Source organism: Nocardioides sp. (genome assembly GCF_964228225.1).
In the GTDB taxonomy this organism is placed as follows: Bacteria; Actinomycetota; Actinomycetes; order Propionibacteriales; family Nocardioidaceae; genus Nocardioides.
In genome coordinates, this window is the sequence record NZ_CAXQZB010000056.1 from 1 (window position 1) to 40,787 (window position 40,787).

A 40,787-nucleotide genomic window follows, 5' to 3' on the forward strand; every position below is an offset into this window, starting at 1 on the left:
CCCTACCTGGACGACGAAACTGGCACGTGGACGAGGGAACTCCGTCGTCCACGTGCCAGTTTCACCGGCCGGCCGGTGAAACCGGCCCCGCCGGCCTACAGCTTGCGCAACCGCACCCACCGCACGGAGTGGTCGTGGTCCTTGCGGAGGACGAGGGTGGCGCGGGAGCGGGTGGGGAGGACGTTCTGCTCGAGGTTGGGGCCGTTGATGGCGTCCCAGATGCGGCGCGCCTCGTCGACGGCCTCGTCGTGGGTGAGGGCGGCGTACTTGGCGAAGTAGGACGACGGGTCGCGGAACGCCGTCTCGCGCAGGCGCAGGAAGCGGTCGACGTACCAGTCGCGGATGTGGCTGGTGGAGGCGTCGACGAAGATGGAGAAGTCGAAGAAGTCCGACAGGCCGAGGGCGGTGCGGCCGTCGTCGCGCACGCGGGCGGGCTGCAGCACGTTGAGGCCCTCGACGATGACGATGTCGGGGCGCTTGACGACGACGCGCTCGCCGGGCACCACGTCGTAGACGAGGTGGGAGTAGACGGGCGCCTCGACCTCGTCGCGGCCGGACTTGATGTCGATGACGAAGCGCAGCAGGGCGCGGCGGTCGTAGGACTCGGGGAAGCCCTTGCGCTGCAGCAGTCCGCGGCGCTCGAGCTCGGCGTTGGGGTAGAGGAAGCCGTCGGTGGTCACCAGCGCCACGTTGGGGTGCTCGGGCCAGCGGGCGAGCATCTGCTGCAGCACGCGGGCGGCGGTCGACTTGCCCACGGCCACCGAGCCCGCCAGGCCGATCACGAACGGCGTGCGGGGTGGGGTGCGGCGGTGCAGGAAGGCCTCCTGCTCGCGGTGCAGTGCGGACGCCGAGCTGACGCGCATGCTCAGCAGCCGCGACAGGGGGAGGTAGACGTCGCGCACCTCCTGCACCGACAGTGAGTCGCCGATGCCGCGCAGGCGCTGGACCTCCTCGAGGGTCAGCGGGCTCTCGGTCTCCGAGGCCAGCTCGGCCCAGGTGGCGCGCTCGAGCTCAACGTAGGGCGAGGCCTCGCGGGTCGCCTCGTCGTGGTGGTGCCCCGCGTGGTGGTGGCTGCTCGCCATGATCGCGATTCTTACAGCAGCGGTGGCGAGGGCCACGCGCGCGTCCGGGATCGGGACCGGCCGAGGCTGAACTACAGTGTCGCTCTATGTGCGGGATCGTTGGATACGTAGGGCCGAGGTCGGCCCAGGACACGGTCATCGACGGCCTGCGCCGCCTGGAGTACCGCGGTTACGACTCGGCCGGCGTCGCCCTGGTCACCGAGGGGCGTCTGGCGCTGGAGAAGCGGGCCGGCAAGCTCGCGAACCTCGAGAAGGCGCTCGCCGACGACCCGCTCCCCACGGCCCACGCCGGCATCGGCCACACCCGCTGGGCCACCCACGGCCCGCCCAACGACGTCAACGCCCACCCGCACACGGGCGGCTCGCGCCGCGTCGCGCTGGTGCACAACGGCATCATCGAGAACTTCATCGAGCTGCGCGAGCGCATCGAGCGCGACGACCACGTGCTCCTCAGCGACACCGACACCGAGATCGTGGCGCACCTGATCGAGCTGCAGGTCCAGTCCGGCGTCGATCTCACCACCGCCATGCAGCGCGTGTGCCAGCAACTGGACGGCGCGTTCACGCTCGTCGCGGTCGACGCCGAGGAGCCCGGCAAGGTCGTCGCGGCCCGCTGCAACTCGCCCCTGGTGGTGGGCATCGGCGAGGGCGAGAACTTCCTCGGCTCCGACGTCGCGGCCTTCATCGAGCACACGCGCGAGGCCCTCGAGCTCGGGCAGGACCAGATCGTCGTCCTCACCGCCGACGGCGTGGATGTCATGGACTTCTGGGGTCGCCCCGCCGACGCCACGCGCTTCCACGTCGACTGGGACCTCTCGGCCGCCGAGAAGGACGGTCACGACTGGTTCATGCGCAAGGAGATCTTCGAGCAGCCCCGCGCGGTGGCCGACTCCCTCATCGGACGACGCACCGCCCGCGGTCAGCTGCAGCTCGACGAGATGCGCCTGGCCGACGAGGAGCTGCGCGACGTCGACAAGATCATCATCATCGCGTGCGGCACCTCCTTCTACGCCGGGATGGTGGCCAAGTACGCCATCGAGCACTGGACCCGCACGCCGGTGGAGGTCGAGCTCGCCTCCGAGTTCCGCTACCGCGACCCGATCATCGACTCCACGACGCTGATCGTGGCGATCAGCCAGTCGGGCGAGACCGCCGACACGCTGCAGGCCATCCGCCACGCCCGCGCCCAGCGCGCGAAGGTGCTGGCGATCTGCAACACCAACGGCTCCTCGATCCCGCGCGAGTCCGACGCCGTGATCTACACCCACGCCGGCCCCGAGATCGGCGTGGCCTCCACCAAGGGCTTCTTGACCCAGCTGGTGGCCTGCTACCTGCTCGCGCTCTACATCGCGCAGGTCAAGGGCACCCGCTTCGGTGACGAGATCGACGAGATCATGGAGCAGCTCGAGCAGATGCCCGGGCACATCGAGACCGTGCTCGGCGACGCCGACACGATCTACCAGCTCGCCCGGGAGCACTCCGGCACCCGCTCGGTGCTCTTCCTCGGCCGCCACGCGGGCTACCCGGTGGCCCTCGAGGGCGCGCTGAAGCTCAAGGAGCTCGCCTACCTGCACGCCGAGGGCTTCGCGGCCGGCGAGCTCAAGCACGGCCCGATCGCGCTCGTCGAGGAGGGCCTGCCCGTGCTGTGCGTCGTGCCGCCCAAGGGCCGCGACCAGCTGCACGGCAAGATGCTGAGCGGTATTCAGGAGGTGCGGGCGCGCGGTGCGCGCACCATCTGCCTGGCGGAGGCCGACGACACCTCGATCGAGCCCTACGCCGACGTCCTCGTCCGACTGCCCAAGGTGCCGGTGCTCCTGCAGCCGCTGGTGTCGGTGGTGCCCCTGCAGCTCTTCGCCTGCGAGCTCGCCACGGCGCTGGGCCACGACGTCGACCAGCCGCGCAACCTGGCCAAGTCGGTCACGGTCGAGTAGCGGGCGCGGGCGCCCGGCGAGCGGGGAGGCGGCGCGTGGCCGTGGTGGGTATCGGTGTCGACGTGTGCGACATCGCCCGGTTCGAGGCCTCCTGCGCCCGCACCCCGGCGCTGCTCACGACGCTGTTCACCGACGCCGAGCGGCAGCTGCCGGCGGCCTCGCTGGCAGCACGGTTCGCCGCGAAGGAGGCGCTCGCAAAGGCCCTCGGTGCCCCGGGCGGCATGAGCTGGCAGGACGCCGAGGTGGTGCGCGAGCCGAGCGGGCGACCCGTGTTCGTGCTGCGCGGCACCGTGCAGGCGGCCCTCGAGCGCGCCGGCGCCGCCTCGGTGCACCTCTCACTCACCCACGACGCCGGCATCGCCTCGGCCTTCGTGGTGCTCGAGAGCTGAGCCGGGCGCGAGCCCCGAGGCCCTGGGAGAAGGAGGACGACGTGCTGCGAGCCCACACCGTCGAGCAGGTGCGCGCCGCGGAGGCCGCGGTGTTCGCCACGCTGCCATCGGGTGCCGAGGACGCCCTCATGCTTCGCGCCGCGCGCGGTCTGGCCCACGCGGTGATCGACCTGCTCGGCGGCGCGGTCGGACGACGGGTGCTGCTGCTCGTGGGCAGCGGCGACAACGGCGGCGACGCGCTGCACGCGGGGGCGGTGCTCGCGCGGCGCGGGGCAGCCGTCGAGGCCTGGTTGCTCGGATCCGCCGTGCACGAGGGCGGTCTCGCGGCCCTGCGTGCGGCCGGTGGTCGCGCTCGTCCGGCGGGGGAGGACGTGCCGACGCTGCCGGAGCTGCCGGCCACGTGGCGCGCGGCGGGGGCGGACGTCGTCCTCGACGCGGTGGTGGGGATCGGCGGGCGACCGGGCCTGCGCCCGGCGGCCGAGCGCGCCTTAGCGGCGGTCGAGGCGTACGGCACCCCGATCGTCGCGGTCGACATCCCCTCGGGCGTGGACGTCGACACCGGCGCCACCCCGGAGCGCCACGTGCGGGCCGCGCTCACGGTCACCTTCGGCACGCTCAAGCCGTGCCACCTGCTGGACCCGGCAGCCTCCGCCTGCGGCGCAGTGCACCTCGTCGACCTCGACCTCGACCTGCCGCCGGCCGCCGTCGAGGCGCTGCAGCCGCACGACGTGGCGGCTCTGGTGCCGAGGCCCGCACCCGACGCGCACAAGTACACCCGCGGCGTGGTCGGCGTCCGCGCCGGATCGGCCACCTACCCCGGCGCCGGCCTGCTGAGCGTGGCCGGAGCGGCGTGCGGCCTGGCCGGCATGGTGCGCCACGTCGGCGACGACACCGTGCGCGCGCTCGTGCGCGCCGCCCACCCCGAGGTGGTCGGCGACGGGCGCGTGCAGGCGTGGGTGGTGGGCTCGGGCAGCGACACCGATGCCGCCGAGGCCCTGCGCGCCTGCCTCGAGGACGACGTCCCGCTCGTCGTCGACGCCGACGCGATCGCCCACGCCGACCTCGTGCGCGGGCGCCCGGCGGTGCTCACGCCGCACGCGGGCGAGCTGGCGCGACTCACCGGCGTGGAGCGCGAGCAGGTGGAGGCCGAGCCGCTCCGGCACGCGCGTGCCGCGGCGGCCGACCTCGGCGTGGTCGTGCTGCTCAAGGGACGACGCACGCTCGCCGCCCACCCCGACGGACGCGTGCGCGTGACCACCACCGGCACCCCGTGGCTGGCCACGGCGGGCGCCGGGGACGTGCTGGGCGGGTTGATCGGCGCGCTGCTCGCCGGTGGCCTCGACCCGTTCGACGCGGCGTCCGTGGGCTCGTGGCTGCACGGGGCGGCCGCCACCGCGGCGTCCTCGGGCGGCCCGATCGTGGCCGGTGACGTGGCGCGGGCGCTGCCCGGGGTGCTCGCCCGCCTCCTCGACGCGACTCCCCAGGTCCCCACCGCCGAGCACCCCCTGGGATGATCGGGCGCATGACGCGCGGGCCGCAGACCCCCGAGATCGTGGTCGACGTGGCCGCGATCCGGGCCAACGCGCGGTTGCTGCGCGAGGTGACGGGCGTGCCGCTCATTGCGGTGGTGAAGGCCGACGGCTACGGCCACGGCATGCTCGAGAGCGCCCGTGCCGCGCTCGAGGGCGGCGCCACCATGCTCGCCACCGCGACCCTCGACGAGGCGCTCGCGCTGCGCCGCAGCGGCGTCGAGGCGCCCCTGATGTGCTGGCTCACCGCACCCGACGCCGACCACGTGAGCGCGCTGAGGGAGAACATCGAACCCACGGCCTACACGGTGGCCGAGCTCGATGCGCTCGACGACGCCGCGCAGCACGACGGTGCGGAAGGCCTCGCGCGGCTCGGCAGCCACCTGCCTCCCGGCGTGCAGCTCAAGGTCGACACCGGGCTCTCCCGCGGCGGCGCGGCGCGCGCCGACTGGGAGGCGCTCTTCGCCCGCGCCCGACGCGGCGAGGTCGAGGGCCGCTGGCGCATCACGGGCATCTGGTCGCACTTCGCCTGCGCCGACGAGCCCGACCACCCGGCCAACGAGCGGCAGGAGACCGCCTTCCGCGAGGCGCTCGCGCTGGCCGAGCGCCACGGCCTCGCCCCGACGCTGCGGCACCTGGCGAACTCCGCCGCGGCGCTGCTGCGTCCCTCCGCCCGCTTCGACGCGGTGCGCTGCGGCATCGCGCTCTACGGGCTCGACCCCGCCCCCGGGCAGGTCGACCTCGCGGCCGTGCCGCTGCGCCCGGCGATGACCGTGCGTGCGCCGCTCGTGATGGTCAAGCACCTCGCGGCCGGCGACGCCGTCTCCTACGGCCAGCGCTGGGTGGCCCCGGCGCCCACGACGGTCGGGCTCGTGCCGGTCGGCTACGCCGAGGGAGTGCCGCGCGCCGCGTCGCGCCCGGGCGAGCGGTCGGTCGACGTCCTCGTGGCCGGGCGACGCCGCCCCGTGCGCGGCACCGTGTGCATGGACCAGGTCGTCGTCGATCTCGACGGCGACGAGCCGCCGGTGGGCGCCGAGGCCGTGCTCTTCGGCGACGGTGCCGACGGTGCCCCCACCGCCCAGGAGTGGGCCGAGGTGTGCGGCACCATCAACTACGAGATCGTCACCAGGATCGGGGGACGCATGATCCGCAGGCACGTCGACAGCGACGGCGTCGCGCTGCCCGAGGAGGCCGCCCGATGAGCCGCCGCGCCCGGATCGCCGGCTCCCTGGCCGGAGCCCTCGGCGTGGCCGCCGCCGGATCGGTGGCGGTCGGCGTGCTGCGCCAGCAGCGCCAGATCAGTCGTCGCGCCGGCGACCAGGTCGCCTTCGGTGCCCTGCGCTCCGAGCCCGTCACCGTGCTCGCGGACGACGGCGTCGCGCTGCACGTGGAGATCGACGAGGTCGACGAGCCCGGCGCCGACCGCGGCGCCGTCGACCGGCTGCTGCGCCGCCAGCGCTCCGGCACGCCACCGGTCACCGTGGTGTTCGTCCACGGCTTCTGCCTCGAGCTCGACTGCTGGCACTTCCAGCGCGCGGCCTACCGCGGGCTGGTGCGCACGGTCTACTACGACCAGCGCTCGCACGGGCGCTCGGGCGACTCCTCGCGCGAGAACGCCACGATCGACCAGCTCGGCCACGACCTGCGCGCGGTGATCGAGGCCGTGGTGCCCGACGGCCCCGTGGTGCTCGTGGGCCACTCGATGGGTGGCATGTCGATCGTGGCCCTGGTGGAGCACTACCCCGAGCTGGTGGGGGAGCGGATCGTCGGCGTGGGGCTGGTCGCCACCACCGCCGGGGGTCTCGACCCCAGCCGCGTGCTGCTGCCGATGCTGCCCGCGCGCCTCAGCGGCCCGCTCGCCGGCCGGGCCCTGCGGGCCCTGCGCCACGGCCACCGCCCGATCGACCTGCTGCGCCGAGCGGGCGGAGCGATCGCCCTGGTGGCCACCGACCGCTTCGCCTTCGGCGGCGAGGTGCCGCGCAGCTACGTCGAGTTCGTCGACCGCATGCTCTCGGCCACGCCCTTCGAGGTGGTCGCCGACTTCTTCCCGACCCTGGGCTCGCTCGACAAGTTCGACCAGGTCGAGCAGCTCTCGGCCGTGCCCACCTCGGTGATCTGCGGCACCGCCGACAAGCTGACCTCGATCGGCCACTCGCGCAAGCTGCACGCGCGCATCGAGGGCTCGCGCCTGCTCGAGTGCGAGGGCGCCGGTCACCTCGTGATCATGGAGCGCCACGACCTCGTCAACGCCGAGCTCGACCAGCTCATCACCGCCGCCACCGCCCGGGCGGAACGTCGATGACCGCCCCGACCCCGACCGGTCCCGCGGCCACCGACGACGGGGGCGTCGTCGTCCACGTGGTCGGCCCCGAGGCCGCTGCACAGGTGCTGGCCGTCGTCCGCGCGGCCTTCGCGGCACGACCCGCGCTCGACCCGCCGGCCGACGCCCTCGCCGAGACCGAGGAAAGCATCGCCGCGCTGCTCGGCAACGGCGGCGGCCTGCTGGCCCTCGACAGCACGCGCGGCGACGAGCCCGTCGGCGCGGTCGTGCTCGACACCGTCCGCGGCGCGATCTCCGCGGACGACGCCGTCTACTTGCGCCGCTTCGGCATCGCCCCGCACGCCCAGGGGCGCGGGGTGGCCACCCGCCTCGTGCGAGCCGCGCTGGCCGAGGTGGCCAGGCGCGAGGGCCCGGCCCGCGTGGTGGTGCTCGCGCGCGAGGAGCTGCCCCGCACGGCCGGTTTCTGGGCCGACATGGGCTTCGTCGAGTCGGCCCGGCACCGGCCCTACATCGAGATGGCTCGCACGGTGCCGGTGGTGCGCGAGGTGCCCTCGGCCGAGGCCATGCGCGATCTCGGACGACGCGTGGCCAGCATCCTGGAGGCCGGTGACCTGCTCGTGCTCACGGGCGACCTGGGGGCGGGCAAGACCACGTTCACCCAGGGTCTCGGCGACGGCCTGGGCGTGCGCGGCGGCGTGACCTCGCCGACCTTCGTGATCAGTCGCGTGCACCCCTCGCTCGGCGACGGCCCCCCGCTGGTGCACGTCGACGCCTATCGCCTCGGTGGCCGCGCCGAGCTCGACGACCTCGACCTCGACACCGACCTGGCCGACGCCGTCACCGTGGTGGAGTGGGGTGCGGGCGTGGCCGAGGGGCTCGCCGACGCCCGGCTCAAGGTGCGCATCCGGCGCGCCACCGCGGCGGTCGACGTCGATCCCGAGGCCGATCCGCGCGTCGTCGAGATCGACGCCGTGGGTGCGCGCTGGTCCGGCGTCGACCTGCGCGGCCTCTGACGGCGCGGCCCGCGCGCGGCGCCCACCGCCGCGGACCACTCGCCCCGGTCGATCGGATGTGTCTGCGATCGCGCCGGTAAAGCTGCACCGCGCACGCTCAGGTGGCCGCGAGCGCCGCCGATGCACTGCCTGGTCACCCGGTGAGGACCCCGTCCCGCAGACCCGGGCACGCCGCCGACCCGGGACCTCCGCCCATGGACCGAGGTCCCGCGGGGGGTGGGTCGTGGTGACCAGTCGCTCCGGCCCCGCGCAGGTGCCGCCGGAGGCTTCGGCGTTCGTAACCTCGACGTGCAGGACCAGACACGGATGTCGAGGGGGCGCAGGATGCGCGTACGCAGGATGTGGACACGGCTCACGTCGTTGCTCGCCACGCTGATGGTGGTGGGCACGATCCTGGTCGGCACGGCCACCTCGCGGGCCGGAGCCGGCGCGGCTGACGCGGCCCCCGAGGCCACCCGCCACCTGCCCGCCGAGACCGTCGCCCAGGAGGTGCGCGGCGCCACGGGCGACACCGCCGGCGCCGGCGCTCTCGCGGCCGCCCGTGCGATGGGCGGCCTGAGTGCCCGCATCACTGTCCGGGGCTCGAACGTCCTCGTCGCCGGGCGCACCCGCGCCCGAGCCGTCGTGCGGGTGCAGGCCCGTCCGCGCAGCACCGCGCGGTGGACCACGATGCGCGTCGGACGTGCCGACCGCAAGGGCGCCTACCGCCTGAGCGTGCGTCGTCCGAGCGTGCGCAGCACCCTGCGCGTGGTCACCGCCACCGGCGCCCGCACCCTCGGTACCGTCGGCCCGGTCGCCACCGCGGCCGTCAAGGCGCCCTCGGACGCCTGCGGTGTGCGGCCTCGCAAGAGCGACGGCACCTACTGGGCGTGCTCGTTCAACGACGAGTTCTCCGGCGCCGCGCTCGACAGCAGCAAGTGGACCGCCTCCACCGGGCTGGGCACCGGCTTCTGCTACGCCGACAGCCCCGAGGTGGTCTCGGTGTCGGGCGGCGCGCTGCGGCTGAGCGCGAAGCCGGTCGGAGGCTCCCTGCTGTGCCCGGCCGACAGCCTGGGCCTGGCCGCCCCCTACGCCACCGGCACGGTGTCGACCTTCTGGAAGTGGAGCCAGCAGTACGGTCGCTTCGAGGTGCGCATGCGCAACCAGCTCTTCAGCCGTCCGGGTCTGCAGGAGGCCTTCTGGCTCTGGCCTGACATCCGCTACAGCCCCACCGACACCTGGCCGGCCTCCGGCGAGATCGACATCGTCGAGACCTACTCCCAGCACCCGAACCTCGCCATCCCGTTCCTGCACTACACCGAGAACGACAACGGCGGCCCCGTGCCCGGTCTCAACACCGCCTGGAACTGCTACGCCTCGCGCGGCTACTGGCACACCTACACCCTCGAGTGGACGGCGGACCGCGTGACGATCAGCGTCGACGGCCGCACCTGCCTGGTGAACACCGCCGGAGCGCCGAGCTTCCGCAAGCCGTTCATCATCGCGCTGAGCCAGCTCATGGGCGTGGGCGCCAACGCCCTCACCTCGCCGATGACGACGCCCGCCACCACCTACGTCGACTACGTGCGGGTCTGGAAGTAGGGCCGCCGGGCGCAGGGGCCGCCGAGCGTCGGCCGGAGCAGCCCGGACGGTAGCCTCGGGGCCGTGCTGCTCGCCCTCGACACCTCCTCGCCCACCGTGTCCGTGGCCCTCCACAGCGGCGTGGACGACGGTGCGGCGGCGGTGCTGGCGCAGGCCGCGTCGGCGCAGTCGATGAAGCACGGCGAGCAGCTCGCGCCGCTGATCGAGCAGGTGCTGGAGCAGGCGGGTGCGGTGCCCGGCGACCTGTCCGCCATCGTCGTCGGCGCCGGCCCCGGCCCCTTCACCGGGCTCCGCGTCGGCCTGGTCACCGCGCGCACGCTCGGGCACGTGCTCGAGGTGCCGGTGCACGGGGTGTGCTCGCTCGACGCACTCGCCCTGGAGGCGATCGCCCTGGGGCTCGTCGGGGGCGACTTCGCGGTGGCCACCGACGCGCGCCGCAAGGAGGTCTACCTCGCCCGCTACGACGCCGCAGGCGTGCGCGCGGAGGAGCCCGTGGTGGAGCGCCCGGCCATGCTGGCCGAGCAGCTGGGCGACCTGCCGGTCCTCGGGGAGGGGACCCGGCTCTACCCAGGCGTCCTCCCCGGCACCGTGGACGACGACCGCGCACCGCTGCGGCCCGCCGCGGCATGGCTGGCGCGAGGCGTCGTGGAGCGGCGGGTCGTCGTCCTCGAGCCGGAGCCGCTGTACCTGCGGCGCCCCGACGCGGAGGGGCGGTGAGGATGGCGCCGGACGTCGACACCGCCCGCCCCGCCGACCTCGCGTGGATCGAGGAGCTGGAGCAGGTGGCCTTCCCGCTCGACCCCTGGTCGCCGGCGCTCCTCGGTGAGGCCCTCGAGGGGCGGCTGCCGACGACCGCGGTGATCGCCGCCCGCGACGCCGACGGGGCTGCGCTGGGCTACGCGGTGGTCGCCGTCGTCGACGTGGACGCCGAGCTGCAGCGCATCGCGGTCGCGCCCGACGTCCGCGGTCGCGGGGTGGGGGAGGCGCTGGTGCGAGGGGTGGCCGAGCTGTCGCGGAGCCGCGGCGCCACGCGGCTGCTGCTCGAGGTGCGCGAGGACAACGCGCCCGCCCTCGCGCTCTACCGCCGCACCGGTTTCGGCGACCTCGGACGCCGCGAGCGCTACTACCGCGACGGCACGGCCGCCCTCGTGCTGGAGCGGCCCCTGACGAGCCTCGAGCACGGCCACGACGCGACATGGGAGATGAGCTGGTGAACCGCGACGAGCCCCTGGTGCTGGGCATCGAGACCTCCTGCGACGAGACCGGCGTGGGCATCGTGCGTGGCACGACCCTGCTGGCCGACGCGATCGCGAGCAGCGTCGACGAGCACGCGCGCTTCGGCGGCGTCGTGCCCGAGGTGGCCAGCCGCGCGCACCTGCAGGCGATGGTGCCCACGATCGAGCGCGCGTGCACGACCGCGGGCGTGAGCCTGCGCGACGTCGACGCGATCGCCGTCACCCACGGGCCCGGCCTGGCCGGAGCCCTGCTGGTGGGCGTGGCCTCGGCGAAGGCGCTGGCGCTGGGCCTGGGCAAGCCGATCTACGGGGTCAACCACCTCGCCGCGCACGTGGCCGTCGACCAGCTCGAGCACGGTCCGCTGCCGGAGCCGTGCATCGCCCTGCTGGTCTCGGGCGGGCACTCGAGCCTGCTGCGCGTCACCGACGTCACCGGCGCCGCGAGCGGGGTCGCGCCGATGGGCGCCACCATCGACGACGCCGCCGGCGAGGCCTTCGACAAGGTGGCCCGCCTGCTCGGCCTGCCGTTCCCGGGCGGCCCGCACATCGACCGCGTGGCACGCGACGGCGGGCAGGTCGTCATCGACTTCCCCCGCGGCCTCACCAGCCGCCGCGACCTCGAGCGCCACCGCTTCGACTTCTCCTTCTCCGGCCTCAAGACGGCCGTGGCGCGCTGGGTCGAGGCCCGCGAGCTCAGCGGCGAGGCGGTGCCGGTGGCCGACGTGGCGGCGTCCTTCCAGGAGGCGGTGTGCGACGTCCTCGTGCGCAAGGCCATCGACGCCGCGGCCAGCGAGGGCATCGAGGACCTCATGATCGGCGGCGGCGTCGCGGCGAACTCGCGGCTGCGGGCGATGGCCGAGGAGCGCGCCTCGGCCAAGGGCATCCGGGTGCGGGTGCCGCGCCCGGGCCTGTGCACCGACAACGGAGCGATGGTGGCCGCGCTCGGGGCCGAGATGGTGGCGCGCGGGCGCACGCCGTCCTCGCTCGACCTGCCGGCCGACTCGAGCCTCCCGGTCACCGACGTCCTGGCGGGCTGATCCGCCGCACCTGGCATCCCGCCCGGTCGCGCCTTCCAGCGGCCGCTAGGTTGACTGCGACGCACGTCACCCGCCAGCCGGCACCCGTCGCACTCGTCGCAGGAGGAAGCATGCACCAGGTCAAGGCCGTCGTCGCGAAGGCCAAGGGAGCCCCCGTCGAGATCGTGACGATCAACGTGCCCGACCCGGGCCCGGGCGAGGCGCTGGTGAAGGTGCTCTCGTGCGGGGTGTGCCACACCGACCTGCACTACCGCGAGGGCGGCATCAACGACGACTTCCCGTTCCTGCTGGGGCACGAGGCCGCCGGCATCGTCGAGGCCGTGGGCGACGACGTCACGTCGGTGGCGCCGGGCGACTTCGTCGTCCTCAACTGGCGTGCGGTGTGCGGGGAGTGCCGCGCGTGCAAGCGCGGCGACCTGCAGTACTGCTTCGCCACGCACAACGCCACGCAGAAGATGACCTTGGAGGACGGCACCGAGCTCTCGCCGGCCCTGGGCATCGGCGCCTTCGCGGAGAAGACCCTGGTGGCGGCCGGTCAGTGCACCAAGGTGAACGCCGACGCCCGCCCCGCCGCGGTCGGCCTGCTGGGCTGCGGCGTGATGGCCGGCGTCGGCGCGGCCATCAACACCGGTGCGATCACGCGCGGTCGCTCGATCGCCGTGATCGGCTGCGGTGGCGTGGGCGTGGCCGCGATCGCGGGCGCGGCGCTGGCGGGCGCCTCGCCGATCATCGCGGTCGACATCGACGCCAAGAAGCTCGAGAAGGCGCGCCAGCTGGGCGCCACGCACGTGGTGGACTCCTCGCAGGTCGACCCGGTGGAGGAGATCAAGCGGATCTGCGCGGAGGTCTACGAGGGCGCCGACGGCGCCGACGTGGTGGTGGAGGCGGTGGGCCGCCCCGAGACCTGGAAGCAGGCCTTCTACGCCCGCGACCTGGCCGGCACCGTGGTGCTGGTCGGCGTGCCGACCCCTGACATGACGGTGCCCGAGATCCCGCTGATCGACGTCTTCGGTCGCGGTGGTGCGCTGAAGTCGAGCTGGTACGGCGACTGCCTGCCCAGCCGCGACTTCCCGATGCTGGTCGACCTCTACCGCCAGGGCCGCCTCGACCTCGATGCGTTCGTGACCGAGGAGATCGCCCTCGACGCGGTCGAGGCGGCGTTCGAGCGCATGCACCACGGCGACGTCCTGCGCTCGGTGGTGGTGCTCTGATGGCCGCTCCGGTGGGTCGGCTGCGGGTGGATCACGCGGTGTCGTCGGGCACGTTCTCCCTCGATGGCGAGACCTTCGACGTCGACAACAACATCTGGGTCGTCGGCGACGACGCCGAGTGCATCGTGATCGACGCCCCGCACTCGATCGACGACATCCTCGCGGTGGTGGGGGAGCGCACCATCAAGGCCATCGTGTGCACCCACGCGCACGACGACCACGTGCGCGTGGCCCCGGCGCTGCGGGTGGCCGCCAACGGAGGCTCCGGCGCGCCGATCCTCCTGCACCCCGACGACCGCCCGCTGTGGGAGCTCACCCACGGCGGCCCTGACGCGGTCGACGGCGAGCTGTGGGACGTCGACCTCGCCGACGGCGCGCGCCTCGAGGTCGCCGGCACGACGCTGGAGGTGATCCACACGCCCGGTCACGCGCCGGGTGCGGTGTGCCTGTACGCGCCCGACCTGGGCTGCGTCTTCACCGGCGACACGCTCTTCCACGGCGGCCCCGGGGCGACAGGTCGCTCCTTCAGCGACCGGCCCACCCTCGAGGCCTCCATCCGGGCGCGGCTGTTTGCCCTGCCCGACGACACCGTCGTCCACACCGGCCACGGCGAGTCCACCACCATCGGCGCCGAGGCCGCCGCGCTGGGGCGCTGAGGCCCGTCGTCCACGGCTGAGGTGCGGGTCGGCCCGGCTCCGGGGGGTTGCGGTTTTGCGCCAAACCGCAACATTTGCCGGGCAGATGTTGCGGTTTGGCACCAATCGGCGCCCCTCGACCGCACCGGCACCACCCGCCACAGCCGATCAGCAGAGCCGTCAGTGCGGCTCGACGAGCAGCGCCGTGCCGTCGCCACCCACCCGCGTGAGGACGACGGTCGCCTCGCCGTCGCCGCGCAGCCCGAGGCGACGACGCAGCTCCTCGGGCACGACCTCGACGCCACGCTTCTTGATCGTCAGGCGCCCGATGCCCCGCTCGCGCAGGGCGGCGCGGAGCTGCTTCTCGCGGAACGGCAGCTGCTCGACCACCCGGTAGCCGCGGGCGAACGGGGTGACGAAGGCGCGCTCGCTGACGACGTAGGCGATCTTCTCGTCGAGCAGCGCTCCCTCGACGCCGGCGGCGACCGCGGTGACGAGGCCGGCCCTAATGACGGCGCCGTCGGGCTCGTAGAGGTGGTCGCCCGGTGCCACCGCGCGGGTGTCGACCGCGGCGGGGCCGGGGTCGTCGTCCTCGGTGAGGGTGGCCAGGCCGCCGGTGCCGATCACGGTGGCGCGGCGCGCGACGGTGGCGGTGCGCCCGGACCACAGCGCCGCCTCCTTCACCTCGCCGGCCTCGCTCACCCACTCCGCCTCGACGCCGCGCGGCACGAGGTCGTGGGGGATGCCGGGCGCGACCTTCACGCAGGCGTCCCCGGTGAGGACCTCGGTGACCCACGACCACGGCGGCGTCCAGTCCTCCACGCGGAAGGTGCGCCCCGCGCCGGTGCGGCGGGCGGGGTCGGCGAAGGCGAGCTCGAAGGCGCGGCGGTCGATCTCGGTGGCGTCGGCCACCTGGACGGCGCCCGCGAGGCCGAGCGCGGCGAGGTTGGCCCGGGCGACGGCGACCCGCACGGGGTCGAGGTCGACGCCCGCGCAGATGAGCCCCGCCTCGGCAGAGGCGATGAGGTCGCCGCCGATGCCGCAGCCGAGGTCGATCACGGTGCGGGCGCCGAAGGCCGCGGCGCGGCCGGCGCGGTGGGCGGCGACGCGGCGGCGGGTGGCCTGCTCGAGGCCGTCGGGGGTGAAGAAGAGCCGGGGCGCGAGGTCGCCAAACTTGGTGCTCGCCTTGGCGCGCAGACCGATCTGGGTCCAGGCCGCGGCGGCCCGCTCGGGCGTCGCACGCCGACGCAGCGCCTCGCCCGCGGCGAGCGCGTCGGCGCCGGAGGACTGCAGGGAGGCGGCCTCGGCGAGCAGCTGGGCGCCGTCCTCGGTGAGCAGCCATTCGAAGGTCGCCAGGTCCACGGCGCCGATCCTCTCAGCAGCCGCGGGCGCGACCCACGCCGGTTCGGGTCCGGCCGAGTCTTTACGTGCGGAGCGTTGTCCGCCGCACCCGGCCGTCGGTGCCGTTCGCTGCCGCACTGATCGCTGCCGCACTGCCACCTCGCGGCACACCATCGTCTCCCCCTCGGCGGTGGACGGCGTGGGTCGCGCTCGGGCTGGCCGGGGTGCTCGCCGCGCTCGCGGTCTCCCTGTTCGCGCCGCCGGTGAGCTCGCGGGCGACGTCTCCGACGGGGGAGTGGGAGGCGGTCGTCGACCACCCCGCCGCGCTGCTCGACGAGCAGACCCGGGTGCGGGTCGTCGAGCGCGGATGGCTGCGCGACCGCACCGTCGTCGAGCTGTGCGAGGAGTACGGGGTCGCCCATCACGCCCTCGGGTGGCGCGACGAGGACACCCTCGTGATCTCCCGCGCCGGCGGCGCCCCGCAGGTCGTGGTCGAACTCGGCGCGGCGAGCGGCGACGGGCGGGCCCGGGCGTCGATCCTCGGCGGCCGCTCCGACTTCGGCGCCTGCCGCTGACGAGCGGGCGGCGGCCCGGGAGCGCGAGCTGCCGACCTCCTCTGGCACTCGGTTGGAGAGAGTGCTAGTTTCGCTCTGGCACTCTCGCATCGAGTGTGCCAACGCGGATCGCCTCCGGCCCAGCCGGCGGCCTGCCCCGCGCCCGAGAGTCCGAACGCACGCCAAGTAGCACGAGAAAGTGGAGGTCGACATCGTGTCGGTCAACATCAAGCCGCTCGAGGACCGGATCGTCGTCAAGCCCCTGGAGGCCGAGCAGACCACCGCCTCCGGTCTGGTCATCCCCGACACCGCGAAGGAGAAGCCCCAGGAGGGCGAGGTCCTCGCGATCGGCCCGGGTCGCATCGACGACAACGGCAACCGCGTCCCGCTCGACGTCGCCGTCGGCGACAAGGTCATCTACAGCAAGTACGGCGGCACCGAGGTCAAGTACGCCGGCCAGGAGTACCTCATCCTCTCGGCCCGCGACGTGCTGGCCGTCCTCGGCTGAGCCACATCCTCACTCGAACCGCCCGGGACGTCGCCCGCCGGTCGTCGTCTCGACGATCGCGCCGCGACGCCCCGGGCGTTCGGCTTTCCGCAGACCATCGCTAGGAGTAGTCAGTGCCCAAGATCCTGGAGTTCGACGAGAACGCCCGCCGTGCCCTCGAGCGCGGCGTGGACGCGCTCGCCAACGCCGTCAAGGTGACCCTCGGCCCCAAGGGCCGCTACGTCGTCCTCGACAAGAAGTGGGGCGCCCCCACGATCACCAACGACGGTGTCACCGTCGCCCGTGAGGTCGAGCTCGACGACCCGTTCGAGAACCTCGGTGCGCAGCTCACCAAGGAGGTCGCCACCAAGACCAACGACGTCGCCGGTGACGGCACCACCACCGCCACCGTCCTCGCCCAGGCGCTCGTGCACGAGGGTCTGCGCGCCGTGGCCGCGGGCTCGAACCCGATGGGCCTCAAGCGGGGCATGGACGCCGCGGCTGCCGCCGTGGCCGACGCCCTCAAGGCCGCCGCCCGCGACGTGGACGACGAGAAGGACATCGCCGCGGTCGCCACCGTCTCCTCGCGCGACGCCCACATCGGCGACCTGCTCGCCGACGCCTTCGGCAAGGTCGGCAAGGACGGCGTCATCACCGTCGAGGAGTCGAGCACCCCCTCGACCGAGCTCGAGTTCACCGAGGGTATGCAGTTCGACAAGGGCTTCATCTCGGCGTACTTCGTCACCGACGCCGAGCGCCAGGAGGCCGTGCTCGACGACCCCTACATCCTCATCCACCAGGGCAAGATCTCGGCGATCGCCGAGCTGCTGCCCCTGCTGGAGAAGGTCATCCAGGCCGGCAAGCCGCTGTTCATCCTCGCCGAGGACGTCGAGGGCGAGGCGCTCTCGACCCTCGTGGTCAACAAGATCCGCGGCACCTTCAACGCCGTCGCGGTGAAGGCTCCCGCCTTCGGCGACCGCCGCAAGGCGATCCTGCAGGACATCGCCGTGCTCACCGGCGGCCAGGTCATCTCGCCCGAGGTCGGCCTCAAGCTCGACCAGGTCGGCCTCGACGTGCTGGGCCAGGCCCGCCGCATCGTGGTCACCAAGGACAACACCACCATCGTCGACGGCGCCGGAGAGGCCGCCGAGGTGGCTGGTCGCGTGGAGCAGATCAAGCGCGAGATCGAGGCCTCGGACTCCGACTGGGACACCGAGAAGCTCCAGGAGCGCCTCGCCAAGCTCGCCGGCGGCGTCGTCGTCATCAAGGTCGGCGCGCACACCGAGGTCGAGCTCAAGGAGAAGAAGCACCGCATCGAGGACGCCGTCTCGGCGACCCGCGCGGCCATCGAGGAGGGCATCGTCCCCGGCGGCGGCTCGGCGATCATCCACGCCGTCTCCGCCCTCGACGGCGACCTCGGCCTCACCGGCGAGGAGGCCGTCGGCGTGCGCATCGTGCGCAAGGCCGCCGAGGAGCCCCTGCGCTGGATCGCCGAGAACGGCGGCGAGAACGGCTACGTCGTCACCAACAAGGTGCGCGAGCTCGGCCCCGGCAACGGCTACAACGCCGCCACCGGCGAGTACGGCGACCTGCTGGCCCAGGGCGTCATCGACCCGGTCAAGGTCACCCGCTCCGCGCTGGCCAACGCGGTGTCGGTCGCGGGCATGCTGCTCACCACCGAGACCCTGGTCGTCGACAAGCCCGAGGAGGAGCAGCCCGACGCCGGCCACGGCCACGGGCACGGCCACGGTCACTGACCTCCGTCGGCTCCCCGCAGCACCCGGCGGCCCGTCGTCCTCACCTCGAGGACGGCGGGCCGTCGGCGTTCGTGCGCCCGCGCTGTTGCCGCCGCCGCCCCGCTGGCCACCGGCCAGGCGGGATGTAACACGCCGTCCACCCGTCTACCTGACGCCTCTCAGTCGCCGTGGTGCCGATTTCGCCCGGTGAGTGACTGACAGGTGGCGACCAGACGGGTGGACGGCGTGTTACATCGGCGGCCGGTCCGGTCCCGCGGCGGCCGGTCCGGTCCCGCGGCGGCCGGTCCGGTCCATCGGCGGCCGGTCCGGTCCCGCGGCGGATGGCCGGCGGCGGGGCCGACCATCCGCCGGCCGGGGACCGGGTCCCCGGGGCCAACGTCCCGACGAAACGTGGATGAGCGCGGGGCGTGACGCGGCTCCGGCATAGTTGCCCCCATGTTGTGGCGCGTGCGTGCAGGACTCCCCGACCGACCCGGCGCACTCGCCGAGATCGCCGCCGCCTGCGGGCGCGAGGGCGTGAACATCGCGGGGGTGCAGATCTTCCCCGAGGGCGAGAAGGTCACCGACGAGCTCGTGCTGCAGGTGCCCGAGGGCTGGGACCTCGCGCGGCTCACCGAGATGCTCACCGCCGCCGGAGGGACGCGCGTCACCGGCATCCCCGTCACGGCGGCCGCGCTGGAGGACCAGCCCACCCGCTACGTGCTGGCGGTGCGCTCGATCATCGCGCGCCCGGCGTCCTTCCCCGACGTGGTCGCGCACCTCTTCGACGCCGACGTCGAGCCCGGCGAGGGCTCGGAGGACGTGCTGGAGATGAACGTGGGGGAGGCGGCGACGATCCAGATCCGCCGCGACCAGCCGTTCACCGCCACCGAGCGGGCGCGGGCCACGGCGCTGGCCGAGCTGGTGGGCGACGTCCTCGACGCCCAGGCGCCGCCCGCCCCGGCCACCGTCGGCGCGGGCGAGGTCAGCTACGTGACCGACGGGCTCGTCGTCTCCGCACTCGCCGGCGGCCTCGTGGCCGGCCGCGCCGAGGTCACCCCCCTCGAGGACGACGACGCGCCGTGGCCGGTCGACCTCTGGGTCGACCCCGCCTGGCAGCGTCGCGGTCTCGGCACCCGCCTCCTCGCGGACGTCGCCCGCGCGGCGCGCGCGGCCGGCGGTGAGGAGATCGTGCTCACTGCGCCGTCCGACAGCCACGCGGTGCTGCCGATGGTGCTGGCCGCCGGCATGCGCGGGCGGATCCGGATGGCCGGGGAGCGGCTCACGGTGCGCATCGCGCTCACCGACATCAAGCGCGCCTGACCTCCCCGTCGCCCGCCCTCCCGCGCCGTCCACCGCGCCTCGCGGCGTCGCACTAGCGCCCGTCGGAGGGCGCCTCGATACCGGGGGGTGACCCGCCCCATGGCGCTCGTGAAAACATTCACAAACCCGTGAACCGGGCTCTGCGCAGGCGTAGCGTCGAGGACGTGATGAGCATCGACGTCCTCACCTCCCTGGTCCAGACAGCCGGTGAGACGACCGCTCGAGCGGCCGCCGCAACCGAGCCCGCAGGGCTCCTCCCGGCTCGACAGCAGATGGCCCTCTCGCTGGGATGGCACATCATCATCGCCTGCTTCGGCGTGGCCCTGCCCGCGATGATCTTCGTGATGCACCTGCGCGGCATCCGCCGTGACGACCCGGTCGCGCTCGGTCTCGCGCAGCGCTGGGCGAAGGTCTCCGCCGTCCTGTTCGCCATCGGTGCCGTCTCGGGCACCGTGCTCAGCTTCGAGATGGGCGTGCTGTGGCCCGGGCTGATGGGGCCCTTCGGCGACGTCCTCGGCCTGCCCTTCGCCTTCGAGGGTCTCGCGTTCTTCCTCGAGGCCATCTTCCTCGGCATCTACCTCTACGGCTGGGGCCGCATGCCTGCCAAGCAGCACGTGATGATGGTGCTGCCGATGGCGCTCACCGGCATCGTCGGCGCCTACTGCGTGATCGCGGTGAACTCGTGGATGAACGACCCCACCGGCTTCCGCATCGTCGGCGGCGAGGTCACCGACGTCCAGCCGTGGTCGGTGCTGTTCAACGCCCACGCGTTCGTGCAGTTCGCCCACATGTGGCTCGGCGCCTACATGATCGCCGGCTTCACGGTGGCCGGCGTCTACGCCGTCGGCATGCTGCGCGGACGACGCGACGCCCACCACCGCCTCGGCTTCATGGTGCCGTTCGTCTTCGCCTCCGTCGCCGCCCTCACCCAGCCGTTCGCCGGGCACGTGCTGGGCCTCGGGCTCGACGAGCGCCAGCCCGCCAAGCTCGCGGCCTTCGAGCTCGCCGAGACCCAGGAGAGCCCGTCGCCGCTGCGTCTCGGCGGCGTGCTCGTGGACGGCGAGGTGAAGGGCAACATCGACATCCCCGGCCTCGGCTCGCTGATCGCCATGAACTCGCTGACCGACCCCGTGCCGAGCCTGGACCAGATCCCGGCCGACGAGCAGCCGCCGGTCAACACCACGCACCTGGCCTTCCAGACCATGGTCGGGATCGGCACGCTGCTGGCCGCCGGGGTGGCCGGGTTCTGGGTGCTGCGCCGCCGGGGGATCGACCTGCTCGAGAAGCGGTGGTTCCTTCGTTCGGTGGCGCTGGCCGGGCCGCTGTCGGTGATCGCGCTCGAGGCGGGCTGGGTGGCCACCGAGGTGGGCCGGCAGCCGTGGATCGTGCAGGGGGTGCTGCGCACCACCGACGCCGTGGGCGACTACTCCTCGGGCCTGTGGTGGCTGCTGGGAGCCTCCTCCGTGGTCTACACGGCGATGACCATCGGCGCGGTCGTGGTGCTGCGCTCGATGGCCCGCCGCTGGCGCGCCGGCGAGACCGACCTGCCGAGCCCGTACGCGCCCGAGCGCGACGCCGACGACCGCGAGGAGGTGCCCGCCCGATGACGCTCGCCGTCGCCGTGGCCGCCGCCCTCTTCGTCGGTGTGATCGCCTACGCCGTGCTCGGCGGCGCCGACTTCGGCTCGGGGTTCTACGACCTCTTAGCCGGAGGCAGCCGCCGTGGTGCCGAGCTGCGCACCCTGGTCGACCACAGCATCGGGCCCGTGTGGGAGGCCAACCACGTGTGGCTGATCTACGTGCTGGTGGTGTGGTGGACCGGCTTCCCCGAGTCCTTCGCCGCCGCGATGTCGACCCTCGTGCTGCCCCTGCTGTTCGCGCTGCTCGGCATCGTGCTGCGCGGGGCGAGCTTCGCCTTCCGCAAGTACTCCGCCACCCTCGGCCAAGCGCGCTTCTTCGGGGTGGTCTTCGCGACCTCCTCCATCATCACGCCGTTCTTCTTCGGCACGATCGCCGGCGCCATCGCGTCGGGCCGCGTGCCCCTCGAGGGCACCGGCGATCGCTGGGGTGCGTGGATCAACCCCACCTCGCTCTTCGGCGGTCTCATCGCCGTGGGCACCTGTGCCTTCCTCGCCGGCACCTTCCTCGTCGCCGATGCCGAGCGCGGCGGCCACCCGCGCCTCGCCGACTCCCTGCGCCGTCGTGCGCTCGCGGTGGGGGCGGCCACCGGAGCGCTGGTGTTCGCCGCCCTCGTGCCGATCCAGAACGACGCCCCGACGCTGGCCGCCGGCCTCGAGGGCCGCGCCGCCCCGCTCGTCGTGCTGGCCGGCATCGGCGGTGTGGCCACCATGGTGCTGCTCTGGCGGCGCCGCTACGCCGTCGCCCGCCTGAGCGCCGTCGCCGCCGTCGCCGCCGTCGTCTCCGGCTGGGGGGTGGGCCAGTACCCGTGGCTCCTCGTCGACCAGGTCACCATCGCCGACGCCGCCGGTGCCACCGCCACCCTGCAGGGCCTGCTCGTCGCCGTCGGCCTCGCGGTGGTCGTCGTCCTGCCCCCGCTCGTCTACCTCTTCCGCCTCACCCAGACCGAGGCCTGGTCGCGCCACTGACCCCGCCGAGAAGGCAGGGATGATGCGCCGTCGTGGCAGGGATGGTGCGCCGAGACGGCGTCAGGTGAGGTGCAGCGCCCGGCGCGGGCAGGCGCGGACGGCGGCGCGGGCGTCGGCGATCTGCGCGGGGGTCACACCGCCGTCCGCGAGCACGATCGGGTAGCCCCACTCGTCGAGGCGCACGAGGTCGGGCAGCAGCTCGTGGCAGAGCCCGTGGGCCTTGCAGGCGGGCCAGTCGACGCGGAGCCGGGCAGCGTCGCCGCCGGAGCCGCTCACGAGGCCACCTCCTGCGCCGCTCCCGCGCCGCACCCGCCGTCGGCGTGCGCCGCGACCTCCCCGGCGAGCGCGGTGAGCGCCGAGGCCACGAGCCGCGCGGTGCCGTCGGGGTGCGCGCACGCGCCCCGCCCGGTCACGAGTCCGCTCAGGCGGGCGGCCTCCTCGCGCGCCCCCACCACCCCGTGGACGACGCCCCGCACCGCCCGCGCGAGCGCCGGCAGCCCGTTGACGCAGGGCCCGCACCGCCCCGCGCTCTCGGCGGCGAGGTGCTCGACGATCGCGGCGGTGAGCCCGAGCGGGCAGGCGTCGGGGCCGGGGGCGATGATCACGCCGGCGCCCAGGCCGACGCCGCGCTCGCGCAGCTCGGCGCGCGAGAGGTGCGCTCCCGCGAGGGCGGCGGACGTCGTCCACGTGCCGTGGAAGCCGCCGATGAGCACCGGTGCGTCCCACGCCAGGGCCGGCAGGAGAGGTGCGAGCGGCGTCCCGTGCTCGACCTCCACGACGGTGACCGGCGTCCCGGCCGCGTGCAGGGTGAGCAGGGTGGTGCCGGGCTCGTCGCGGGTGCCGCGCTCGAGCGTGGGCCGGATCCCCTCCAGGGCCAGCAGGCCGATGTGCGCCCAGGTCTCGGCGTTCGAGAGCAGCGTGGGCCGGCCGCGGTGGCCGCTCACCGCCTCCGGGGCCCAGGCCGTGACGGGCAGCCCGGGGCGCCCCGCCATCAGCTCGAGGACGGCGCGCGCCTGGCCCGCCACGAAGCGCGCCGGTGCGTCATGCACGCGCCAGGTGAGCCGCGCGTCGGTGCGCTCACCGACGGCGGTGGCCAGCAGTCCGCTCGCCCGCGGCCGGTCGCCCGGCAGCACCACGTGGACCTCGCGCGCCCCCAGGGCCCGGGCCGCGACCGCGGCTCCGTCGAGCACCAGGTGGGGAGCGACCTCGGCCAGCGCGGCGTCCTTCGCCGACGCAGGCTCGCCCTCGCTGGCGTTGACGACGACGATCGGCCTGCGGCCCCGGCGGGCGTGCTCGGCCGCCGTGCGCAGCTTGCGGGCGAAGGGGAAACCGGCACCCCCGCGGCCCTGCACCGCCGCGGCGCCCGCCATCGCGTGCAGCGAGGCCAGGTCGAGCTCGGGCGGCTCGCCGTGGCGCAGCCGGTGCGCCCGGAGGTCGTGCGCGTGCGTGGTGTGGCGCAGCAGCGCCGGGCCCGGCTCGATGCGCGGGTGGTGCTCGATCGAGATCGGGCTTGCTCCGGCGTGCGCGAGGATGTCGCGCTCGCTCGCGGGCGCGGTCACCGGCGCGACCCCGGGCCCGCCGGAACCGCGCCCAGCGGGGGAGTCGCGAGCGCCGTGATCGGGGCGGTGGGTGTGGAGGGCGTCGGTCGCGCCACCACGCGGTAGACGAACGCGATCGCCACGAGGGCGATGCTGAGCACGATCGGGGCCAGCGCCCACGTCGTCCACGACGCGGGGTCGCGCAGGTCGGTGCCGATCATCACCCCGTGGACGACGCCCGCCAGCCACGCCGCCCACGACGTCAGGTGCACCACCCGCCAGGCGCTGTGGCGCAGTCGCCCGCGCACGGCGGTGGTGAGCGCCACTGCGATCATCAGGTCGAACCCGAGGGTGCCGAGGGCCAGCCACACCGGCTCGTAGGTGCCGCCCCACGGCACCACGGCGTGCCACCAGCGGATGTCGACGTACTCGTCGGCCACCGCGGTGACCACGTGGGCGAGCAGCAGCGCCAGGCCCCCGAGCGCGAGGTTGCGGTGCAGCGACTGCGTGACGAAGCGCGGCACCCGGGCGCCGCCGTCGCCCGCCGCGCGCCCGCGCAGGGTGAGCACGCCGAGGGCGATGGACAGGCTCAGCACCACGGTCAGGGTGATGCCGGTGCTGCGGTTGAGGAACCACAGCAGGGGGGTCTCGCTCATCGTCGCTCCTCGCTGGTGATCGGCTCGGTCATCGGCCCGGTCATCGGCTCGGGCGTCGGCTCGGGCGTCGGCCAGGCGCCGATCGGTTGCTCGGTGCCGTCGGCTGCGACGAGCAGCGCGGCACTCACGTGGGGCTTGCTCGCCAGCCAGGCGGCGGCATCGGCGCCCAGCACGATCGCGGCCGTGGTGGCGGTGTTGGCTGCCACGCAGGTGGGGGCGGCCGCCGTCACCGTGCGCCACGCGCCGCTCGCCGGCGCCCCGGTGCGCGGGTCCAGCAGGTGGTGGACGACGCCCGCTCCCCGCTGCCAGCGCCGCACCCGCGTGCTCGAGGTGGCCAGCGCACCGGTGACCTCGACGCGACGCTCGGGTGCGTCGTCCGGAAGTTCGAGCACCGCGACCTCCCAGGGCGTGTCGCCGAGCGTGCGCAGGTCGCCGCCCACCGACACCACGGCCTCGTCGATGCCATGCGCGCCCAGCGCGGTGACGGCGAGGTCGGTGCACCATGCCTTCGCCGTGGCGCCGAGATCGAGCGCGGTGCCCGCGGGGATGCGCAGTGCGGCGTCGTCGACCTCGATCTCGCGCCAGGCCTCCAGCGGCACCGGTGTGCCGGCGGGGCCGAGGGCGTCGGTGTCAGCGCCGAGGAGGCTCGCGGCGGTGGGGGTCGGGAGCAGGCTGAAGGTGCGGTCGTAGCCCAGCTGCACGAGCGGACGACCGAGCAGCGGATGCACGAGTCCGCCGGTGGCGGCCGCGGCGTCGAGCGCGACGCGCACGGCGGCGACCAGCAGCGGGTCGACCTCCACCCAGCGGCCGGGATGGCGGTTGACGACGGCGAGGTCGGAGTCGTCGCGGAAGCGGCTGGCGACCTCGTCGACGTCGGTGAGCACCTCCTCGACCAGCCGCCGCGCGAGAGCGAGATCGGCGCCAGAGCGGGTCTCCACGTGGACGCCGCACCCCAGCGCCGTCCACCGGGCCACGTGGCGCTGACCGGAGGCCGAGGCCCGCTCGGGAGCGTCGGCCGGACGGGTGAGCGAGTTCACGAGCCGCTCGACGCCGGGGGCGGGGGCGGCGGCGGGGGCGGGGGAGGGGCGGGGGTGGAGGTGCCGCCACCGCCGCGTGTGCCCCCGCCGCTGCTCGTGCCGGCGCCCGCGTTGTTGCTCCCGCCGCCGGAGGTGCTCGCCGTCGACTGTCCGCGCGCGCCGCGGCCGCTGCCGGCGCTCACGCTGGAGCGGCCCGGACCGGCCTGGCCGGCCTGGCTGCTCGAGCCTCCGCCCGCGCCGACCACGTAGCGGGTGGTCACGCGGGTGCGGTGCGGACGCTTCTTCCACACCACGGGCGGCGGTGTGGCGGCGCGCTCGGCCTCCGCGAGCGCCGCCTCGTAGGCGGCCTTCTTGGCCTCGTAGGCCGCGAGCTCGCGGGCGCGGTCGGCGCGTGCGGCGGCGTCGTCCTCGTGCTTGAGGCGCGCGGCCTGGCCGGTGATCGCCCCGGTGCCGAGGAGGGCGCCGGCGGCCAGCACGCCGGAGAGGCCGGTGACGGCCCAGCGGTAGCGGTCGCGGCTGCGAGCGGAATAGGTCACGAGTGAATGGTCGGCACGCGCGCGCCAAATCTGTCTCACCCGAGGATCAAATCCACGTCAAGGTTGAACTTGACCTGGATTTGAGGCGCAGGCGACGCGGACCTGACGCTGACCGGCCGATGGTGAGGCCATGACGAAGACGAGGACCACTCCCGCACGCCGCCTCACGCAGCGCGGCGCCGTGAGCGCCGCCCTGACCACGCTCATCGCCTCGCTCGCCGTCGGCACCGCCGGAGCCGTCGTGGTGTACCGCGGCGTGGCCGGGCCCGCGGCCGAGCCGACCCCCACGCCCGACCTCGCCGCGGCCACGTCGCCGTCGGCCACCCCGAGCCCGACCGCCGAGCCGACCCCCACCCCGGTGGTGAAGCTCGCTCCCTGCGAGGCGCCGGCGAAGCTGGAGAAGGGGGTGTGCGTCACCGAGCAGGTGCGCACCGTGGTGGTTCCTCCCGCCGCACCGGCCCAGGCCGCACCGGCGCCCGCCTCCGACGACCGGGTCGCTCGCGGCGGCGGTCGCGGTCGTGGCCAGGACGACGCGGCTCGCGGAGGCCGTGGCGACGCGGCCGGCGACGACCGCGGTGGTCGCGGCTCGCAGGGTGGTCGCGACGACCAGACCCGCGGCCCGCGAGCCCACGACGACGACCGCGACGACGACCGGGGTGAGGACCGCGACGACGACCGGGGTGACGACCGCGGCGACGACGAGCAGGAGCACGAGGACGGCGAGGACCACGGCGAGGACCACGAGGACCACGGCGACGACGACTGAGTCGGTGCCGGACCTCCACGCCGGTCCCGCTGGCTCCGCCGATCCCGCTAATCCCGCCGGTCCCGCTGGTTCCGCCGGTCCTGCTGGTTCAGTCGGGCAGGTGCGGCAGGCGCAGCTCCACCAGCGCCCCGCCGGCCTGCGAGCGCCCGCGCACCAGCGAGCCGCCGACCCCGCCGGCCACCCGCGCGGCCAGGTCGAGGCCGAGCCCGCTCGTGCCGGGGCGCCGCGCGGGGGCACCGGCGAAGCCCGGGCCGGCGTCGGCCACCCGCAGCACGACCAGCTCCCCGTCGTCCACGGGGGTGGGGTGGTCGTGGCCGTCGGGCTGCGCGGCCTCGAGGCCGAGCGACACCTCGAAGCCGACACCCTGCTCGGTGTGGGCGAAGACGTTGTCGACGATCACGTCGACCACGTCGCGCAGGTCCTCGGCCGAGACCCCCACGGTGAGCGGCCCCTCGGCGAGGACGACGCGCAGCGCGCGGCCCTGGTCCTCGGCCAGCACGCTCCAGAAGTTCACCCGCTCGGCCACCACCTCGGCGGCGTCGCAGCGAGCGCTGAGGTCGCGCCGCACCGGACGACGTGCCTCGGCCACGATCGAGTCGACGGTGCGCTGCAGCACCCCGATGTGCTCCTGCAGGCGACCGGCGAGCGCGGGGTCGGAAACGGCCTCGGCGTCGAGGCGCAGCGCGGTGACCGGGGTGCGCAGGCGGTGGGAGAGGTCGCCCACGGCGGCGCGTTCGGTGGCGAGCAGCTCGGTGGTGCGCTCGGCCAGGCCGTTGAGGGCGCGGGCCAGCTCGCGGGTCTCCTCGGTGCCCCGCACCTCCGCCCTCGCCGCGAGGTCGCCCTCGCGCAGCTGGTGGGCGGTGGTGGCGACGTCGCGCAGCGGCTCGCTGATGCGGCGCCCCAGCCCGCGGGCGGCCAGGGCGGCGGCGAGCAGCAGCACCAGGCCGAGACCGATGATGCCGGCCCAGGCGCGACGCACGCCCTCCTGCAGCGCGTCGTGATCGACCGTCGCCCGAACGACGGCGGTGCCGCCGTCGACCACCACGGGCAGGAGCACCCGCCCGCGGCCGCCGCTGATCTCCCGGAACGCCTCGCCCCGCAGCGCCCTCGCGACGTCGGGGTCACCGCTCATCGCGGGGCCGGGGCCGATCTGGCGACCGTCGGCGGTGAGCACCGACGTGCTCGGCGACACCCCGTCGTCCAGCACGCCGATGATGTCGGTGAGCTGGCGGGGGGAGTCGAGGCCGGCCACGATGATGGCCACGTTGCGGGCCTCCTGGTCGGCGGCTGCCATCGCGCGGTCCTCGGCCAGGGTGCGCACCAGCAGGCACAGCGGCACGACGAACGACACGACGATGGTCGACGTGGCAGCCAGCACGAGACGGTTGATGCGCGAGCGCACGGCTCAGTCCCCGGTGTCGGCGTTGTCGGCGCTGTCGGCGCTGTCGGACGGGTCCGTGCCCGTCGGGTCGACGAGGCGGATGCCGACGCCGCGCACGCTGTGCAGGTAGCGCGGAGCCGCGGCCGACTCGCCGAGCTTGCGGCGCAGCCACGAGAGGTGGACGTCGACGGTGCGCTCCGAGCCGCCGTAGGCCTGCTGCCACACCTCGGCCAGCGCCTCGCGCTTGGTGACCACTTCGCCTGCGCGGGAGACGAGCAGGTGCAGCAGGTCGAACTCCTTGCGCGCGAGGTCGACGCCCGCGCCGTCCAGGGTGACGGTGCGGCTGCGCTCGTCGATCACCAGGCCGCCCACGCGCAGCGCCGGAGCGGCGGCGGCAGCCCCGCCGCGACCGCGCCGCAGCACCGCGCGGATGCGGGCCGCGACCTGATCGGTGCCGAAGGGCTTGACCACGTAGTCGTCGGCGCCGCTGTCGAGCGCGCGCACCATCGTGGGGTCGTCGTCCTGCGCGGTGATGACGATGATCGGCACGTCGCTGGCGGTGCGGATCATCGACAGGAGCGTCAGCCCGTCGATGTCGGGCAGGCCGAGGTCGAGCAGCACCACGTCGGGGCGGTCGCGGATGACCTGCTCCAGCCCCGCCAGGCCCGTGGCGGCGGTGGCCACGGCGTGCTCGCGCTCGCGCAGCCCGCGCTGGACCGCGGCGCGGATGGCGTCGTCGTCCTCGACCACCAGGATGCTCGGCACAGGTGGCAGGCTAGTGCCGCGGCCCTGAGCACGAGCGAGGACCGCGCCCGGCGCGCCCGCGGGTGCGCCGCGACGACCCACGGAAGGAGGCGACGATGAGCAGGTTCACGCGGCCCCGACAGCTGTCCGGCACGGCCGCCGCCGTCGGCGTCTGGTTCGTCGTCGTCGCCGTCTGCTCGACCCTGGTCTGGACGGTCATCTCCGCCGCCGGCGACAGCTTCACCCACCGCTCGAGCGCGTTGCCCGCCGCTCCCGGCAGCCCGGCCGACGGCTCGGTCGGCCCCGCCGCCACCGTCAGCACCAGTCCCGGCGCCTCTCCGTCGGCGCGCCCGTCGGGTCGGGCGAGCGGCGGGCCGTCGTCCACGGGGGCGCGCGGTGAGGCGAGCGCGGCGGGCTCGCGGGCGTCGTCCACGACGGGGGCGGGCGCGAGCGCAGGCTCCGGTGCCGGACGCGAATCGGGAACAGGCCGCCCGGGCACCACCGCTGGCGGCTCGGACGACGCGCCGCCACGGCCCGCAGGGGGCGGGGGTTCAGGATCCGGGTCGAGCGGCTCGGGCTCTAGCGGCTCGGGCTCCAGCGGCTCCGGGACGTCGACCCCGGCGCCGCCGCCGGCCACCCCCACCCGCTCGCGCACCTGGACCGGTGCGCCCGGCGTCGTCACCACCCGCTGCACCGGCCCGGTCATCGAGCTCTCCGGCGCGTCCGCCTCCGCCGACGGCTACACCGTCGAGGTCAAGGACCGCGGCCCGCAGCGGGTCGAGGTCGAGTTCGAGGGCCGCGGCGAGGACACCGTGCAGGACACCCGCGTGCGCGCCCGCTGCGTCGGCGGCACCCCCGTCTACCAGGTCGAGGCCGACGACTGACGTGCGGCGCCCGGTGGCAGATTCACCGGCCGGCCGGTGAATCTGGCACCTGGACGACGGAGTTCCGTCGTCCACGTGCCAGTTTCGTCGTCCCAGTAGCGGCAGAAATCTCGGCCGGCCGGTGAATCTGCCCCCGCCGGGCCGACTGTGGACGACGCCCGAACGCGCCGATCAGCCGCCGATCAGCAGCCGCGGTCGGGCGCGTGGTTGCCCAACCGCCAGCCACCGGCGGGCAGCTCGAGCGCCTCGTCGGGGCCGTAGGAGCCCACGGGGTACGGGAGCGTCGGGGGGCGGTGGTCGAGCACGGGCTGGCAGACCTGCCAGAGTCGGTCGACCTCGTCGGCGGAGATGAACAGGGTGCGGTCGCCGCGCATGACGTCGAGCAGGAGCCGCTCGTAGGCCTCGAGCGGGTCGGCGTCGGGCACGTCGCAGGAGAGATCGAGGCGGAAGACACCCTCGACGAGCGCCATGTCGGGCCCGGGACGCTTGGCGCGCACGTCGATGGCCACGCGGGGCTGGTCGGAGAGCTCGATAACCAGCTCGTTGGGCTCGAGCTTGCCGCCGTTCTCGGGCTCCAGCCAGCGGTGGCGGGGGTCGTGGAAGCGCACGGTGATGGTGCGGGTGCCCTCGGCCATGGCCTTGCCGGTGCGCAGGTGGAACGGCACGCCGCGCCAGCGGTCGTTGTCGACCCAGGCCTCGATGGCCACGAAGGTCTCGACCTCGGAGTCGGGGTCGACGTCCTTCTCGTCGCGGTAGCCCTCGTACTGCCCGAACACCACCCGGCGGGGGTCGAGGGGGCGCAGGGCGGCGAAGGTGGCGCCCTTGGCGGCGCGGATGGCTGACTCGCGGAAGGCGTGGGGGTCCTCGAGCGCCACGAAGCCGAGCAGCTGGAACAGGTGGGTGGTGACCATGTCGCGCAGGCAGCCGGTGCCCTCGTAGAAGCTGCCGCGGCCTTCGACCGTGAGCTTCTCGGGCACGTCGATCTGCACCGACTCGATCGAGTGGCGGTTCCACGCGGGCTCGAACAGGCCGTTGGCGAAGCGCAGCGCGAGGATGTTCTGCGCGGCCTCCTTGCCCAGGAAGTGGTCGATGCGGAACACCTGCTGCTCCTCGAACACGCCCGAGAGCACGTCCTGCAGCGCGCGGGCGGTGGCGAGGTCGGTGCCGAACGGCTTCTCGGCCACGAGCCGCGAGCGGGTGACGAGGTGCTCGCGGTCGAGCATCCCGACCATGCCCTCCACCGCGCCCGGCGGCACCGAGAGGTACAGCAGGCGTCGGACGTCGCCCAGCTGGCAGCCGGCGTCCGCCAGCAGGTTGTCCTCGGCGTCCTCGACGGCCTTGCGCAGGTCGGACCCGTCGTCGGCCGAGGAGGTGACGAAGCGGATGCGGGCCAGCAGGTCGGCGGTGACGTCCTCGTCGAGGTCCCCGACGAACTTCTCCAGCGCCGCGCGCACGCGGTCGCGGAACTCGTCGTCGGTGCCGGGGGAGTGGCGTCCGCTGCCGATCACCTGGAAGTGCTCGGGCAGGCGGCCGGCCAGGCGCAGTCGGTAGAGACCGGGGAAGAGCTTGCGCGCCGCGAGGTCGCCGCTGGCGCCGAAGAGCACGAGGACGTGCGGAGGAAGTTCGGGGGTCACGCCCCCAGCCTGCCCGCCCTGGCCAAGCGGGGTGCGTGCCGTCGGCCGGGAGCGGTGCCCCAAGTTATCCCTCGGCGTGAGGGACAGCGGGGGCGAGTGCGCCGGCCAGGGCTGCGAGGGCGTCGGGGACGACGCGGTAGAAGGCCATGCGTCCGCGTTGCTCCCGGGTCGCGAGGCCGGCTTCGACCAGCAGGCGCATGTGGTGCGAGACCGTCGGTTGGCTGAGGCCCACCGGCGCCGTGAGGTCGCAGATGCACGCCTCGCCCCCCTCGGCCGAGGCGATCAGGGAGAGCAGTCGCACCCGGGCCGGGTCGGCGAGTGCCTTGAACATCCGCGCGAGCGCGCGTGCGGTGTCCTCGTCGACCACGCCCCCGATCACCGGCGAGCAGCATGCCGCCAGGTCGACACCGTCGGACGCTGTGGTCGGCCCTCGTCTCGATGTCGCGGTGCTCACGGCACCAGCATGCCCGATCCATTGACATCTGTCGATCAGATGGCCAGGATCAATTCATCGATGAACGTGGATAGGAAGGTGTGATGATGGTGGATGGCGAGGCGCTCCCCGTGGTGGTGATCGGCGCCGGCCCGCAGGGGCTTGCGGCGGCGGCGCACCTGGTCGAGCGTGGTCTGGAACCGCTGGTGCTGGAGGCCGGGTCCGGCCCCGGCGCGGCGGTGTCGGAGTGGGGCCACCTCCGGCTCTTCTCGGCGTGGCCCGAGCTGGTCGACCAGGCGGCCCGGCGGCTTTTGGAGGCGAGGGGGTGGGAAGCGCCGGCGAGCGGATATCCCACCGGCGCGCAGTGGGTCGAGCGGTATCTCGGCCCGCTGGCCGAGGTCCTCGGTGAGCGGGTCTGGTTCGACGCCCGCGTCACGGGCGTCTCGCGCCGGGGTCGCGACCGCCTGGTCGACGCAGCCCGCGGTGAGCAGCCCTTCACCGTGCACGTCACGGACGGGGTCGGCACCGAGGTCCGCGTCGAGGCCCGTGCGGTGATCGATGCGTCCGGCACCTGGCGCACGCCCAACCCCGCGGGGGCGGACGGCCTACCGGCGCTGGGCGAGCGGGCCAACGCCGACCTCGTCTCCTGCGCCGTGCCCGACGCCGGCGTGCCGGAGCGTTTCGCCGGCCGGCACACCGTCGTCGTGGGTGCGGGCGACTCGTCCCTGAACGCGGTCATCGAGCTCGACCGCATCGCTCGGGAGCATCCCGGGACCCGGATCACCTGGGCCCTGCGGCGGGGCGGCACGACCACCACCTTCGGCGGCGGTGCGTCCGACCAACTGCCGCGCCGTGGGGCGCTGGGCATCCGTGCCCGCCGAGCCGTCGAGGAGGGCAGGGTCGAGATCGTGACGGGCTTCCGGGTCGAGCGCCTGGAGCGGGTGGCGGGCTCTGCGAACGACCGGGTGGTCCTGTGGTCCGAGGATGGACGCCGTCTCCCTCCCGCCGACACCGTCGTGGTCCTGACCGGCTTCCGTCCCGACCTGTCCTTCCTCTCGGAGCTGCGACTCGACCTCGACCCGGCGCTCGAGGCGCCGCGAGCCATCGCGGTCGAGATCGACCCGAACGTCCACTCCTGCGGGTCGGTCCAGGCGACCGGCGCTCGCGCTCTCGCCCACCCGGGCGAGCCGGGCCTCTACCTGGTGGGGATGAAGTCGTACGGGCGCGCCCCCACCTTCTTGGCGATGGCCGGCTACGAGCAGGTCCGATCGGTGGCGGCACTGCTCGCCGGCGATCTCGCTGGCGCGGAGCCTGTCGCGCTGGACCTTCCCGACACGGGGGTGTGCGGCGGATCGGGGCTGTACGACGAACCCGCGGGCGCCGAGGGCGGCGCGGGCGGCGGATGCTGTGCGCCGACGCCCTCGCCGGAGTTCGTGCCCCTCGGGCGGGCGCCACGAGGCTGAGGTGGTCAGGATGCCGTCATGTAGCGCCCGGCGAGGTCTCTGACGCGGGCGGTGAGCTCGGCGTAGGCGTGATCGAAGGCCGCTGCGCTGCCCGCTCGCACCGGATCGGGGATCGACCAGTGCAGTCGGGGCGTGGGCCCAAGCTCCTCGTGCGCCAGATCGCACACGGTCACGACGAGGTCGCCGTCGCCGATGACGCCGTCCACGTGCTGGGGGCGCACCTCGGGGAGGTCGAGGCCGTGGCGAGCGGCTGCGTCGACGGCGCCGGGGTCGATGTGGGGGGCCGGACGGGTTCCGGCGGAGAGGCCGGGGATGGGGCTCGCCTCGCGCCAGATGGCGGCTGCCAGGTGGGACCGCGCCGAGTTGGCGGTGCACACGAACACCACCCGCTCCGGCGGCAGCAGGGGGCGCGGCCCGAGGTCGTCGAGGGCGTCGGCGACCAGGCGCAGGTAGGTCCGTCGCCCGTCGCCCTCGGAGCGGTGGCGCGTGATGAGGCCCGCCGCCTCCAGGGCCCTGAGGTGGAAGGCCAGCAGGTTCGACGGCGCGCCCAGGGCGGCCGACAGCTCGGAGGGAGAGGCGTCGCCGAGGCGGAGGGTGTCGATGATCCGCAGACGCATCGCGTCCCCGAGGGCGGCGTGGACGGCGGCCCGCCGCTCCAGGTCCGAGGTTTGCTCAATGTTCATTGACTCAAGTTTGACTGAGCGACTTTGGCGCGTCAAGATCCTCCCGTGACCGCACCGCTGCCCCGCCGCCTCCTGGCCGAGTTCCTCGGCACCGCCCTGCTCGTCGCCGTCGTGGTCGGCTCGGGCATCGCCGCCCAGCAGCTCTCCGACGATGTCGGGCTGCAGCTGCTCGAGAACTCCACCGCCACGGTCCTCGGTCTCACCGTGCTCATCTTGTGGTTCGGCCCGATCTCCGGAGCGCACTTCAATCCCGTCGTCTCGCTGGCCGACTGGTTCCTCGGACGCCGCACGGGAGCCGGTCTCACGCTCGCCGACGTCGGCGCCTACGCCGTCGCCCAGGTCGCCGGCGCGATCGGCGGAGCAGTGCTCGCGAACGTCATGTTCGAGACCGGCACGAGCATCTCCGACACCGAGCGGGCCACCGGCGGACATCTCGTGGCCGAGGTCGTCGCCACTGCGGGACTGGTCGGCCTCATCTTCGCGCTCGTCCGCAGCCAGCGCGGCGCACTCGCCGCCCCTGCGGTCGGCGCCTACATCGGCGCGGCGTACTGGTTCACCTCGAGCACGTCGTTCGCGAATCCCGCGGTCACCGTCGGCCGGATCTTCTCCGACACCTTCGCCGGCATCGCGCCGTCCTCGGTGGCGCCGTTCATCGCCATGCAGGTCGTCGGGCTGGGCCTCGGCCTCGTGCTCACGCTGGTGCTGTATCCCGACGCCGGCGAGCGCGCCGACGACGTCGTCGTCCCCCACGGCCGCTGAGCACCGCGAACCTGAACATCCGACCGCCTCACCGAGAGAGGACGACCGATGACCGCCACCCGGCTGCTCTTCGTCTGCACCCACAACGCCGGTCGATCGGCGCTCGGCGCCGCCCTGGCGCGCCATCACGGAGGCGAGCGGTTCGCGGTCGCCTCCGCCGGGGTGGCGCCGGCCCCGACCGCCAGTGCGGAGACGATCGCCGTGCTCGCCGAGATCGGGGTCGACGACTCCACGCACGTGCCGACCCTGATCACCGAGGACCTCGTCGCCGCCTCGGACGTCGTCATCGCCATGAAGCCCGGTCTGGACATCCCGCGGGTCGACGGCGTCGTCTACGAGACCTGGGAGCTGCCGAACCCCGAGGGGTGGGGCGTCGCCGGGGTCCGTGAGCTCCGCGACGCGATCGACGTCCGCGTCACCGACCTGCTCGCCCGCATCTGAGATCGAGGAGACGCCCATGTCCGAGATTCGCGACATCATCATCATCGGCTCCGGGCCGTCCGGCTACACCGCGGCCGTCTACGCCGCCCGGGCGCAGCTCTCGCCCCTCGTCTTCGAGGGCTCGGTGACCGCCGGCGGTGCGCTGATGAACACCACCGAGGTCGAGAACTTCCCCGGCTTCCGCGACGGCATCATGGGCCCGGCCCTGATGGACGAGATGCGCGCACAGGCCGAGCGCTTCGGCGCCGAGCTGGTGGCCGACGACGTCGTCGAGGTCGAGCTGACCGGCGAGGTCAAGGTCGTGCGCACCGCCAGCGGTGAGTTCCGCGCCCGCTCGGTGATCCTCGCGACCGGCTCCGGCTACCGCAAGCTCGACCTGCCCAACGAGGACGCCCTCTCCGGCCGCGGCGTCTCCTGGTGCGCCACCTGCGACGGCTTCTTCTTCCGCGACCAGCACATCGCCGTCGTCGGCGGCGGCGACTCCGCCGTCGAGGAGGCCACCTTCCTGACCCGGTTCGGCTCCAAGGTGTCCATGATCGTGCGCCGCGACGAGCTGCGCGCCTCCAAGATCATGCAGGAGCGCGCCTTCGCCGACCCCAAGCTCGAGATCGTGTGGAACTCCAAGGTCGCCGAGATCGTCGGCGAGGACCGCCTGGAGAAGGTCGTCCTCGAGGACACCGTCACCGGCGAGCGCTCCGAGCTCGAGGCCACCGGCCTGTTCATCGCCATCGGTCACGACCCCCGCTCGGAGCTGCTGGCCGGCCAGGTCGACCTCGACGACGACGGCTACGTGCTGGTCAACCACCCCTCGACGGCCACCAACGTCCCCGGCGTCTTCGCCTGCGGCGACCTGGTGGACCACCACTACCGCCAGGCCATCACCGCAGCCGGCACCGGCTGCGCCTCGGCCCTGGACGCCGAGCGCTACCTCGCCGAGCTCGACCACGTGGCGAGCAGCCCCGCCGAGGCGCACGACCGCGCCCAGGCCGAGGTCGGCGCCTGAGCGGACGGCCCGGCGTCGTACCCCGGGCGGGGCGGGAACATCCCCCACCACGCCCGTGTTCAACCAAGCGAGACCATCGATCCCCTGCAGAAAAGGAGCCCTGTCGTGGGCAACATCTCCGCGGTCACCGACGCCGAGTTCGAGGCGCAGGTGCTCAAGTCCGACAAGCCGGTCCTCGTGGACTTCTGGGCCGAGTGGTGCGGTCCGTGCCGCCAGGTCGCCCCGATCCTGGAGGAGATCGCCGCCACGCACGGTGACAAGGTCACGTTCTTGAAGATGAACGTCGACGAGAACCCCGTCACCCCGGCCTCCTACCGGGTCACCGGCATCCCGACCATCAACGTCTACCAGGGCGGCGAGGTCGTGAAGTCGATCGTCGGCGCCCGCCCGAAGGCCACGCTGCTCAACGAGCTGAGCGACTTCACGGCCTGAGGAGGACGCGCCAGCGGACTCCTCGATCGGTGGTCGAGCGAGCGGCGCGACTGAGGAACGAAGTCGCGACCCGCGTGTCGAGACCCGGTCGCTGATGGCAACAGCACGTCACCGGTCCCCGTCGTCCCTGCGGACGGCGGGGACTGCTGCTTCCGGGACCGGCGCGGGGCGTACGACGCCGACGAGCCGCTCCAGGGCCGCCTCCACCTCGTCGACCCAGCTGACCGTGCTGCGCAGGTCCATCCGCACCCGCGGCACCACCGGGTGCGCCCGCTGGGTGCGGAAGCCCGTGCGCAGCCAGAAGTCCAAGGGGGCGGTGCACCCAGGTGCGCCCGGCCCGCCGGCCGCGAAGGCCTCCACGGCGCGCAGGCCGCCCCGCGTCACCAGGTCCCGGGCGGTCGCCTGCACGAGCACCCGTCCCAGCCCGCGCCCGCGGTGGCGCGGGTGCACCCAGATGTCGGTGACCAGCACCGCGTCCGGCGAGGCCGGCGCCGTCGGCACCGCGCCCGCGCCCGGTGCCAGGGCGGGCGGCGCGTAGACGACGACGGCCAGCGGGACCTGGTCGACGACGAGCACGCGTCCGCACGAGCCCCACTCCCGCAGCAGCTCGGAGACCCAGGCGTCCTTGGCCGCAGCCCGCTCGTCGGGCTCCTTGCCGGCCCGGGCCCGGTGCACCGGGTCGAGCGCCCAGGTGAGGCACTGGCGGGCGGGACAGCCCTGCTCCTCGAGGCGCTCGAGGAGGTCCAGGGTCAACGGGTGCACCCGTCGGGCCACGGCGTCCCTCCTCCCCGCAGCACGCGGGCCGGGAGCGGCATCGACCCTCGACCCGCCCACGTCGCGGCCCGCGCGTGCGTCCGGCGTCCTCATCGTTCATGCTAGGGGGATCATGGACAGCACGCCCGCGCGCACGCACACCAGCCTCGACTCCTTCGTCGACCGGTACGCAGCCCGCACCGCAGGGATGACGGCCTCGGAGATCCGAGCGCTGTTCGCCGTGGCGTCGCGTCCCGAGGTGGTCTCGCTGGCCGGCGGCATGCCCAACATCAGCGGTCTGCCGCTCGACGTGGTCGGCGGTGCGATCAACCAGCTGGTCCTCGAGCAGGGCCCCGTGGCGATGCAGTACGGCTCGGGCCAGGGCGTGCCGGAGTTGCGCGAGCAGATCACCGACGTGATGCGTCTGGAGGGCATCGAGGCCCACCCCGACGACGTCGTGGTCACCGTGGGCTCCCAGCAGGCGGTGGACCTCGTCACGCGGATCTTCTGCGACCCCGGCGACGTCGTGATCTGCGAGGCCCCGTCGTACGTCGGTGCGCTGGGTGTCTTCCGGGCCTACCAGGCCGAGGTCGTGCACGCCGAGATGGACGCGCACGGGCTGGTGCCGGAGGCGCTGGAGCAGGCGATCGCCGCCGTCAAGCGCGCGGGACGCACCATCAAGTTCCTCTACACGATCCCCAACTTCCACAACCCCGCGGGCGTGACCATGTCCGCCGAGCGGCGCCAGCGGGTGCTGGAGATCTGCCGCCGCGAGGGCGTGCTGGTCCTGGAGGACAACCCCTACGGCCTGCTCGGCTTCGACCGGGAGCCGTTGCGCGCCATGCGCGCGGACGAGGCCGACAACGTCATCGACCTCGGGTCCTTCTCCAAGACCTTCGCCCCCGGCTTCCGGGTCGGCTGGGCCCTCGCCCCTCACCCGGTGCGCGAGAAGCTCGTGCTCGCCCAGGAGTCGGCGACGCTGTGCCCGCCGCAGTTCTCCCAGATGGCGGTCTCGGCCTACCTCGCCAACCACGACTGGCAGGGCCAGATCAAGCAGTTCCGCGAGATGTACCGCGAGCGCCGCGACGCGATGGTGGGGGCGCTCGACGACCTGATGCCGGCCGGGTGCAGCTGGAACGTCCCCGACGGCGGCTTCTACGTCTGGCTGACCCTGCCCCCCGGCATCGACGCCAAGGCGATGCTGCCCCGCGCCGTGACCGCCCGGGTCGCCTACGTCCCCGGCACGGCCTTCTTCGCCGACGGCTACGGCTCCGGCGCCATGCGCCTGTCGTTCTGCTACCCCACCGCCGAGCGCATCCGCGAGGGCGTACGCCGCCTGGCCGGTGTCCTGGAGGACGAGATCGAGCTTCGGGCGACCTTCGGCGCCAGCCTCGGCCAGGACGACTCCGACCGCGGGCTGCCTCCCGGGTACGACGCGCCCGGCACCGACGTCAACTGAGGCCCCACCGCCTGCTCGTCCGGGCGTCGTCGGCCGTCGACCGGTCACCACCGGGCCGAACCCGGCGTGCGTGAGAGCATCGCCCGGTGCTCGACCTCACCTATCCCCCGATCATCGCCACCTGCAAGGTCGGCTTCCGGCTGCTCGGCCAGCGCTTCGACCTCACCGGCACCGAGCACGTCCCGCGCCGGGGCGGGGTGCTGCTGGCGGTCAACCACGTCGGCTACATGGACTTCATCTACGGCGGTCTGGCGGCGAACCCGTCGGGACGCAAGGTGCGGTTCATGGCCAAGCGCGAGATCTTCGACCATCCCGTCACCGGTCCGGTGATGCGCTCGATGCACCACATCGAGGTCGACCGGGGTGAGGGGCTCGCCTCCTTCCACACCGCGGTGGACTACCTGCGCCGTGGTGAGGCCGTCGGGATCTTCCCCGAGGCCACCATCTCCCGCTCGATGGAGCTCAAGGAGTTCAAGACCGGCGCGGTGCGCATCGCCGCCGAGGCCGGTGTCCCCCTGGTCCCCGTGATCCTGTGGGGGACCCAGCGGCTGATGACCAAGGACCACCCCAAGGACTTCTCCCGCGGCAAGACGATCGCCATCCGCGTGGGCGAGCCCCTGCACCCCACCGGCACCGACCCGGTCGCCGAGACCGCGGACCTGCGCGGTCGGATGGACCGGATGCTGGAGGAGACCATCGCGGCCTACCCGGCGCAGGAGCAGCCGCCCGGCTCCTGGTGGACCCCCGCCCGGTTCGGCGGGAGCGCACCGACGCCCGAGGAGGCCGAACGCCTCGACGCCGAGGAGAAGCGCCGCCGGGCCGAGGCCCGGCGGGCCCGTCAGGGCGACGCCTGATCCTCACTGTCGCCGCCGGTCGATACGGCGACTGATCTATTTGTCGACTTATCGCCAGATCGATTGATCGAGATCGCTGGGGCTCAGATGGGCCGGTCGTTGCGGTTGCGGGGGTCGATCACGTCGATGATGCGTCGCAGGTCCTCCAGCGAGGCGAACTCGACGGTGATCTTGCCCTTGCTCTTGCCCAGGTCGACCTTCACGCGGGTCTCCAGCCGGTCCGAGAGGCGCTCGGCGATCTCACCGAGCCCGGGGGCGGTCGGCTTGCGACGCGTCACGCGCGGCGCAGCGCCGTCACCGTGGTCCCCCACCGCGACGATCTCCTCCAACCCGCGCACGCTGATGCCCTCGGCGACCACACGCGCGGCCAACCGGTCCTGCAGGTCGGCGTCCTCGACACCCAGCAACGAGCGTGCGTGGCCCGCCGACAGCACTCCGGCGGCGACCCGACGCTGCACGGCCGGGCTCAGCCGCAGCAGGCGCAGCGTGTTGGAGATCTGCGGCCGCGAGCGACCGATGCGCTGGGCGAGCTCCTCGTGGGTGCACCCGAAGTCCTCGAGCAGCTGCGCGTAGGCCGACGCCTCCTCCAGCGGGTTCAGCTGCGAGCGATGGAGGTTCTCCAGGAGCGCGTCCCGGAGCATGTCGGTGTCCTCGGTCTGCCGGACGATCGCGGGGATCTCGGTCAGGCCGGCCTGCTGGGACGCACGCCAGCGACGCTCGCCCATCACCAGCTCGTAGGACTCAGGACCCGTCCGGCGTACGACGACGGGCTGGAGCAGCCCCACCTCGCGGATCGAGTGCACGAGCTCGGCCATCGCCTCCTCGTCGAAGACGTGGCGCGGCTGCACGGCGTTCGGGACGATCTGGTCGATGGGCACCTCGGCGAACCACGCGCCGTCGACCGGGGCGAGCTCGGCGCCGTCGGCCGTCCTGGCCGAGGGGGCGGCAGCGGGCTGCGACGACTCCTGCCCCTGCGGCTCACCACCGTCCGGCACCCCGCCGTCCGACGCTCCGGACGGCGCGAGGGACCCTGACCCCTCGGCCTCGACGGGAGCAGTGGGGATCAGGGAGCCCAGACCACGGCCGAGGCCGCGCCGAGGGGCAGGACGGGCGGTCACAGGCTGACTCCTCGGCTGGCGATCTCGCGGGCGGCTTCCAGGTACGACAGGGCGCCGGGGGAGCCCGGGTCATAGGTCATCACGGTCTGGGCGTACGACGGTGCCTCGGAGACCCGCACCGAGCGCGGGATGGCCGTGCGCAGCACCTGGTCCCCGAAGTGCTCACGGACCTCCTCGGCGACGCCGGCGGCCAAGCGGGTGCGCGCGTCGTACATCGTGAGGAGGATCGTGGACACGGCGAGC

General features: G+C 74.0%; 42 protein-coding genes. 27 read left to right on the forward strand and 15 right to left on the reverse strand.

What is annotated here, in order from left to right:
• Positions 1 to 95: 95 nt before the first annotated feature.
• Positions 96 to 1,082: a type I pantothenate kinase gene (coaA, locus tag ACERUJ_RS14235; protein ID WP_370249368.1), complete on the reverse strand. Its 987-nt coding sequence runs from the start codon at positions 1,080 to 1,082 to the stop codon at positions 96 to 98.
• A gap of 86 nt (positions 1,083 to 1,168) precedes the next feature.
• On the opposite strand from coaA, the gene glmS reads away from it, so the two are divergent.
• The 12 genes from glmS to ACERUJ_RS14295 all read left to right on the forward strand — a co-directional run bounded on the left by glmS (position 1,169) and on the right by ACERUJ_RS14295 (position 13,945).
• Positions 1,169 to 3,013 (forward strand): glutamine--fructose-6-phosphate transaminase (isomerizing), encoded by a 1,845-nt coding sequence (gene glmS / locus ACERUJ_RS14240; RefSeq protein WP_370249328.1) that lies wholly within the window; start codon positions 1,169 to 1,171, stop codon positions 3,011 to 3,013.
• A 35-nt stretch (positions 3,014 to 3,048) separates the two neighbouring features.
• Entirely contained in the window at positions 3,049 to 3,402 is a 354-nt protein-coding gene (locus ACERUJ_RS14245; RefSeq protein ID WP_370249329.1) for a holo-ACP synthase, read from the forward strand.
• A gap of 41 nt (positions 3,403 to 3,443) precedes the next feature.
• Positions 3,444 to 4,916, forward strand: a complete 1,473-nt coding sequence (locus tag ACERUJ_RS14250) for an NAD(P)H-hydrate dehydratase (RefSeq protein WP_370249330.1) — start codon at positions 3,444 to 3,446, stop codon at positions 4,914 to 4,916.
• A gap of 8 nt (positions 4,917 to 4,924) precedes the next feature.
• Positions 4,925 to 6,133 carry an alanine racemase gene (gene alr, locus ACERUJ_RS14255; RefSeq protein WP_370249331.1) on the forward strand — a complete coding sequence of 403 codons (1,209 nt, stop codon included), beginning with the start codon at positions 4,925 to 4,927 and terminating at the stop codon, positions 6,131 to 6,133.
• Positions 6,130 to 7,233: an alpha/beta fold hydrolase gene (locus tag ACERUJ_RS14260; protein ID WP_370249332.1), complete on the forward strand. Its 1,104-nt coding sequence runs from the start codon at positions 6,130 to 6,132 to the stop codon at positions 7,231 to 7,233. The genes alr and ACERUJ_RS14260 overlap by 4 nt, the downstream gene beginning before the upstream one ends.
• Positions 7,230 to 8,225 carry a tRNA (adenosine(37)-N6)-threonylcarbamoyltransferase complex ATPase subunit type 1 TsaE gene (gene tsaE / locus ACERUJ_RS14265; RefSeq protein WP_370249333.1) on the forward strand — a complete coding sequence of 332 codons (996 nt, stop codon included), beginning with the start codon at positions 7,230 to 7,232 and terminating at the stop codon, positions 8,223 to 8,225. The genes ACERUJ_RS14260 and tsaE overlap by 4 nt, the downstream gene beginning before the upstream one ends.
• Positions 8,226 to 8,549: 324 nt before the next feature.
• The gene (locus tag ACERUJ_RS14270; protein WP_370249334.1) at positions 8,550 to 9,806 is read left to right on the forward strand and encodes a family 16 glycosylhydrolase; all 1,257 of its coding nucleotides are present in this window, start codon (positions 8,550 to 8,552) and stop codon (positions 9,804 to 9,806) included.
• Between the two features lie 63 nt (positions 9,807 to 9,869).
• On the forward strand, positions 9,870 to 10,523 hold the full coding sequence (tsaB, locus tag ACERUJ_RS14275; RefSeq protein WP_370249335.1) for a tRNA (adenosine(37)-N6)-threonylcarbamoyltransferase complex dimerization subunit type 1 TsaB: 654 nt from the start codon (positions 9,870 to 9,872) through the stop codon (positions 10,521 to 10,523).
• Between the two features lie 2 nt (positions 10,524 to 10,525).
• A complete protein-coding gene (gene rimI / locus ACERUJ_RS14280; protein ID WP_370249336.1) occupies positions 10,526 to 11,020 on the forward strand; it encodes a ribosomal protein S18-alanine N-acetyltransferase in 495 nt (164 codons plus the stop codon).
• On the forward strand, positions 11,002 to 12,078 hold the full coding sequence (gene tsaD, locus ACERUJ_RS14285; protein WP_370249337.1) for a tRNA (adenosine(37)-N6)-threonylcarbamoyltransferase complex transferase subunit TsaD: 1,077 nt from the start codon (positions 11,002 to 11,004) through the stop codon (positions 12,076 to 12,078). Before rimI ends, tsaD begins: the two co-directional genes overlap by 19 nt.
• Before the next feature lie 110 nt (positions 12,079 to 12,188).
• Positions 12,189 to 13,289, forward strand: a complete 1,101-nt coding sequence (locus ACERUJ_RS14290; RefSeq protein ID WP_370249338.1) for an S-(hydroxymethyl)mycothiol dehydrogenase — start codon at positions 12,189 to 12,191, stop codon at positions 13,287 to 13,289.
• Positions 13,289 to 13,945 carry an MBL fold metallo-hydrolase gene (locus ACERUJ_RS14295; protein ID WP_370249339.1) on the forward strand — a complete coding sequence of 219 codons (657 nt, stop codon included), beginning with the start codon at positions 13,289 to 13,291 and terminating at the stop codon, positions 13,943 to 13,945. The genes ACERUJ_RS14290 and ACERUJ_RS14295 overlap by 1 nt, the downstream gene beginning before the upstream one ends.
• 159 nt (positions 13,946 to 14,104) lie before the next feature.
• On the opposite strand, the gene ACERUJ_RS14300 is transcribed toward ACERUJ_RS14295, so the two are convergent.
• Positions 14,105 to 15,286, reverse strand: coding sequence for a methyltransferase domain-containing protein (locus ACERUJ_RS14300; protein ID WP_370249340.1), 1,182 nt, complete (start codon positions 15,284 to 15,286; stop codon positions 14,105 to 14,107).
• Positions 15,287 to 15,489: 203 nt separating this feature from the next.
• Between ACERUJ_RS14300 and ACERUJ_RS14305 the strand changes: the two genes are divergently transcribed.
• The 6 genes from ACERUJ_RS14305 (at position 15,490) to ACERUJ_RS14330 (ending at position 21,970) form a co-directional block, all read left to right on the forward strand.
• Positions 15,490 to 15,840 carry a hypothetical protein gene (locus tag ACERUJ_RS14305; protein ID WP_370249341.1) on the forward strand — a complete coding sequence of 117 codons (351 nt, stop codon included), beginning with the start codon at positions 15,490 to 15,492 and terminating at the stop codon, positions 15,838 to 15,840.
• Positions 15,841 to 16,033: 193 nt separating this feature from the next.
• Positions 16,034 to 16,327 carry a co-chaperone GroES gene (groES, locus tag ACERUJ_RS14310; protein ID WP_370249370.1) on the forward strand — a complete coding sequence of 98 codons (294 nt, stop codon included), beginning with the start codon at positions 16,034 to 16,036 and terminating at the stop codon, positions 16,325 to 16,327.
• 113 nt (positions 16,328 to 16,440) lie between these two features.
• The gene (gene groL / locus ACERUJ_RS14315; RefSeq protein WP_370249342.1) at positions 16,441 to 18,063 is read left to right on the forward strand and encodes a chaperonin GroEL; all 1,623 of its coding nucleotides are present in this window, start codon (positions 16,441 to 16,443) and stop codon (positions 18,061 to 18,063) included.
• A 447-nt stretch (positions 18,064 to 18,510) separates the two neighbouring features.
• A complete protein-coding gene (locus ACERUJ_RS14320) occupies positions 18,511 to 19,365 on the forward strand; it encodes a GNAT family N-acetyltransferase (protein ID WP_370249343.1) in 855 nt (284 codons plus the stop codon).
• A gap of 167 nt (positions 19,366 to 19,532) precedes the next feature.
• Complete coding sequence (locus ACERUJ_RS14325) at positions 19,533 to 20,972, forward strand: cytochrome ubiquinol oxidase subunit I (RefSeq protein ID WP_372715311.1); 1,440 nt, start codon at positions 19,533 to 19,535, stop codon at positions 20,970 to 20,972.
• A complete protein-coding gene (locus ACERUJ_RS14330) occupies positions 20,969 to 21,970 on the forward strand; it encodes a cytochrome d ubiquinol oxidase subunit II (RefSeq protein WP_370249345.1) in 1,002 nt (333 codons plus the stop codon). Before ACERUJ_RS14325 ends, ACERUJ_RS14330 begins: the two co-directional genes overlap by 4 nt.
• A 60-nt stretch (positions 21,971 to 22,030) precedes the next feature.
• Here the strand turns inward: ACERUJ_RS14330 and ACERUJ_RS14335 are convergent, their stop codons facing one another.
• Genes ACERUJ_RS14335 through ACERUJ_RS14355 form a run of 5 tightly spaced genes read right to left on the reverse strand, consistent with a single transcriptional unit; the run spans position 22,031 to position 25,737 of the window.
• On the reverse strand, positions 22,031 to 22,246 hold the full coding sequence (locus ACERUJ_RS14335) for a ferredoxin (protein WP_370249347.1): 216 nt from the start codon (positions 22,244 to 22,246) through the stop codon (positions 22,031 to 22,033).
• Entirely contained in the window at positions 22,243 to 23,529 is a 1,287-nt protein-coding gene (locus tag ACERUJ_RS14340) for an NADH-ubiquinone oxidoreductase-F iron-sulfur binding region domain-containing protein (protein WP_370249348.1), read from the reverse strand. Before ACERUJ_RS14340 ends, ACERUJ_RS14335 begins: the two co-directional genes overlap by 4 nt.
• Positions 23,526 to 24,164 (reverse strand): ferric reductase, encoded by a 639-nt coding sequence (locus tag ACERUJ_RS14345; RefSeq protein WP_370249349.1) that lies wholly within the window; start codon positions 24,162 to 24,164, stop codon positions 23,526 to 23,528. Before ACERUJ_RS14345 ends, ACERUJ_RS14340 begins: the two co-directional genes overlap by 4 nt.
• On the reverse strand, positions 24,161 to 25,201 hold the full coding sequence (locus tag ACERUJ_RS14350) for an FAD:protein FMN transferase (RefSeq protein ID WP_370249350.1): 1,041 nt from the start codon (positions 25,199 to 25,201) through the stop codon (positions 24,161 to 24,163). The genes ACERUJ_RS14345 and ACERUJ_RS14350 overlap by 4 nt, the downstream gene beginning before the upstream one ends.
• The gene (locus ACERUJ_RS14355) at positions 25,198 to 25,737 is read right to left on the reverse strand and encodes a hypothetical protein (protein WP_370249351.1); all 540 of its coding nucleotides are present in this window, start codon (positions 25,735 to 25,737) and stop codon (positions 25,198 to 25,200) included. The genes ACERUJ_RS14350 and ACERUJ_RS14355 overlap by 4 nt, the downstream gene beginning before the upstream one ends.
• A 130-nt stretch (positions 25,738 to 25,867) precedes the next feature.
• On the opposite strand from ACERUJ_RS14355, the gene ACERUJ_RS14360 reads away from it, so the two are divergent.
• A complete protein-coding gene (locus ACERUJ_RS14360; RefSeq protein ID WP_370249352.1) occupies positions 25,868 to 26,503 on the forward strand; it encodes a hypothetical protein in 636 nt (211 codons plus the stop codon).
• Positions 26,504 to 26,591: 88 nt separating this feature from the next.
• Here ACERUJ_RS14360 and ACERUJ_RS14365 read toward each other — a convergent pair whose 3' ends face one another.
• Positions 26,592 to 27,905: a sensor histidine kinase gene (locus tag ACERUJ_RS14365; RefSeq protein ID WP_370249353.1), complete on the reverse strand. Its 1,314-nt coding sequence runs from the start codon at positions 27,903 to 27,905 to the stop codon at positions 26,592 to 26,594.
• Positions 27,906 to 27,908: 3 nt separating this feature from the next.
• Complete coding sequence (locus ACERUJ_RS14370; RefSeq protein ID WP_370249354.1) at positions 27,909 to 28,649, reverse strand: response regulator transcription factor; 741 nt, start codon at positions 28,647 to 28,649, stop codon at positions 27,909 to 27,911.
• Between the two features lie 95 nt (positions 28,650 to 28,744).
• Here ACERUJ_RS14370 and ACERUJ_RS14375 point away from each other — a divergent pair, with 95 nt between their 5' ends.
• Complete coding sequence (locus ACERUJ_RS14375) at positions 28,745 to 29,512, forward strand: hypothetical protein (RefSeq protein ID WP_370249356.1); 768 nt, start codon at positions 28,745 to 28,747, stop codon at positions 29,510 to 29,512.
• A 182-nt stretch (positions 29,513 to 29,694) separates the two neighbouring features.
• On the opposite strand, the gene zwf is transcribed toward ACERUJ_RS14375, so the two are convergent.
• Together zwf and ACERUJ_RS14385 are read right to left on the reverse strand one after the other, a co-directional pair.
• A complete protein-coding gene (zwf, locus tag ACERUJ_RS14380; protein WP_370249357.1) occupies positions 29,695 to 31,146 on the reverse strand; it encodes a glucose-6-phosphate dehydrogenase in 1,452 nt (483 codons plus the stop codon).
• A gap of 64 nt (positions 31,147 to 31,210) precedes the next feature.
• On the reverse strand, positions 31,211 to 31,525 hold the full coding sequence (locus ACERUJ_RS14385; protein ID WP_370249358.1) for an ArsR/SmtB family transcription factor: 315 nt from the start codon (positions 31,523 to 31,525) through the stop codon (positions 31,211 to 31,213).
• A gap of 158 nt (positions 31,526 to 31,683) precedes the next feature.
• On the opposite strand from ACERUJ_RS14385, the gene ACERUJ_RS14390 reads away from it, so the two are divergent.
• Positions 31,684 to 33,042 (forward strand): NAD(P)-binding domain-containing protein, encoded by a 1,359-nt coding sequence (locus ACERUJ_RS14390; RefSeq protein WP_370249359.1) that lies wholly within the window; start codon positions 31,684 to 31,686, stop codon positions 33,040 to 33,042.
• Between the two features lie 5 nt (positions 33,043 to 33,047).
• On the opposite strand, the gene ACERUJ_RS14395 is transcribed toward ACERUJ_RS14390, so the two are convergent.
• A complete protein-coding gene (locus ACERUJ_RS14395) occupies positions 33,048 to 33,725 on the reverse strand; it encodes a helix-turn-helix domain-containing protein (RefSeq protein WP_370249360.1) in 678 nt (225 codons plus the stop codon).
• 45 nt (positions 33,726 to 33,770) lie between these two features.
• On the opposite strand from ACERUJ_RS14395, the gene ACERUJ_RS14400 reads away from it, so the two are divergent.
• From ACERUJ_RS14400 to trxA, 4 genes are all read left to right on the forward strand, one after another.
• On the forward strand, positions 33,771 to 34,484 hold the full coding sequence (locus ACERUJ_RS14400; protein ID WP_370249361.1) for an aquaporin: 714 nt from the start codon (positions 33,771 to 33,773) through the stop codon (positions 34,482 to 34,484).
• Positions 34,485 to 34,532: 48 nt separating this feature from the next.
• On the forward strand, positions 34,533 to 34,925 hold the full coding sequence (locus ACERUJ_RS14405; RefSeq protein ID WP_370249362.1) for a low molecular weight phosphatase family protein: 393 nt from the start codon (positions 34,533 to 34,535) through the stop codon (positions 34,923 to 34,925).
• Between the two features lie 16 nt (positions 34,926 to 34,941).
• Positions 34,942 to 35,928, forward strand: coding sequence for a thioredoxin-disulfide reductase (trxB, locus tag ACERUJ_RS14410; protein ID WP_370249363.1), 987 nt, complete (start codon positions 34,942 to 34,944; stop codon positions 35,926 to 35,928).
• Between the two features lie 105 nt (positions 35,929 to 36,033).
• Positions 36,034 to 36,360, forward strand: a complete 327-nt coding sequence (trxA, locus tag ACERUJ_RS14415; RefSeq protein ID WP_292605097.1) for a thioredoxin — start codon at positions 36,034 to 36,036, stop codon at positions 36,358 to 36,360.
• A 108-nt stretch (positions 36,361 to 36,468) separates the two neighbouring features.
• On the opposite strand, the gene ACERUJ_RS14420 is transcribed toward trxA, so the two are convergent.
• A complete protein-coding gene (locus tag ACERUJ_RS14420; protein ID WP_370037589.1) occupies positions 36,469 to 37,134 on the reverse strand; it encodes a GNAT family N-acetyltransferase in 666 nt (221 codons plus the stop codon).
• A 112-nt stretch (positions 37,135 to 37,246) separates the two neighbouring features.
• Here ACERUJ_RS14420 and ACERUJ_RS14425 point away from each other — a divergent pair, with 112 nt between their 5' ends.
• Both ACERUJ_RS14425 and ACERUJ_RS14430 read left to right on the forward strand, forming a co-directional pair.
• Positions 37,247 to 38,572 (forward strand): PLP-dependent aminotransferase family protein, encoded by a 1,326-nt coding sequence (locus tag ACERUJ_RS14425; protein ID WP_370249364.1) that lies wholly within the window; start codon positions 37,247 to 37,249, stop codon positions 38,570 to 38,572.
• An 86-nt stretch (positions 38,573 to 38,658) separates the two neighbouring features.
• A complete protein-coding gene (locus ACERUJ_RS14430) occupies positions 38,659 to 39,426 on the forward strand; it encodes a 1-acyl-sn-glycerol-3-phosphate acyltransferase (RefSeq protein WP_300401593.1) in 768 nt (255 codons plus the stop codon).
• Between the two features lie 83 nt (positions 39,427 to 39,509).
• On the opposite strand, the gene ACERUJ_RS14435 is transcribed toward ACERUJ_RS14430, so the two are convergent.
• A complete protein-coding gene (locus ACERUJ_RS14435; RefSeq protein WP_370249365.1) occupies positions 39,510 to 40,544 on the reverse strand; it encodes a ParB/RepB/Spo0J family partition protein in 1,035 nt (344 codons plus the stop codon).
• A partial coding sequence (locus ACERUJ_RS14440; RefSeq protein WP_370249366.1) for a ParA family protein occupies positions 40,541 to 40,787 on the reverse strand: 247 nt, incomplete at its 5' end. The genes ACERUJ_RS14440 and ACERUJ_RS14435, both read right to left, overlap by 4 nt.

Coding starts and splice junctions, on each gene's coding strand:
- trxB (WP_370249363.1), top strand. CDS start 34,942: ATGTCCGAGATTCGCGACATCATCATCATCGGCTCCGGGCCGTCCGGC.
- ACERUJ_RS14260 (WP_370249332.1), top strand. CDS start 6,130: ATGAGCCGCCGCGCCCGGATCGCCGGCTCCCTGGCCGGAGCCCTCGGC.
- ACERUJ_RS14290 (WP_370249338.1), top strand. CDS start 12,189: ATGCACCAGGTCAAGGCCGTCGTCGCGAAGGCCAAGGGAGCCCCCGTC.
- ACERUJ_RS14270 (WP_370249334.1), top strand. CDS start 8,550: ATGCGCGTACGCAGGATGTGGACACGGCTCACGTCGTTGCTCGCCACG.
- ACERUJ_RS14330 (WP_370249345.1), top strand. CDS start 20,969: ATGACGCTCGCCGTCGCCGTGGCCGCCGCCCTCTTCGTCGGTGTGATC.
- ACERUJ_RS14295 (WP_370249339.1), top strand. CDS start 13,289: ATGGCCGCTCCGGTGGGTCGGCTGCGGGTGGATCACGCGGTGTCGTCG.
- tsaE (WP_370249333.1), top strand. CDS start 7,230: ATGACCGCCCCGACCCCGACCGGTCCCGCGGCCACCGACGACGGGGGC.
- ACERUJ_RS14375 (WP_370249356.1), top strand. CDS start 28,745: ATGAGCAGGTTCACGCGGCCCCGACAGCTGTCCGGCACGGCCGCCGCC.
- alr (WP_370249331.1), top strand. CDS start 4,925: ATGACGCGCGGGCCGCAGACCCCCGAGATCGTGGTCGACGTGGCCGCG.
- ACERUJ_RS14360 (WP_370249352.1), top strand. CDS start 25,868: ATGACGAAGACGAGGACCACTCCCGCACGCCGCCTCACGCAGCGCGGC.
- ACERUJ_RS14395 (WP_370249360.1), bottom strand. CDS start 33,725: ATGAACATTGAGCAAACCTCGGACCTGGAGCGGCGGGCCGCCGTCCAC.
- ACERUJ_RS14390 (WP_370249359.1), top strand. CDS start 31,684: ATGATGGTGGATGGCGAGGCGCTCCCCGTGGTGGTGATCGGCGCCGGC.
- ACERUJ_RS14405 (WP_370249362.1), top strand. CDS start 34,533: ATGACCGCCACCCGGCTGCTCTTCGTCTGCACCCACAACGCCGGTCGA.
- ACERUJ_RS14325 (WP_372715311.1), top strand. CDS start 19,533: ATGAGCATCGACGTCCTCACCTCCCTGGTCCAGACAGCCGGTGAGACG.
- tsaD (WP_370249337.1), top strand. CDS start 11,002: ATGGGAGATGAGCTGGTGAACCGCGACGAGCCCCTGGTGCTGGGCATC.
- ACERUJ_RS14425 (WP_370249364.1), top strand. CDS start 37,247: ATGGACAGCACGCCCGCGCGCACGCACACCAGCCTCGACTCCTTCGTC.
- rimI (WP_370249336.1), top strand. CDS start 10,526: ATGGCGCCGGACGTCGACACCGCCCGCCCCGCCGACCTCGCGTGGATC.
- glmS (WP_370249328.1), top strand. CDS start 1,169: ATGTGCGGGATCGTTGGATACGTAGGGCCGAGGTCGGCCCAGGACACG.
- ACERUJ_RS14345 (WP_370249349.1), bottom strand. CDS start 24,164: ATGAGCGAGACCCCCCTGCTGTGGTTCCTCAACCGCAGCACCGGCATC.
- coaA (WP_370249368.1), bottom strand. CDS start 1,082: ATGGCGAGCAGCCACCACCACGCGGGGCACCACCACGACGAGGCGACC.